This is a genomic window from Caenispirillum bisanense (assembly GCF_039523075.1).
GTDB lineage: Bacteria > Pseudomonadota > Alphaproteobacteria > Rhodospirillales > Rhodospirillaceae > Caenispirillum > Caenispirillum bisanense.
On record NZ_BAAAEP010000041.1, the window covers coordinates 1 to 45,172 of the forward strand.

The 45,172-nt window shown below is 71.2% G+C and carries 37 protein-coding genes; 19 read left to right on the forward strand and 18 right to left on the reverse strand.

Going from position 1 to position 45,172, the window contains the following annotated elements:
- A partial coding sequence (locus tag ABD056_RS16410) for a Tex family protein (protein WP_343868350.1) occupies positions 1 to 2,277 on the reverse strand: 2,277 nt, incomplete at its 3' end.
- 212 nt (positions 2,278 to 2,489) lie between these two features.
- Between ABD056_RS16410 and ABD056_RS16415 the strand changes: the two genes are divergently transcribed.
- Together ABD056_RS16415 and ABD056_RS16420 are read left to right on the forward strand one after the other, a co-directional pair.
- Complete coding sequence (locus ABD056_RS16415; protein ID WP_343868352.1) at positions 2,490 to 2,921, forward strand: ferritin family protein; 432 nt, start codon at positions 2,490 to 2,492, stop codon at positions 2,919 to 2,921.
- On the forward strand, positions 2,918 to 3,742 hold the full coding sequence (locus tag ABD056_RS16420; protein WP_343868353.1) for a family 1 encapsulin nanocompartment shell protein: 825 nt from the start codon (positions 2,918 to 2,920) through the stop codon (positions 3,740 to 3,742). Before ABD056_RS16415 ends, ABD056_RS16420 begins: the two co-directional genes overlap by 4 nt.
- Positions 3,743 to 3,785: 43 nt before the next feature.
- Here the strand turns inward: ABD056_RS16420 and ABD056_RS16425 are convergent, their stop codons facing one another.
- From ABD056_RS16425 to ABD056_RS16435, 3 genes are read right to left on the reverse strand one after another with little or no spacing between them, the layout of a single operon-like run.
- Positions 3,786 to 4,172: a response regulator gene (locus ABD056_RS16425; RefSeq protein WP_343868354.1), complete on the reverse strand. Its 387-nt coding sequence runs from the start codon at positions 4,170 to 4,172 to the stop codon at positions 3,786 to 3,788.
- 23 nt (positions 4,173 to 4,195) lie between these two features.
- Positions 4,196 to 5,275 carry a response regulator gene (locus ABD056_RS16430; protein WP_343868355.1) on the reverse strand — a complete coding sequence of 360 codons (1,080 nt, stop codon included), beginning with the start codon at positions 5,273 to 5,275 and terminating at the stop codon, positions 4,196 to 4,198.
- Positions 5,185 to 9,174 (reverse strand): PAS domain S-box protein, encoded by a 3,990-nt coding sequence (locus tag ABD056_RS16435; RefSeq protein ID WP_343868357.1) that lies wholly within the window; start codon positions 9,172 to 9,174, stop codon positions 5,185 to 5,187. The genes ABD056_RS16430 and ABD056_RS16435 overlap by 91 nt, the downstream gene beginning before the upstream one ends.
- Positions 9,175 to 9,260: 86 nt before the next feature.
- Here ABD056_RS16435 and ABD056_RS16440 point away from each other — a divergent pair, with 86 nt between their 5' ends.
- Positions 9,261 to 10,241 (forward strand): cation diffusion facilitator family transporter, encoded by a 981-nt coding sequence (locus ABD056_RS16440; RefSeq protein WP_343868359.1) that lies wholly within the window; start codon positions 9,261 to 9,263, stop codon positions 10,239 to 10,241.
- A gap of 65 nt (positions 10,242 to 10,306) precedes the next feature.
- A complete protein-coding gene (locus ABD056_RS16445; protein WP_343868361.1) occupies positions 10,307 to 10,945 on the forward strand; it encodes a thermonuclease family protein in 639 nt (212 codons plus the stop codon).
- A gap of 255 nt (positions 10,946 to 11,200) precedes the next feature.
- Here the strand turns inward: ABD056_RS16445 and ABD056_RS16450 are convergent, their stop codons facing one another.
- The 4 genes from ABD056_RS16450 to ABD056_RS16465 form a co-directional block, all read right to left on the reverse strand.
- Positions 11,201 to 12,481 (reverse strand): ABC transporter substrate-binding protein, encoded by a 1,281-nt coding sequence (locus ABD056_RS16450; protein WP_343868362.1) that lies wholly within the window; start codon positions 12,479 to 12,481, stop codon positions 11,201 to 11,203.
- Positions 12,482 to 12,535: 54 nt separating this feature from the next.
- Positions 12,536 to 14,083, reverse strand: a complete 1,548-nt coding sequence (locus ABD056_RS16455) for an AMP-binding protein (protein ID WP_343868363.1) — start codon at positions 14,081 to 14,083, stop codon at positions 12,536 to 12,538.
- Positions 14,084 to 14,187: 104 nt separating this feature from the next.
- Positions 14,188 to 15,582, reverse strand: a complete 1,395-nt coding sequence (locus tag ABD056_RS16460; protein ID WP_343868364.1) for an ATP-binding protein — start codon at positions 15,580 to 15,582, stop codon at positions 14,188 to 14,190.
- Positions 15,579 to 16,334, reverse strand: coding sequence for a response regulator (locus ABD056_RS16465; protein ID WP_343868366.1), 756 nt, complete (start codon positions 16,332 to 16,334; stop codon positions 15,579 to 15,581). Before ABD056_RS16465 ends, ABD056_RS16460 begins: the two co-directional genes overlap by 4 nt.
- A gap of 194 nt (positions 16,335 to 16,528) precedes the next feature.
- On the opposite strand from ABD056_RS16465, the gene ABD056_RS16470 reads away from it, so the two are divergent.
- A complete protein-coding gene (locus ABD056_RS16470; protein ID WP_343868368.1) occupies positions 16,529 to 17,218 on the forward strand; it encodes an NnrU family protein in 690 nt (229 codons plus the stop codon).
- A 15-nt stretch (positions 17,219 to 17,233) separates the two neighbouring features.
- Here ABD056_RS16470 and ABD056_RS16475 read toward each other — a convergent pair whose 3' ends face one another.
- Positions 17,234 to 18,055 (reverse strand): endonuclease/exonuclease/phosphatase family protein, encoded by an 822-nt coding sequence (locus ABD056_RS16475; protein WP_343868370.1) that lies wholly within the window; start codon positions 18,053 to 18,055, stop codon positions 17,234 to 17,236.
- A gap of 248 nt (positions 18,056 to 18,303) precedes the next feature.
- Here ABD056_RS16475 and ABD056_RS16480 point away from each other — a divergent pair, with 248 nt between their 5' ends.
- The 3 genes from ABD056_RS16480 to ABD056_RS16490 all read left to right on the forward strand — a co-directional run bounded on the left by ABD056_RS16480 (position 18,304) and on the right by ABD056_RS16490 (position 21,506).
- Entirely contained in the window at positions 18,304 to 18,915 is a 612-nt protein-coding gene (locus ABD056_RS16480; RefSeq protein ID WP_343868372.1) for a class I SAM-dependent methyltransferase, read from the forward strand.
- 73 nt (positions 18,916 to 18,988) lie between these two features.
- Positions 18,989 to 20,797 carry a lipid A export permease/ATP-binding protein MsbA gene (gene msbA / locus ABD056_RS16485; protein WP_343868374.1) on the forward strand — a complete coding sequence of 603 codons (1,809 nt, stop codon included), beginning with the start codon at positions 18,989 to 18,991 and terminating at the stop codon, positions 20,795 to 20,797.
- A gap of 97 nt (positions 20,798 to 20,894) precedes the next feature.
- The gene (locus ABD056_RS16490) at positions 20,895 to 21,506 is read left to right on the forward strand and encodes a biotin transporter BioY (protein WP_343868376.1); all 612 of its coding nucleotides are present in this window, start codon (positions 20,895 to 20,897) and stop codon (positions 21,504 to 21,506) included.
- On the opposite strand, the gene ABD056_RS16495 is transcribed toward ABD056_RS16490, so the two are convergent.
- From ABD056_RS16495 to ABD056_RS16510, 4 genes are read right to left on the reverse strand one after another with little or no spacing between them, the layout of a single operon-like run.
- Positions 21,497 to 22,063 (reverse strand): sugar O-acetyltransferase, encoded by a 567-nt coding sequence (locus tag ABD056_RS16495; protein ID WP_343868377.1) that lies wholly within the window; start codon positions 22,061 to 22,063, stop codon positions 21,497 to 21,499. The genes ABD056_RS16490 and ABD056_RS16495 overlap by 10 nt on opposite strands.
- Before the next feature lie 10 nt (positions 22,064 to 22,073).
- On the reverse strand, positions 22,074 to 23,207 hold the full coding sequence (locus tag ABD056_RS16500; RefSeq protein WP_343868379.1) for an osmoprotectant NAGGN system M42 family peptidase: 1,134 nt from the start codon (positions 23,205 to 23,207) through the stop codon (positions 22,074 to 22,076).
- Between the two features lie 3 nt (positions 23,208 to 23,210).
- A complete protein-coding gene (ngg, locus tag ABD056_RS16505) occupies positions 23,211 to 25,001 on the reverse strand; it encodes an N-acetylglutaminylglutamine synthetase (RefSeq protein WP_343868380.1) in 1,791 nt (596 codons plus the stop codon).
- 57 nt (positions 25,002 to 25,058) lie between these two features.
- Positions 25,059 to 26,837 carry an N-acetylglutaminylglutamine amidotransferase gene (locus ABD056_RS16510; protein WP_343868382.1) on the reverse strand — a complete coding sequence of 593 codons (1,779 nt, stop codon included), beginning with the start codon at positions 26,835 to 26,837 and terminating at the stop codon, positions 25,059 to 25,061.
- A gap of 204 nt (positions 26,838 to 27,041) precedes the next feature.
- On the opposite strand from ABD056_RS16510, the gene ABD056_RS16515 reads away from it, so the two are divergent.
- The 3 genes from ABD056_RS16515 (at position 27,042) to ABD056_RS16525 (ending at position 31,534) form a co-directional block, all read left to right on the forward strand.
- A complete protein-coding gene (locus ABD056_RS16515) occupies positions 27,042 to 29,492 on the forward strand; it encodes a hybrid sensor histidine kinase/response regulator (protein WP_343868383.1) in 2,451 nt (816 codons plus the stop codon).
- A 185-nt stretch (positions 29,493 to 29,677) separates the two neighbouring features.
- The gene (locus tag ABD056_RS16520; protein WP_343868385.1) at positions 29,678 to 30,979 is read left to right on the forward strand and encodes a diguanylate cyclase domain-containing protein; all 1,302 of its coding nucleotides are present in this window, start codon (positions 29,678 to 29,680) and stop codon (positions 30,977 to 30,979) included.
- 132 nt (positions 30,980 to 31,111) lie between these two features.
- Positions 31,112 to 31,534, forward strand: a complete 423-nt coding sequence (locus ABD056_RS16525; RefSeq protein WP_343868406.1) for a response regulator — start codon at positions 31,112 to 31,114, stop codon at positions 31,532 to 31,534.
- Between the two features lie 17 nt (positions 31,535 to 31,551).
- Here ABD056_RS16525 and ABD056_RS16530 read toward each other — a convergent pair whose 3' ends face one another.
- Complete coding sequence (locus ABD056_RS16530; protein ID WP_343868387.1) at positions 31,552 to 32,988, reverse strand: FAD-dependent oxidoreductase; 1,437 nt, start codon at positions 32,986 to 32,988, stop codon at positions 31,552 to 31,554.
- 230 nt (positions 32,989 to 33,218) lie between these two features.
- Here ABD056_RS16530 and ABD056_RS16535 point away from each other — a divergent pair, with 230 nt between their 5' ends.
- The 3 genes from ABD056_RS16535 to ABD056_RS16545 all read left to right on the forward strand — a co-directional run bounded on the left by ABD056_RS16535 (position 33,219) and on the right by ABD056_RS16545 (position 34,904).
- Positions 33,219 to 33,428 carry a Nif11 family protein gene (locus tag ABD056_RS16535; protein ID WP_343868388.1) on the forward strand — a complete coding sequence of 70 codons (210 nt, stop codon included), beginning with the start codon at positions 33,219 to 33,221 and terminating at the stop codon, positions 33,426 to 33,428.
- A gap of 119 nt (positions 33,429 to 33,547) precedes the next feature.
- The gene (locus ABD056_RS16540; RefSeq protein WP_343868390.1) at positions 33,548 to 34,144 is read left to right on the forward strand and encodes a phenylacetic acid degradation protein PaaY; all 597 of its coding nucleotides are present in this window, start codon (positions 33,548 to 33,550) and stop codon (positions 34,142 to 34,144) included.
- A gap of 4 nt (positions 34,145 to 34,148) precedes the next feature.
- Positions 34,149 to 34,904: an SAM-dependent methyltransferase gene (locus tag ABD056_RS16545; protein WP_343868392.1), complete on the forward strand. Its 756-nt coding sequence runs from the start codon at positions 34,149 to 34,151 to the stop codon at positions 34,902 to 34,904.
- A gap of 341 nt (positions 34,905 to 35,245) precedes the next feature.
- On the opposite strand, the gene ABD056_RS16550 is transcribed toward ABD056_RS16545, so the two are convergent.
- Together ABD056_RS16550 and ABD056_RS16555 are read right to left on the reverse strand one after the other, a co-directional pair.
- On the reverse strand, positions 35,246 to 37,078 hold the full coding sequence (locus ABD056_RS16550) for an ABC-F family ATP-binding cassette domain-containing protein (RefSeq protein ID WP_343868393.1): 1,833 nt from the start codon (positions 37,076 to 37,078) through the stop codon (positions 35,246 to 35,248).
- 75 nt (positions 37,079 to 37,153) lie between these two features.
- On the reverse strand, positions 37,154 to 37,414 hold the full coding sequence (locus ABD056_RS16555; protein WP_343868395.1) for a hypothetical protein: 261 nt from the start codon (positions 37,412 to 37,414) through the stop codon (positions 37,154 to 37,156).
- A gap of 389 nt (positions 37,415 to 37,803) precedes the next feature.
- Between ABD056_RS16555 and ABD056_RS16560 the strand changes: the two genes are divergently transcribed.
- The 3 genes from ABD056_RS16560 to ABD056_RS16570 all read left to right on the forward strand — a co-directional run bounded on the left by ABD056_RS16560 (position 37,804) and on the right by ABD056_RS16570 (position 40,117).
- Positions 37,804 to 38,589 (forward strand): Hpt domain-containing protein, encoded by a 786-nt coding sequence (locus ABD056_RS16560; RefSeq protein WP_343868396.1) that lies wholly within the window; start codon positions 37,804 to 37,806, stop codon positions 38,587 to 38,589.
- Positions 38,590 to 38,676: 87 nt separating this feature from the next.
- Positions 38,677 to 39,717 carry an NADP(H)-dependent aldo-keto reductase gene (locus ABD056_RS16565; protein WP_343868397.1) on the forward strand — a complete coding sequence of 347 codons (1,041 nt, stop codon included), beginning with the start codon at positions 38,677 to 38,679 and terminating at the stop codon, positions 39,715 to 39,717.
- A gap of 109 nt (positions 39,718 to 39,826) precedes the next feature.
- Positions 39,827 to 40,117 (forward strand): hypothetical protein, encoded by a 291-nt coding sequence (locus ABD056_RS16570; RefSeq protein ID WP_343868398.1) that lies wholly within the window; start codon positions 39,827 to 39,829, stop codon positions 40,115 to 40,117.
- 2 nt (positions 40,118 to 40,119) lie between these two features.
- Here ABD056_RS16570 and ABD056_RS16575 read toward each other — a convergent pair whose 3' ends face one another.
- Both ABD056_RS16575 and phnN read right to left on the reverse strand, forming a co-directional pair.
- Entirely contained in the window at positions 40,120 to 42,300 is a 2,181-nt protein-coding gene (locus ABD056_RS16575) for an ATP-binding protein (RefSeq protein ID WP_343868399.1), read from the reverse strand.
- Positions 42,301 to 42,436: 136 nt separating this feature from the next.
- Positions 42,437 to 43,003, reverse strand: coding sequence for a phosphonate metabolism protein/1,5-bisphosphokinase (PRPP-forming) PhnN (gene phnN / locus ABD056_RS16580; RefSeq protein ID WP_343868400.1), 567 nt, complete (start codon positions 43,001 to 43,003; stop codon positions 42,437 to 42,439).
- A 179-nt stretch (positions 43,004 to 43,182) separates the two neighbouring features.
- On the opposite strand from phnN, the gene phnC reads away from it, so the two are divergent.
- Together phnC and phnD are read left to right on the forward strand one after the other, a co-directional pair.
- Entirely contained in the window at positions 43,183 to 44,025 is an 843-nt protein-coding gene (gene phnC / locus ABD056_RS16585; RefSeq protein ID WP_343868401.1) for a phosphonate ABC transporter ATP-binding protein, read from the forward strand.
- Positions 44,026 to 44,072: 47 nt separating this feature from the next.
- On the forward strand, positions 44,073 to 45,089 hold the full coding sequence (phnD, locus tag ABD056_RS16590) for a phosphonate ABC transporter substrate-binding protein (RefSeq protein ID WP_343868404.1): 1,017 nt from the start codon (positions 44,073 to 44,075) through the stop codon (positions 45,087 to 45,089).
- The last annotated feature ends 83 nt before the right edge of the window (positions 45,090 to 45,172 follow it).

The window sequence follows — 45,172 nt, forward strand, 5'->3', positions numbered from 1 at the left end:
GCCACCGCCAGCGCCGCCGGAGCGGCCGCCGCGGTCACGGTCGCGACCACCGCCGCCGCCGGCCGCCGCCGCGCCGCCGCCGCCCGGCTTGCGCTCGGCGCCGGGTTCGTCGGACAGGCGCATGGTCAGGCTGATGCGCTTGCGCGGCAGGTCGACCTCCAGCACCTTCACCTTCACGATGTCGCCGGGCTTCACCACTTCGCGCGGGTCCTTGACGAAGCGGTCGGCCAGGGCGGAGACGTGAACCAGCCCGTCCTGGTGGACGCCGATGTCGACGAAGGCGCCGAAGTTGGCGACGTTGGACACCACGCCTTCCAGGATCATGCCCGGCTTCAGATCCTTCATCTCCTCCACGCCTTCCTTGAACTCGGCGGCGCGGAATTCCGGGCGCGGGTCGCGGCCGGGCTTTTCCAGTTCCTTCAGGATGTCGGCGACGGTGGGCACGCCGAAGGTCTCGTCGGTGAAGCGTTCCGGGTCGAGCGAGCGCAGCAGCCTGGCGTTGCCGATCAGCTCCGTCACCGGCGTGCCGGTGGCCTCCACGATCCGCCGCACCACCGGATAGGCTTCCGGGTGGACGGCGGAGCGGTCGAGCGGATCGTCGCCGTTCATGATGCGCAGGAAGCCGGCCGCCTGCTCGAAGGCCTTGGGGCCGAGGCGGGGCACGTCCTTCAGCTGCTTGCGGCCGGTGAAGGCGCCGTGTTCGTCGCGCCACGCCACGATGTTGCGGGCCAGGCTGTCGCCCAGGCCCGACACCCGCGCCAGCAGCGGGACGGAGGCGGTGTTGACGTCGACGCCGACGCCGTTCACGCAGTCTTCCACCACCGCATCCAGGGTGCGGGCCAGCTTGGTCTGGCTGACGTCGTGCTGGTACTGGCCGACGCCGATGCTCTTGGGGTCGATCTTCACCAGTTCGGCCAGCGGGTCCTGCAGGCGGCGGCCGATGGAGACGGCGCCGCGCAAGCTGACGTCCAGCTGCGGGAATTCCTTGGCGGCGAATTCCGAGGCGGAATAGACCGAGGCGCCGGCTTCCGACACCATCACCTTGGTCAGCTTCAGCTGCGGGAACTTCTTCATCAGGTCGGCGGCCAGGCGGTCGGTCTCGCGGCTGGCGGTGCCGTTGCCGATGGCCACCAGCTCGACGCCGTGGCGGCTGCACAGGGCGGCCAGGATGGCGAGCGACTCGTCCCACTTCTTCGCCGGCTCGTGCGGGTAGATGGTGGCGGTTTCCAGCAGTTTGCCGGTGCGGTCGATGACCGCCACCTTGACGCCGGTGCGGAAGCCGGGGTCGAGCGCCACCGTCGGCCGCATGCCGCCGGGGGCGGCCAGCAGCAGGTCGCGCAGGTTGCTGGCGAAGACGCGGATGGCTTCTTCCTCGGCGGCCTCGAACAGCCGGCCCATGAGGTCGAGTTCGATGTGCAGGCTGATCTTCACCCGCCACGCCCAGCGGGCGCAGTCCACCAGCCAGCCGTCGGCCTTGCGGCCCTGGTCGACGATGCCGAAGCGGCGCGCCACCTTGTCCTCGAAGTGGCCGCGGCCCGGCCCGCCGTCGGCGTCGTCGATGGTCAGGGTCAGCTGCACCACCTCTTCCTTGCGGGCGCGGAACATGGCCAGCGCCCGGTGCGACGGCACCTTGGCGACCGGCTCCGCCCAGTCGAAGTAGTCGCTGAACTTGGCGCCGTCCTTCTCCTTGCCCTCCACCACGCGGGACTTGAGGCGGGCGGTGCGCCAGACTTCCTCGCGCAGGGAGCCGACCAGTTCGGCATCCTCGGCGAAGCGTTCCATCAGGATCTGGCGGGCACCTTCCAGGGCGGCCTTGGTGTCCTCGACGCCCTTTTCGGCATCGACGTAGCCGGCGGCGGTGGCCTCGGGGTCGAGCGACGGGTCGGCCAGCAGGGCGTCGGCCAGCGGCTCCAGCCCCTGCTCGCGGGCGATCATCGCCTTGGTGCGGCGCTTGGGGCGGTAGGGCAGGTACAGATCTTCCAGCCGCGCCTTGCTGTCGGCGGCCTCGATCTGGGCCTGCAGTTCGGGCGTCAGCTTGCCCTGTTCCTCAATGGACTTGAGGATGGTGCCGCGCCGGTCCTCCATCTCCCGCAGGTAGCGCAGCCGCTCGTCCAGGGTGCGCAGCTGGGTGTCGTCCAGGCCGCCCGTGGCCTCCTTGCGGTAGCGGGCGACGAAGGGGACGGTGGCGCCCCCGTCCAGCAGCTCGATGGTGGCGGCGACCTGCGCCTCGCGCACGCCAAGGTCGGCGGCGATGATCTGGGAAAGGGAACGGCTCACGCGGCGGCTCTCATGGCTGTTGCGGCGGATGTTGGCCGCTGTGTAGCGGAGGAAAGCGGCAAAAACCAGTCTTGACCTGCCGCAAGGACGCGACCTTGCGCGCGGTAGTGCTACCGCCGGTTTCTGCAACCCCGGAAGGGAAGGGGGCGTTTTCCAGCCGCACGAGGCGCGGACCGACGCGCCGCAGGAAAAGTCCCAACACCGGGGGTTTCATGGGCAGCGAAAGCCTTCATGCGCCGCGCGAACGCCTGTCGCGCCGGACGCTCACCATCCATCACGCCATCGTCTCGATCATGGAGGAGCTGGAAGCGGTCGACTGGTACCGCCAGCGCGCCGACGACTGCGAGGACGCCGAGCTGCGCGAGATCCTGCTGCACAACATGCGCGAGGAGATCGAGCACGCCGCCATGGCGCTGGAGTGGCTGCGCCGCTACGACGCCGACGTGGACGAGCAGTTCCGCACCTACCTGTTCACCGACAAGCCGATCCTGCAGGTGGAGGACGAGGCCGAAGGCGACGGCGGCGAGGCCGGCGGCGGCGGTGAGGGTGGCGAAGGTGGCGAAAGCGGCGGCGAGCGCGGCGGCTCCCTCGGCGCCGTGCGGCGGCCGACGGTCGGGTCGCTGAAGGGCAAGGGGAGGGAATGACCGCCATGGACATGCTCAACCGCCGCCAGGCGCCGCTCGATGCCGGCCTGTGGGACGCCATCGACGAGGCCGCCAGCGACGCCGCCGCCGCCATGCTCACCGCCCGGCGGTTCCTGGAGATCGAAGGCCCCTACGGCCCCGGCCTGACCGCCATCGAAGTCGGCAACGACGGCTTCTGCCGCACGGTCGGCGACGACGAGGCGGGGGCGGTGGTCAGCCGCGCCGTCTCGGTGCCCATGCTGCGCAAGCGGTTCCGCATCTCCACCCGGCGCATCGTGGCGGCCACCGAATACGGCCAGCCGCTCAACCTGGCGCCGGTGGAGGATGCCGCCGAGGCCATGGCCCGCCGCGAGGACGAGTTCATCTATTACGGCAACCGCGATTTCGGGCTGGAGGGGCTGCTGACCGCCACCGGCCGCCGCACCGTCACCGCCGGCGACTGGGCGGTGGTGGACCGGGCGCTGGAAGACGTGGTGAAGGCCGTCACCCTGCTGGACGACGCCGGCTTCCCCGGCCCCTATGCCATGGCGCTGTCGCCGTCGCTCTACAACCAGCTGTTCCGGCGCTATGAAGGCTCCGACCTGCTGCAACTGGAGCACCTGAAGCGGGTGTGCACCGCCGGCATCTTCAAGGCGCCCATCGAGGGCGGCGTGGTGGTGGATGAACGGGTTGGTCCGATCATCCTCGGCCAGGATCTCATGGCCGGCTACATCGGCACCGACGGCATCCACCACGAGTTCTTCCTCACCGCCAGCATGGTGCTGCGGCTGGACGACCCGGAAGCCATCTGCACCCTGGAACCGGCCGAGGCGGCGGCCTGACCGCCCCATCTCCGGCGTCCCGCGCCCCGTCGCCGGTTCCGGTTCAGCCGGCGGCGGACAGGCGCGGGCGCGGCGGCAGCAGGCGCAGCACCGTCTCGCGCACGAAGGCCGGTTCCACCGGCTTGCCCAGCACGGCGGCAAAGCCAAGGGCCAGCGCCCGCTCGCGCACCCCGGCCTCGGCGGTGACCATCACCACCGGCACGGCGGTGCAGCCAGGCAGGGAGCGCAGCGCCTCGACGAAGGTCAGGCCGTCCAGCGACGGCATCTTGTAATCCACCACCACCACGTCGGGCGCCGCCATGGCGCAGTGGGTCAGGGCTTCCATGGGCTCCTGGAAGGCCAGGGCGCAGATGCCGCCCACCCGGTTGACCAGATGCTTCAGCAGCAGCCCGCTGACCAGGCTGTCGTCGACGATCACGATCCGGTTCATTGCCGTCTCCCTCCCCCTTGGCCTCAGGCGGAGCGGAGACGATCCTCCACCGCCGTGCGGCTGCGTTGCAAAGTGCGGTGCAGTTCGGCGGCAAGGTGCGGAATGACGTCCGCCGGCCCCGCTGCCGCTGCTGCCTGAAGCCGATGCGCCACCCCCGCAAGGGCGCGCAGACCGAAGTTGGAGGCGCTGCCCTTCAGGCTGTGGGCGGCGTATTCCACCTGATCCAGGTCGCCGATGGCCGCCGCGGCGGCAATGGTGGTGGCAAACCCGTCGGCTTCCGACAGACAGGTAGCCAGCAAGTCCCGTACCAGCTCCGCCGGCAGCTGCTGTTCCAGTTCCTCCAGGGTGGCGTGGTCGAGCAGGATGGCATCGCCAGCCTCGGCCGCTGGCGGCGACGGCGGGGCCGGCTGCTCCGCGTCCGCCTGCGGCGCCGGGGCCGGAGCCGGGGCCGGCAGGGCGGCGACGCGGGCGATCACCTCCGCCAGCCGCATGGCGTTGATCGGCTTCGAGACGTAATCGTTCATCCCGGCCTCAAGGCAGCGCTCGCGGTCGCTCGGCAGGGCGTTGGCGGTCATGGCGACGATGGGAATGGCGGCGACCGCCGTCTCCAGGGCGCGGATGCGGCGGGTGGCGGCCAGCCCGTCCAGTTCCGGCATCTGCATGTCCATGAACACCAGGTCGTAGGGCAGGGCGCAGACCGCCTCCACCGCCTCCAGCCCGTTGGCGGCGACGTCCACATGGTGGCCGAGGCGTTCCAGGATGCGCTGCGCCACCTGCTGGTTCACCGGATTGTCCTCCGCCACCAGGATGCGCAGGCGGCAGTCGGCCTCCACCGGCGCCGGCATCAGGCTCGGCTCCGTCGCAGCCTCGGGCGGGGCGGAGGCGCGGCCGCTGACCACGGCGGCGGCGAGGCGCAGGAAGACGCTCTGCCGCAGCGGGCGCGCCAGCACCGCATCGGCATCGCGGCGGGCGGCGTGCGGACTGCCGCCGATCCCGCCGAGCAGCAGCACCTTCAGCGGCCCGCCCGCGCCGGCGTCGGTACCGGCGAGGCGCAGGCGCCCGGGCAACTCGCTGCCGTCGGGCAGGGCCGCGTCGACCACCACCAGATCGGGTCCGCCGCCCCCGCCGCGACCAGATGACGGCAGATCAGGTCGCGCATCGGCCCCGCCGGCGCCGCCAGCAGCACCGTCCGCCCGGCCAGCGCCGCGGCGATGGTCGCGGCGTCGTCGTCGGCGGCGGCTTCGGCCTCCGCGTCTTCCTCCTCCACCGGCCGCAGCGGCAGCACGACGGTGAACAGGCTGCCCTCGCCGGGGGTGCTGGCGACGGCGATGCTGCCGCCCATGCCCTGGGCCAGACGGCGGCTGATGGCAAGGCCGAGGCCGGTGCCGCCGAAGCGGCGGGCGACGCCGCTCTCGCCCTGCTGGAATTCCTGAAACAGTTGCGGCAGCACGTCCGGGGCGATGCCGCAGCCGGTGTCGGCGACGGCGAACCGCAGCCCCTCCGCCACCGCCTCGACGGTCACGCTCACCGACCCCTGTTCGGTGAACTTTACCGCATTCCCGACCAGATTGATGAGGATCTGCCGCAGCCGTCCCGGATCGCCGCGCCAGCAGCGGGCCGCCGCCGGCTCCACATGGGCGCCGATGTCGACGCCGCGGGTCAGGGCGCGCGGCGCCAGGATCTCGATGACGCTTTCCACCAGCGGCAGCAGGTCGAAGTCGCTTTCCTCCAGGTCCAGCTTGCCGGCTTCCATCTTGGAGAAGTCGAGCACGTCGTTGAGGATGGCGAGCAGGGCGTCGGCGCTTTCCCGGATGGTTTCGGCAAAGCGGCGCTGCTGGGTGTCGAGCGGGGTGTCGAGCAGCAGCCCGGTCATGCCGATCACCCCGTTCATGGGGGTGCGGATCTCGTGGCTGATGGTGGCGAGGAACTGCGACTTGGCGCGGGCGCCGGCCTCCGCCTGGTCCTTGGCCTCGCGCAGCTGGCGCTCGATGCGCTTGCGCTCGGTGATGTCGCGGAAGGCGACGACGGCGCCGGAAATGCCGGCATCGTCGATGATCGGCGCCATGGTGTAGGCGACGTCCAGCGGCGTGCCGTCGGCGCGCCAGAACACGTCCTCGTGCACCAGCCGGGGGCGGCCGCTGCGGCCGGCATCGGCCAGCGGACTGGAGGCGGCCGGCAGGGGCTGGCCGTCCGGCCCGCGGTCGTGGATCAGCGCCCGCAACTCGGCCCCCACCAGCACCGCCGGCGGATGGCCGAGCAGGGTGGCCCCGGCCCGGTTGACGAAGATGCAGCGGCCGTCGGCATCCAGCCCGAAGATGCCGTCGGCCACCGAATTCAGGATCAGTTCGTTGCGGCGGGCGAGGCGTTCCAGGGCCATCTGCGCCGTCTTCAGGTCGGTGATGTCGACCCGCGTGCCGACCACGCCGCCATCGGGCGTTGCCCGCTCCACGCTCTGGATCCAGCGGCCGTCGGCCAGGCGCTGGATGAAGGGGCGGCCGGTGGGGGTGCGGTGCTCGTCCAGGCGGCGGGCGATCCAGCGGTCGAGGTCGTCGCCGGTCTGGGCGAACAGGCCGAGGCGGCGGGCTTCCTCCACCATGGCGCCGAAGGTGATGCCCGGCTCCATCAGCGCCGCCAGCTGCGGATACATCTGGCGGTAGCGATCGTTGCACAGCACCAGCCGGTCGTCGGCGTCGAACAGGGCGAAGCCTTCGGAAATCACCGAGATGGCGGCATAGAGCTTGCGCTCGGCGGAGGTGACGCGCTCTTCCGCCTCCTGCTGGTCGGTGACGTCGGTGCCGGTGCCGCGATAGCCGAGGAAGCAGCCGTTGTCGTCGAAGATCGGCTTGCCGGAAACCTGATACCAGCGCTGGCCGCCGTCCGGCATCCTGGCCCGGTAGCGGAAGTGCTTGAACGGCCGCCGGGCGGCCAGGTCGGCTCGGTGCTCGGCGATGCGCTCGGCATCGGCGTCGGTGGCGGAGACGAACAGGTCTTCGCGGCGGCGGCCGATGATCCACTCGCGGATGTCGGGGGCGCTCAGGCTGGTGCTGCCGACCATGCGGGTGAAGCGCAGGTCGGCATCCATCTCCCAGAACCAGTCGGAGGTGGCCTCGGCGAAGTCGCGGAAGCGCTGCTCGCTGTCGCGCAGGGCCGCCTCGGCACGGGCCCGGATGGTGATGTCGCGGACCACGCCGATGTAAAGCGTCTGGCCGCCTTCCTCCACCTCGCCGAGCGCGATTTCCATGGGGAAGCCGCCGCCGTCGCTGCGCCGCCCGGTCAGCCGCCGCACCGCCCCGACCAGCTCGCCACTGCGCTCGGCCAGCAGGGCGGCGAGGGGGGTGGGGGTGCCGTCCTCGGCCGCCGCCACCAGCAGGTCCACCGGCTGGCCGACCATCTGCGCCGCCGCCAGCCCGAAGATGCGCTCCGTCGCCGGATTGACCGAGCGGATGATGCCGTCGGCGGAAATGGTGACGAGGCCGTCGACCACCGTGGCGTGGATGGCCCGCAGCCGCGCCTCGCGGATCGCCAGGTCCTCGGCCGCGCGGCGCAGGGCGGTGATGTCGACGCTGATGCCGAGCACGCCGGTATCGCCGCCGGCCAGCCGGATCGGCTGCTTCAGGGTGCGGTAGAGGCGCACGCTGCCGTCGGGCAGGCTGAGGCTTTCCTCGCCCTCGAACGGCTCGCCGGTCTCGATCACCCGGCGGTCGATGCGGCCGAAGGCATCCACTTCCTCCGGGTTGGCGTGGATGGCGGCGTTGTGGGCGTTTTCCATGGCCTCCGGCGTGGTGCCGAACAGGGCGGCGGTGGCGCGGTTGACCAGCAGGAAGCGGTTGTGGCGGTCCTTGACGAAGATGAGGTTGGGGTCGCTGTCGATGACGGTGCGGACGAAGTCCTTCTGCCGCTGGGTCTCGCGTTCCAGGGCCTTGCGGGCGCCGATGTCGATGGAATAGCCGATGAGCAGGCGGGCTCCGTCGCTGCCCGGCACGATGACCTTGCCCGCCAGATAGGTGCGCTCGCGCCCGGCGGCGTCGATGACCGTTTCCTCGTGGGCCTCCAGCCGGCCGGCGGACCAGGCGCGGTCGTCGGCCAGCCTCAGGGCCTCGGCCACCGGGGCGGGGAACAGGTCGAAGTCGGTGCGGCCGTCGACGTCCTCGCGGCTGCGGCCGACGGTTCGCAGGCATTCGCGGTTCATGAAGAAGAAGCGGCCGTCCTCGCGCTTCACGAACACGTTGAGCGGCAGGGTGTCGAGGATGTCGGCCAGCAGCCGCTTCTGGCGGTCGAGGTCGCGGGCGCTGCGGCGCAGGATGGTGATGTCGGTGCTGTGGACCAGCGCCACCGTCTCGCCGGTGGCCGGATCGCGCAAGGGCGTGACGGTGATCTGGTACCAGCTGCCGTCGCCCAGGTTGGTGCGGCTGGGGGCGGCCACGGCGAAGCTGGCGCCGGCCGCCGCCTGGGCCAGGATGGCGTCGCCGAAGGCGGGATCGGCAAAGGTGGCGGCAAAGGAGCCGCCCGGCGGCCCGAACAGGGCGATGGCGGCGGCGTTGCGCTGGATGACCCGGCCGTCGAGCGTCACCAGACTGGCGGGCGCCGGCGTGTGGCGCATCATCTCCACCCCGCGCAGCAGGTCGGGGGTGAGCGACTCCGGGTCGGTGGGCCGTGCCTCCACCAGCATGGCCGGCCCGGCCTGCGGCCAGTCCACCGCCGAGCAGCGGCAGTGCAGGGTGAGCGGCGTTTCCTCGGGGTAGAGCGTCCAGACCTCTTCCAGCGTCTCGCCGGCCGCGAGGGCGGTGCGATAGCCCTCCAGCCGCGCCGCCACCGCCGCCGACATGCCGCTGAAGTCCCGCCGGCGCAGCGCCTCCAGACTGTCGGCGCGCCACAGCCGCAGGGCGGCGGCGTTCGCCCAGGCCATGCGGAGCGTTTGCAGGTCGAAGACCCACACCGGCGTCGCCAGGCGATCCAGCAGGGCGGCAAGGGCGGCGGTCTGGCAGGCGTCGGAAGCTGTCATCGGCGCTATCACTCGGGAAGCAGGCGGTGCCACTATAGGCGCCAGCGGCGCCGCCGTCGCGCGGCATCAACCACAGCCGGACCACCATGCACGATCACCACCACGACCATCACCACCATCATCATCACGATGCCCTGGAACCGGCGGCCGATGCCGGCAATGCCCGGCGGGTGACCATCGCGCTGGTGCTGACCGCGTCGTTCATGGTGGCGGAGGTGGTGGGGGGCATCGTGTCCGGGTCGCTGGCGCTGCTGGCCGATGCCGGCCACATGCTGACCGACGCCGCCTCGCTGGCGCTGGCGCTGGTGGCCTTCCGGCTGGCCCGGCGGCCGGCCGATGCGGCCCGCAGCTACGGCTGGCACCGCACCCAGGTGCTGGCGGCCTTCGTCAACGCCCTGTCGCTGCTGGTGATCGTCGGCTGGATCACGGTGGAGGCGGTGCTGCGGCTGCTGGAGCCGCAGCCTGTGCTGGGCGGCACCATGCTGGCGGTGGCGGTGGGCGGGCTGGTCGTCAACATTGCCGCCTTTGCCGTGCTGCACGGCGGCGACCGTACCAACGTCAACCTGCGCGGGGCGGCCCTGCATGTGCTGGGCGACCTGCTGGGGTCGGTGGCGGCGGTGGCGGCGGCGGTGGTCATCCTGTGGACCGGCTGGACGCCCATCGACCCCATCCTGTCGCTGGCGGTGGCGCTGCTGATCCTGCGCACCACCCTGCCGCTGCTGAAGCGCACCGGCCACATTCTTCTCGAAGGGTCGCCGGAAGGGCTGGACGTCGGCCGCCTTGGGGACCATATCGCGAGGACGGTGGATGGCGTGGAGGAGGTGCACCACGTGCACGCCTGGATGCTGACGCCCGAGCGCAACCTGGTCACCCTGCATGCCCGCGTGCGGCCGGGCAGCGACGATGGCCTGGTGCTGCGGCGCATCCACGAGGAACTGCGCAGCCGCTTCGGCGTCGGGCACGCCACGGTGCAGATCGAGCGGGACGAACCCTGCCCGGCGCCGGGCTGTCCGCCGGGGCGAGTCGCCGCCGCTGCCACGACATCGCCTCATTCATGCACGCATTGACGCCACATCCGGGCGCCAGCGTGTCGGCAGAAGTCGACAGGATGTCGCGTCGGAGGGTTGATGCCATGAAGTTGTCCCGCCTTGCTGTTATCGCCGCCCTGCTCGGCGGCGTCGCGCTGGCCGCCGCTTCCGGGCGCCCCCACGCAGAGCCGGTGACGGCCGGGCCGGCATCGCCCGCCGGGGCGGCCACGGCGTCGCCCACGGCGTCGTCCGTCATGACCGCCTCGAAGCACGAGATCACCGTGCTGGACGGCCAGACGGTGCGGGTCGCCGGGACCGAACTGCAGCTGAGCGGCGTCACCGCCCCCGCCCTGCGTCAGCAGTGCGTGCGCGACGGGCGGGTGGAGCCCTGCGGCGAGGCGGCGGCGCAGGCGCTGCAGAAGATCATCGACCTGGCGGTGAAACCGGTGGAGTGCCGGCGCGAATCCGACGGCGGCGCCCTGTGCTTCGTCGACGGCCGCGATGCCGGCGAGGCGCTGGTGCTGCAGGGCCGGGCGCTGGCCGCCGACGACCGCTACACCGAAGCCCAGGCCCAGGCCCGCAAGGGCAAGCTCGGCCTGTGGGCGAGCGCCTGGGTGCCGCCGGAAGAGTGGCGCCACGGCGCCCGCATGCCCGAGGAACTGGCCGCCCGCAGCCGCGCACCGGCCGCCGAGCGCAAGCCGGAACTGGCGCACCGGGTGCCGGTCGGCGCCACCACCGAATAAGGTGGCGGCTGCCTTCTCTCAACAGGCTGAGGGAAACTCCGACGGTGACGGCGCCACGGCGTCCGGTCGCGGATGGGGGATCGGGGACACGCCGCCTGGGCCGGACAGCAAGGGGGGGAAGGACCGGCCAAGGCGGGGACGCGGGTCAGACCCGTCACCGCCGGAGCAGGCAGGATGCCCCGAGCCGTTCATTAATCAGTAATGCAAAATGCGCATGCCGGATCTGCATTTATGCGGAAGGTAATATGACCTTCGTCATGGGGCCTTGCGGCCTTGGTCTCGCAGCTCCGGCGGGACGAGCGGGCAGTCGCTCTCGCGCAGCGGGCGGAAGGCCTCGCGGCCGGGGATGACCCGCACCAGCCGCAGCAAGTCCCATTCCCCGGTGGACTCGGCGGGGCTCTTGGCCTGCATCAGGTACATGTCGTGGACCATGCGGCCATCGGCGCGCACCTCGCCGTCGGTGGCGAAGACGTCGTTGACGGGCAGGGCGCGCATGGCCGCCTGCACCGCGTCGGGGTCGTCGCCGCCGGCCGCTTCCACCGCCTTCAGGTAATGCCGCACGGCGGAATAGACGCCGGCGTGGATCATGCTCGGCATCTGGCCGGTGCGGGCGTGGAAGCGCTGCGACCAGGCGCGCGTTTCCTCCGTCCGGTCCCAGTAGAAGGCGGTGGTCAACATCAGGCCCTGGGCGGCATCCAGCCCCAGGTCGTGGATGTTCTGCAGGAAGATGAGCATGGCCGCCATCCGCTGACGGCCGGGCGTGATGCCGAACTCGGCGGCCTGGCGCACCGCCAGCACGGTATCGGCGCCGGCGTTCAGCAGCCCGATGACGTCGGCATTGCGTGCCTGGGCCTGCAGCAGCAGCGACGACAGATCGGGAGTGCCGAGGGGGTGGAGCGAGTCGCCGATGACGCTGCCGCCCGCCGCCTCCACGAAGGCGCGGGTGTCGGCGCTCAGCGCGTGGCCGAAGGCGTAATCGACCACCAGATTGTACCAGGTGCGGCCGCCTTCCTGCACCAGCGCCGTGGCCGTGCCCTTGGCAAGCGCATAGGTGTCGAAGGCCCAGTGGAAGCCATAGGGGCTGCAGTCGCGGCCGGTGAAGCTGCTGGCGGCGGCGCCCACCGCCAGCACGATGGTGCGGTTGTCGCGCGCCACCTCCTGCACCGCCAGCATGGCGCCGGAGTTGGGAATGTCGGCGATGGCGTCCACCCCCTGGCGGGCCCAGCGGGCGGCGATGGCGGCGGCGCGGTCGGGATCGTTGCGGTGATCCTCGAACACGATGTCGATGCGCTGGCCCAGCACCTCGCCGCCGACGTCCTCCACCGCCAGCCGCGCCGCCTCCACCGAGCCGGCACCGCTGATGTCGGCATAGACGCCGCTGCGGTCGTTGAGCACGCCGATGCGCACCACGCCGTCGGACAGGCCCGCCCCCTCGGCCGCCGCCGCCGGTCGGGCAGCCGGGCCGGGCGCCGCCGCGACGGCAGCGGCGAGCAGCAGCGCGGGCACCGCCCGCCGCCAGCTGGCGCCAGTGTTCATGGCTTGCTCCCCACTCCCCACTCCCAATCCCCACGTCTCCGGCGGTCGCCGCGGTCAGGCGGAGCCGTCGTCGCTGTCGTCCATGGCCATGCGGCGCAGGTCGGTCTTCAGAACCTTGCCGTAGTTGTTCTTGGGCAACCCGGCAACGAAGCGATAGTGCTTGGGACGCTTGAAACGTGCAATGGTTTGCAGGCACAGGGCGTCAAGCTCCGCCGCCGAGCAGGGGGTGGCGGGGTCGCTGACCACGAAGGCCATCACTTCCTCGCCCCAGTCGGCGTGGGGGCGGCCGATGACCGAGACCTCGCGCACCGCCGGATGGGTCAGCAGCACTTCCTCCACCTCGCGCGGGTAGATGTTGCTGCCGCCGGAGATGATGACGTCCTTGCTGCGGTCCTTGAGGGTGAGGAAGCCGTCGCCGTCCATGGCGCCCATGTCGCCGGTGAACAGCCAGCCGTCGCGCACGGTGGCGGCGGTGGCCTCCGGGTTCTGCCAGTAGCCGAGCATGACCGCCGGCCCGCGCACCAGCACCTCGCCGGTTTCGCCGGCCGGCAGCGGCCGCCCGTCGGCGTCGCCCACCCGCACCTCGACCAGCGTCTGCCGCACCCCCACCGACGCCAGCCGCGCCTCGTGGCGGGGGTGGGCGGTGTCGGCGTGCAGGGTCTTGCTCAGGGCGGTGATGGTCATGGGGCTTTCGCCCTGGCCGTAGATCTGCGCCAGCTTGGGCCCGAACACCGCCATGGCCTGCCGGCAGTCGGCCACGTACATGGGGCCACCGCCGTAGACGACGGTCTTCAGGTTGCGGGTATCGGCGCTGCCGGCCCGCGGCGCCAGCGTCAGGCGATGCACCATGGTGGGGGCGGCGAAGAACGACAGGCCCGGCTGGTGCGGCAGCAGGTCGAGGATCTCGTCCGGCTCGAAGCCGCCGCTTTCCGGGATCACCTGCCGCGCCATGGCGGCCACATGCGGCAGGATGTAGAGGCCGGAGCCGTGGCTCATGGGCGCGGCGTGCAGCAGCGCGTCGGCGGCGGTGACGGCATCGACGTCGAGGGCGTAGCAGGCGGTCATGCACAGCAGGTTGCGGTTGGAGAGCATGGCGCCCTTGGGCCGGCCGGTGGTGCCGCTGGTGTAGAACAGCCACGCCAGATCATCCTGACCACGCGGCACCAGCGGCAGCGGCTCGGCCGCCAGCAGGCGGCGCCAGTCGGCGGAGCCCGCCTCGATCACCCGCACCCGCCCGTCGGCCACCGCCGGGCAGGCGCCGAGGGTGGTCGCCATGTCGGCGCTGACGAAGACCACGCGGGCGCCGGAATGCTCCAGCATGTAGTCGAATTCCAGGCTGTGCAGCTTGGCGTTCATGGGCACGGCGGCCAGACCGCCATGCCAGATGCCGAACAATACGCATACGTATTCCGGGCAGTTGGTCATCGCTACCGCCACCCGCTCGCCCTCCGCCAGCCCCAGGAGGCCGCGCAGGCCGCCGGCGAGGCGGGCGGCGGAGTCGGCCAGGGCGGCGAAGGTGGCGACGGTGGTGGTGCCGTGCTGCACGGCGGGACGGTCGGCGGCGACGCCGGCGGCGCGCTGAAGCAGGGTCGCGAGGTTCATCGCGGTGGTGGTCCTCCCGGTTCGGCCGGCGCCGCTCTGGTCCGGCGGCGCTTGCGGCGTGATCGGCCCAGGCTAAGGCGGCGGAGTGGTGCCGTCACGGGCCGTTACAGCGGCAGCGTCACGGTCACCCGCAGGCCGCCGCCCGGCGCATCGCCGAGGGTGATGGTGCCGCCATGGGCATGAACGATGGTGCGCGCCACCGCCAGGCCGAGGCCGGTGCCGCCGGTTTCGCGCGAGCGGGAGGCCTCGATGCGGTAGAACGGCGCGAACACCTTTTCCCGCTCCGCCGGCGGGATGCCGGGGCCGTGATCGTCCACCGTCACCACCGCCGCGTCGGCGTCGGCGTCGCGCGTCAGCGTCACCGCCGCGCTGCCGCCGTACATGACGGCGTTGTCGAGCAGGTTGGCGACCACCCGCTTGAGGCCGGTCGGCCGAGCCTGCAGCAGCAGCGCGGCGGGCGCCGTGACGGTGACCGTGGGGCGGCCCTCGGCGGCATCGCGCAGCAGCGCCGCCAGGTCCACCGCCGTCACCGGCTCCGCCTGCGCCTGGGCATCCTGGCGGGCGAAGGCGAGGGTGGCGGCGATCATGGTTTCCATGTCGTGCAGGTCGGCCAGCATGCGGTCGCGCTCCGCCTCGTCGTCCATCAGTTCGGCACGCAGGCGCAGGCGGGTGATGGGGGTGCGCAGATCGTGGGAGATGGCGGCCAGCATGCGGGTGCGATCCTCGACGTACCGGGTCAGCCGCCGCTGCATGTCGTTGAAGGCGGCGGCGGCGCGGCGCACTTCGCGCGGGCCGGCCTCCGGCAGCGGCTCCGCTCGCGGGTCGAGGCCGAGGCGGGTGGCCGCTTCCTCAAGCGTGTGCAGCGGCCGCACCGCCAGCCGCACGCCGGCATAGGCGATGGCCGCCACCACCAGGGTCAGGCCGGTGAGCCACAGCAGGAAGCCCGGCTGCCACAGGCGGTCCGGCCGGTCGAGCGCCACCACGGCCGTCAGCCAGCTGCCGTCGCCCAGCTGCACCCCGGCCGCCAGATGGGGCAGGCCGGCGTTCATGCGGGCGTGCATCCCGCCCATGCCGGGACCGCCCCCCGGCGGCCCCCCGGCCGGCAGCTGGCTCGGCTCCAGCTTGCCGACGGCGGTGACGCTGCCGGCCGGCAGGCGTTCGGCCAGCAGCGCGGTCATGATGCGCTCGATGGGCCCCAGCACGCGCGGCTGAACGATGGGCTGCGGCGACAGCAGCAGGCGGAAGCCGCGCCCGCCCATGGCCCGCGCCACCTCGCGCCGCGCCTCCGGCGGTGCCGCGGCCATGGTGTCGGCGGCGGCGGCGAGGCGGTCGGCGGCCTGCCGCAGGCCGGCTTCCTCCAGCGCCTCGGCCCGGTTGACGGCATAGAGCGCCATCATCGCCACGTGCGAGACGACCAGCACCGCCGCCAGCACCAGCACGAACCAGCCGGTGATGCTGTCGGGCCACAGCCGCAGGCGGCGCCGCGAGGCGTTGGTCATGGCCGATCCACCTCCGGCGTGAACAGATAGCCGCCGCCGCGCACCGTCTTGATGAGGGTGGGGGTCTTGGGGTCGGGCTCGATCTTGCGCCGCAGGCGGCTGACCTGGATGTCGACGCTGCGGTCGAAGGGAATGGCGGTGCGGCCGCGCGCCAGGTCCAGCAGCTGGTCGCGCGACAGCACCCGGCGGGGATGATCCAGGAAGGCCAGCAGCATGTCGTATTCGCCGGCCGACAGCTCCAGCGGCGCCCCCTCGGGGGTGGTGCAGGCGCGGGTGGCGGGGTCGAGGGTGTAGCCGGCGAAGCGGTAGACGCCGCCCGCCGCGTCCTCCGCGGTCGCCGCCTGGGGCTCGGCCGGGCGGTCGCCGGCCCGGCGCAGCACCGCCTTGATGCGGGCCACCAGTTCGCGCGGGTTGAAGGGCTTGGGCAGGTAGTCGTCGGCGCCCAGTTCCAGCCCGACGATGCGGTCGACGTCCTCCCCCATGGCGGTCAGCATGACGATGGGCGTCCCGTCGCCGGCGGCGCGCAGGCCGCGGCAGAGCGACAGACCGTCCTCGCCCGGCAGCATGAGGTCGAGGATGATGAGGTCGGGCGCCGCCTCCGCCATGCGGGCGCGCATGTCCGCGCCGTCGGCGGCCAGCATCACCCGGAAGCCGTGCCGGACCAGGAAGCGGCCGAGCAGGTCGCGGATGTCGCGGTCGTCGTCGACCACCAGCAGCAGGGGTTCGGGCGTCGTCGTGGTCGTTGTGGTCATGCCGCCAGGATAGCCCTTCGGGCGCCCGGCGCGGAGGGTGAAAATGCCGCCGTTACACTGTGTTACCCGCCGTTGCAGCGGTGCCGGACGAAGCCGCCGCAGCGGCCCTTGATCGTGGTCAAGGCAGCGGGCAGGCTGACCGGCGATGGTGGTCGGGCGTTGTTCGGCCGTCGCGCCCCTTGCACGGACCCGCCATGACCCAGCTTCTGCTCGCCGTTGCCGCCTTCCTCCTGACCCACAGCCTGCCCGCCGCCCGGCCGCTGCGGCGGCGGCTGATCGCCGCCCTCGGCACCGGGCCCTACATGGCGGCCTATTCGGTGCTGAGCCTCGCCGTCCTGGTGTGGGTCGGCTGGGCCTATGCGCAGGCGCCCTACATCCCGGTGTGGGACTACACCGCCGCCACCGCCTGGGTGCCGCTGGTGCTGATGCCGGTCGCCTGCATCCTCGGCGTGGCGGCGGTGACGCAGCCCAACCCGCTGTCGGTGGCGGTGCGCACCGCCGGCTTTGATCCCGCCCGGCCGGGGGTGACGGCGATCACCCGCCATCCGCTCATCTGGGCCTTCATCCTGTGGGCCGGCGGCCACCTGATCGCCAACGAGGATCTGGCGTCGCTGATCCTGTTCGGCCTGCTCCTGCTGCTCAGCCTCGCCGGGCCCTTCGGCGTCGACGCCAAGAAGCGCAAGGATCTGGGGGCGGAGGAGTGGCAGCGGCTGGCCGCCCGCACCTCGTTCTGGCCGCTGGCGGCGCCGTGGTCCGGTCGCGCCCGCTGGCGCGATGCCTGGCCGGGGTGGGTGCCGGTGGCAGGCGGGCTGCTGCTCTACGTCGCGCTGCTGCACCTGCACGGGCCGGTGATCGGCGTCGTGCCGTGGGCCGGCCTGCGCTGAGGTGAACGGGTCCGGTCAGGCGACGCGGCGGAAGACGGCGCGCACGCCGGTGTGATCGCTCGGGTAGGTGCTGGTTTCCGGGTCGGGCTTGTCGAGCACCCGCTCGGTCGTCACCAGCCGGTAGCTGGGGGCGGCGTGGGCGGCGGTCAGCATGAAGATGAAGTCGATGCACTTGTCCCGCGTCGCCGCCCGCTTCGGCAGGCCGCTGACCAGGGTGGGGAAGCTGACGTCCAGGTCGCCGACGTGATAGGCGTTGGTCACCTCCAGCCCGTGGCGATGGCCGAGGGTGGTGACCAGATCGCTGTCGGCGCTGCTGTTGAGGTCGCCGCCCAGGAAGACCACGGCCGGCGTTTCCGGCAGGGCCGACACCGCATCCAGCGCCGCGTCCATCTGCGCCTGCCGCAGGGCATCGGCGCGGGCGAGGTGGGACAGGTGGGTGGTCACCGCCACCACCGGTCGCTCGGGGCTGTCGCCGGCGATGACGGCGATGAGGGCATGGCGCTCGCCATCGCGCGGGTCGGTCGGCAGGTCGATCACCTCGTGCCGCAGGATCGGCCGCCGCGACAGGATGGCGAGGCCGGAGGTGGACACCACCGTGCGGGTCTCGAACAGGCGTTCCTTGCGGCGCCCGGGGTGGTGGACGACGTGCATGCCGGTGGCCTCGGCGAGGACGCGGGCGGTATCCACCGGCTCGTCGCAGTCCTCGGTGGCGAAGGCTTCCTGCAGCATCACCAGATCGGGGCTGAGGGCGCGCAGGCCGTCGGCCATCAGCCGCAGGCGCTCGCGGTACAGGCCGTCGCATTTCCAGGTGTTCAGGGTGACGACAGAATAGTCCATCGAACGGCCTCCCCCGGCGCGAGATCCCCAACGGTCCGGGCCCTGCGATACAGAACCCGCGTCGACGCTGCGGCGATTGTGTCGTGGCGGACGGCGGCCGTAAAGCACCTTCCGCGCCGGCTCGACAACAGGGGATGAATGTCGAGGGATTCCGCCGATCTTCGCCATAGTTTCAAGGCCCTGTCACGGTTTTGTCATGTGCCGTGGGTAGAGTGGTGGCAAGTGGTTTTCGACCACGCGGAGGAACCATGCCCCACCCCTACACCGGACCCGGCTGGCAGCCGCCGCCGCTGCTTCCTGCGGCGCAATCCGCCCTGTCTCCTGCCCGCCGGCGGGCGCAGCGGGTGGAGGAAGCGGCCGCCCGCGCCGACCTGCAGCGGGAACTGCGGCAACTGGTCGGGCGGGTGCAGGGCCTGCTGGCCGGTCGCGGCATCCTGGAACTGGCCTGCGGCAGCGGCTGGTGGACACGCCATCTGGCCCAGGCGGGGCAGGGGGTGCTGGCGGTGGACGATGACGCTGATCTGGTGCGGCAGGCCGCCGCCGGCGGGCGCTTTCCGGCTGGGCGGGTGCGCTTCGCCGCCGCCGACCTGACGGCGCTGGAGCGGCTGGCCGGCCCCTGCGACGCCGGCTTCGCCGCCCTGCTGACCTCCGGCCTCGGCGAGGCGGAGGCGGCGGCCGTGCTGGCGGCGGTGCACCGCCGCCTCGGCCCCGGCGCCCAGGTGGTGCTGGTGGACGAGCGCGAGGCCAGCGGCGGCGACGATGCCGCCGTGCGCCGCCGGCTGCGCGATCTCGCCCCCGACGCCCAGCGGGTGAAACTGGACCTCGGGCCGCATTTCTGGTGCCTGTGCTACACGCTGTAGCGGCAAACGGGTTTACCGGCGCGGCGTAAGGCGGTAGAAAACGGGCCGTTGCGGCCGTCGTCTGGAACCCGCCTTGGCGTCTGACAAGAAGTACTCCACCCGTGCCCTGTTCGGCCGCCTGCTGCGCGAGGCCGTGAAGCCCTATGCCGGGCGCATCGCGCTGGCCGTGCTGTGCATGGGCGTCGCCGCCTCCATGCAGGGCCTCACCGCCTGGCTGATGGAGCCGGTGGTGGACAAGGTGTTCACCGCCAAGAACCAGGCCATGCTGTGGCCGGTAGCGCTGGCGGTGCTGGCGACCTTCGCCATCAAGGGCATGGCCGATTATGCTCAGTCCGGCCTGATGAGCCATGTCGGCCTGCGGGTGATCGCCGACCTGCAGAACCGCCTTTATGCCCACCTGACGGTGATGGATGTCGCCTTCTTCCAGCGCCACAAGACCGGCTCGCTGGTGTCGCGCTTCCTGGTCGACGTCAACATGCTGCGGGCGGCGGTCTCCAACGCCATCACCGGCTTCGGCAAGGACGCGCTGACGGCGGTCGCCCTGGTGGCGGTGATGTTCTACCAGGACTGGCTGCTGGCGACGGTGGCCTTCTTCGTCTTCCCCATCGCCATCTACCCCATCGCCCGCCTGGGCCGCCGCATGCGCAAGGTGTCGGTGAACACCCAGGAGCAGATGGGCCTGTTCAACACCATCCTGGAGCAGTCCTTCGCCGGCATCCGCATGGTGAAAGCCTACCGCATGGAGCGGACCGAGCGGGAGCGGGTGGCCCACCTGACCGAGGAGGTCTACCGCCTGACCCAGAAGGCCGCCCTGACCCGCGCCGCCTCCAGCCCGGTGATGGAGACGCTCGGCGGCATGGCGGTGACGGTGGTGATCGTCTACGGCGGCTATCGCGTCATCGAGGGTGTGACCACCACCGGCGCCTTCTTCTCCTTCATCACCGCGCTGATGATGGCCTATCAGCCCATGAAGTCGCTGGCCCGCCTCAACGCCACCGTGCAGGAAGGTCTGGCGGCGGCGCAGCGGCTGTTCGACGTGCTCGACACCCGCCCGACCATCGCCGACCGCCCCGGCGCCGCGCCGCTGCTGCTGGCCGGCGGGGCGGTGCGGCTGGAGGGCGTGACCTTCCGCTACGACGCCGCCGATGAAGACGAACGCCCGGCCCTGCGCGACCTCAGCCTGGAGGTGCCGGCCGGCAGCACGGTGGCGCTGGTCGGCCCGTCGGGCGCCGGCAAGTCGACGGTGATGAACCTGATCCCGCGGTTCTACGACGTCTCCGCCGGGCGGGTGCTGATCGACGGCAGCGACGTGCGCGACGTGACGCTCGCCTCCCTGCGCGATGCCGTGGCGCTGGTGAGCCAGGAAGTGGTGCTGTTCGACGACACGGTCGCCAACAACATCGCCTACGGCCGCCCCGGCGCCGGCCGCGACGAGATCGAGGCCGCCGCCCGCCACGCCGCCGCCCACGAGTTCATCGAGCGGCTGCCCCACGGCTACGACACCATCGTCGGCGAGCGCGGCCTGAAGCTGTCCGGCGGTCAGCGGCAGCGCCTCGCCATCGCCCGCGCCATGCTGAAGAACGCCCCCATCCTGCTGCTGGACGAGGCCACCAGCGCGCTCGACACCGAAAGCGAGCGGCAGGTGCAGCAGGCGCTGGACGAGCTGATGAAGGGCCGCACCACCCTGGTCATCGCCCACCGGCTGTCGACGGTGGTCAATGCCGACCTCATCCACGTCATCGACCACGGCCGGGTGATCGAGAGCGGCACCCACGCCGAACTGCTGGCGCGCGAAGGCGCCTATGCCCGCCTCTACCAGTTGCAGTTCGCCGCCGAACAGAGCGCCAGTGCCGCCGACCAAGGTCGGGTCGCCGCCCCCTGACACCCCCACCGGACGGATAAGCGGTCGAGGTTTTCTTTACCGCCGCCGCCCCCTGCGCTATGCCGGACGGAGAGTGTCCTTCCGACCGTGGGGTCCGATGCCTGCTGCCGCCTCCGTTCCGGCCTGCCTTGCCTCCCGCCTGTGGCCGGCGGCGGCGCGGCCGTGGTGGCGGACGCTGGTGCTGACCGTGGTGGGGGTGCTGCTGCTGGTGGCGGCCTCCAAGGTGCGGGTGCCGGCGTGGCCGGTGCCGGTAACGCTGCAGACCCTGTGCGTGCTGCTGGTGGCGGCGTGCTACGGCTGCCGCCTCGGGATGGTGACGGTCGGCGCCTATCTGGCGCTGGGGGCGGCGGGCCTGCCGGTGTTCGCCGGCACGCCGGAACGCGGCCTCGGCCTGTCCTACATGATCGGGCCCACCGGCGGCTATCTGGCCGGGTTCCTGGCCGCCGCCGCGCTGGTGGGCGCCCTGGCCGACCGCGGCTGGGACCGCCGCCTGTTCACCGCCGGCCTCGGCATGACCGCCGGCATCGCCGTCATCATCGGCCTCGGCTGGCTGCGGCTGTCGGCGCTGGTCGGGTGGGAGCGGGCGCTGGAGGTCGGGGTGGTGCCCTTCGTGCCGGCGGAGGCGGTGAAGATCGCCCTCGCCACCTGCCTGCTGCCGCTGGTGTGGACGCTGGTCGGCCGCGCCTCCGGCCGTCGTCGTCAGGGCTGAGGCGGCGGCGGCGCGATCACCCGCGCCGGATTGCCGGCCACGGTGGTGCCGGCGGGCACGTCGCGGGTCACCACCGAGCCGGCGCCGACGATGGCGCCGTCGCCCACCGTCACCCCCGGCAGCAGGATGGCGAGGCCGCCGATCCACACGTTGCGGCCGATGGTCACCGGCTGCCCCAGTTCGAGCCCCTGGCGGCGCTGGTCCGGGTCGCGGGGGTGGTCGGCGGCGTAGATCTGCACCTGCGGGCCGATCTGGGTGCCGTCGCCGATGGTGATGGGGCAGACGTCCAGCAGCACGCAGCCGAAGTTGAGGAACACGCCGCTGCCGATGCGGATGTGGGCGCCGTAGTCGCAGTAGAACGGCGCCCGGATGGCCACCTCGTCGCCGCAGGCCCCCAGCAGGTCGGCCAGGATGGCGCGGCGCTGGCGGCCGTCGGCGAGGGTGGTGGTGTTGTATTCCTTCAGCAGCAGCTGCGCCCGCCGGCGCATCGCCACCAGTTCCGGGTCACCGGCGCGGTAGGGCCGGCCGGCCAGCATGTTGTCCCGTTCGGTCGTCATGGCCGCAACTCTACTCCGCCCCGGTGTCGTACTGCATCTGCTGTTTCGGGAAGTCGGCCTTGGGGCCGATGGCCTTGCGGTCGCGCTTGAACGACGGGTCGCTCTGCATGTACAGCGACAGCAGCCTGGCCACCGCCTCCAGGCTGCGGATGTGGGTGCGTTCCCAGCCGTGGCTGCCGTCGACCGCGAAGCACACCAGCGCCGTGCGGATGTCGTTGCCTGCCTCCAGCGCCGAGGCAGCGTCGGAGCGGTAGTAGCGGAAGACGTCGCGCGTGTGCTCAATGCCGAACTTGCGGCAGATGTCGATCAGCCGCCGCGTCAGGTGCCAGTCGAACGGCCCCGACATGTCCTGCATGGTGATGGTGGCGCCGTACTCGCTGGTGTTCTGCAGCGGCGCGATGGTGCCGTTGTCCACCGACACCATCTCCGCCACGTCGCCGTGCAGGACGTGGGAGGCGCCGACGCCCACTTCCTCCGAGATGGTGAACAGCAGGTGGCAGTCCACCGGCAGTTCCACGCCCTCGTCCTTCACCGCCTTGGCGGCGGCCAGGATGGCGGCGACGCCGGCCTTGTCGTCCAGATGGCGGGAGTTGATGAAGCCGTTGGCGGTGATCTCCGGCGCCGCGTCGATGGAAACATGGTCGCCGACGTTGATGCCGAGGGATTGCAGATCCTTCAGACTGTGGCAGACCTCGTCGATGCGCACTTCCAGGTTCTCCCAGCACGACGGCTGGGTGTCGATTTCCTCGTTGTAGACGTGGCCGGACGCCTTCAGCGGCAGGATAGTGCCGCGGAAGGTCTTGCCGTCGTCGCAGTAGAGGGTGCAGCGGGCGCCCTCGGCGAAGCGGGCCGACCAGTGGCCGATCATCGCCATGGACACCCGGCCGTTGTCCTTCAGCCGCTTGACGATGGCCCCCAGGGTATCGATGTGGCCGATGATGGCGCGGTCGGGGCTGTAGCGGGTGCCCGACAGGTTGGCGCGGATGGCCCCCCGGCGCGTCAGTTCGTAAGGAATGCCGAGGGCTTCCAGTTCCTCGCACACCACATGCACGATCACGTCGGTCATGCCGGTGGGCGAGGGCGTGTTGAGCAGGCGCAGCAGCACCCGCTGCAGATAGTCGGTATCGACGTCCAGGCGTCGCAAGGCTCAGGCTCCTCCTGGTCGGTGGTCGCTACGGTCGCCGATGGGCGCGAAGCGGGTCTGCGGGAACAGCAGGTCGATGAAACGCTCCGCCGTCGGCTGCGGCTCATGGTTGGCGAGGCCGGGGCGCTCGTTGGCCTCGATGATGACGTAGTCGGGACCGCTGACATCGGGCACCAGGAAGTCGAACCCGACCACCGGGATGTCCAGCGCCCGCGCCGCCAGCACGGCGGCTTCCACCAGGGCGTGGTGCAGGCGGTCGGTGACGTCGTGGATGGTGCCGCCGGTGTGCAGGTTGGCGGTCTTGCGGACGTTGATCTGGCGGCCGTCCGCCGGCACGTCGTCCCAGGCGATGCCCTCCAGGCCGAGGCAGCGTTCGGTCTCGGCATCCAGCGGGATGCGGCTTTCGCCGCCGGTGGCGGCGGCACGGCGGCGGCTTTGCGCCTCGATCAGCTCGCGCACCGTGTTGCGGCCGTTGCCGACGATGCAGGCCGGCTTGCGCACGGCGCCGGCCACCACCTTGCTGTCGATGACGATGATGCGCAGGTCCTCGCCCTCGCAGAATTCCTCCAGCAGCACGGTGTCGCAGACGCGGCGGGCGGCCTTGATGGCGGCGGCCATGGCGGCTTCGTCGCGGATGTCGACGGAAATGCCCTGGCCCTGCTCGCCGCGCGCCGGCTTGACCACGATGCGGCCGCAGGAGGCGAGGAACTCGGCGTTGTCGTCGGCGCTGCCGGCGCGGCGCTGCTTGGGCACCCGCAGGCCGGCGCGGGCGAGCAGGCGGCGGGTCACCGCCTTGTCGTCGCAGCGCGACAGGGCGACGGCCGAGGTCAGCTCGCTCAGGCTCTCGCGGCAGACGATGGAGCGGCCGCCGAAGGTGAGGGCGAAGTAGTTGGCTTCCTCGTCGATCACCTCCACCCCGATGCCGCGGCGGCGGGCCTCGTCGACGATGATGCGGGCGTAGGGGTTGAGGTTGGCCTCCGGCTCCGGGCCGATGAACAGGCGCTCGTTGATGGAGTTCTTGTGCTTCAGGGTGAACACCGGCACCCGCTCGAACCCCAGCTTGGTGTAGAGGCGGATGGCGCTGTCGTTGGTGTGCATGACCGACAGGTCCATGAACGCCCGCCCGCGCGCCTGGTAGTGCTCCGCCAGCTGGCGCACCAGCGCCTCGCCGACGCCGGGCAGGGCGGTCTGGCTGTCCACAGCCAGCGCCCACAGGGACGAGCCGTTGTCCGGGTCGGTGAAGGCGCGGGAGTGGTCGACGCCGGTGGTGACGCCGATCACCCGGCCGCTCGCATCCTCCACCGCCACCAGCACGGTCAGCACCCGCGAGTTGCGGTTGGCCCACAGGAAGTCCTCGCGGAAGGGCACCATGCGGCGGCTGACGTAGATGCGGTTGACCTGCTCCGCCTCCGCCGGCGTCTGGATCAGGCGGACGTGAAAGCCCGCCGGCCGCCGCCGCGGCGGGCGGTAGCGGTTGAGCCACAGGCGGAAGGTGTGGCTGGGGTCGAGGAACAGGTCCTGCGGCGCATGGGCCAGCGCCACATGCGGGTCGCGCAGGTAAAAGGCGATGTCTCGCTGGCCGGCCCGTTCCTGGCGCAGCACATCGGCCACCTTGCGGGGATCTTCGAAGGTCTGGGCGAAGATCAGGCGGCCCCAGCCGCATTCCACCACCACGTCGCGCTCCATGGCCTGGGCGGCGGGGTTCTTCGGCATGTCGCCCCAGTTCTTGAGCGACGGCGAGCTGAAACGGTCAAGGCGGTGGTTCTGCGGCGGCGACGACTGCTTGCGGGCCATGGGCGGATCAGACCTTCTGCGCGGAACGGGCGGCGGCGGAGCGGGCGGCGGCGGTCATCACAGGCCGTGGGTCTGCAGCCACATTTCCAGCAGCGCCACCTGCCACAGCTTCGACCCGCGCAGGGGCGTGATGTGGTCCTTGGGCGCCGCCAGCAGGGTGTCGACGTAGTCGGGGTTGAACAGCCCGCGGGAGCGGGCGGCGTCGCTGGTCAGGTGGTCGCGCACGAACTCCAGGTACGGCCCCTCGATGTACTTGAGCGCCGGCACCGGGAAGTAGCCCTTGGGGCGGTCGATCACCGCCGACGGGATGACCTTGCGCGCCGCTTCCTTCAGCACCCACTTGCCGCCGTCGCGGACCTTGTGCTCGGCGGGAATGCGGCCGGCCAGTTCCACCAGTTCGTGGTCGAGGAAGGGCACGCGGGCTTCCAGGCCCCAGGCCATGGTCATGTTGTCCACCCGCTTCACCGGGTCGTCCACCAGCATGACGGTGGTGTCCATGCGCAGCGCCTTGTCCACCGCCCGGCCGGCGCCGGGGCGGGCGAACTGGTCGCGGATGAAGGCCAGGCTGTGGTTGTCGCCGACGAAGCGCGGATCGACCGCCCGCGCGTACTCCTCCTGGCCGCGGTCGCAGAACACGCGGGCGTAATCGGCCACCGGGTCGGTGCTGTCCAGCAGCGGCGGGTACCAGTGATAGCCGCCGAACACCTCGTCGGCGCCCTGGCCGGACTGCACCACCCGCACATGCCGGCTGACCTCCTGGCTGAGCAGGTAGAAGCCGACGTTGTCGTAGGAGACCATGGGCTCGCTCATGGCGGCGAAGGTCTTGGGCAGGGTCTCCAGCAGGCGGCTGCTCTCGACGAAGATGCGGTGGTGGTCGGTGCCGTAGTGGCGGGCGATGATGTCGGAATACTGGAACTCGTCGCCCTTCTCGCCGCCTGCCGCCTCGAACCCGACGGAGAAGGTGGCGAGCCCGTGCTGGCCCTGTTCCGCCAGCAGCCCGACGATGAGGCTGGAATCGAGCCCGCCGGACAGCAGCACCCCCACCGGCACGTCGGCCACCAGCCGGCGGCGAACCGCCAGGCGCAGGGCGTCCATCACCATCTCCTGCCATTCCTCCGGCGAGCGGCGGAGATCGTCGCCGGCTGGCTCCACCGTCAGATCCCAGTAGCGGCGGCTGGTGCGGCTGCCGTCGGCCTCGACGGTCAGGATGGTGGCGGGCGGCAGCTTGCGCACGCCCTTCAGGATGGTCAGCGGCGCCGGCACCACGGCGTGGAAGCTCATGTAGTGGTGCAGGGCGACCGGGTCGATGTCGGTGTCGATGCCCTCGCGCCCCGCCGCCAGCAGCGCCGGCAGCGACGAGGCGAAGCGCAGGCCGCCGTCCACCTCTGCCAGATACAGCGGCTTGATGCCCAGACGGTCGCGGGCGAAGGTGACGCGGCCGCCGTCCCGTTCCCAGATGGCGAAGGCGAACATGCCGTGGAAGCGGGTGACGCAGTCGGCGCCCCAGGCGTGGAAGGCCTTCAGGATTACTTCCGTGTCGCCGTGGCTGAAGAAGCGGTAGCCCTTGGCCTCCAGCTCGCCGCGCAGCTCGGGATAGTTGTAGATGCAGCCGTTGAAGACGATGGCGAGCCCGAGATCGGGGTCGACCATGGGCTGCTGGGCGCTGTCCGACAGGTCGATGATCTTCAGGCGGCGGTGGCCGAAGGCGACGCGGCCCTGGGCGAACAGGCCGGCGGCATCGGGGCCGCGGTCCTGCATCCGCCCTGCCATGCGGGCCACTGCCGTGGCGTCCGCCGCACCGTGGTCGAACCGGATCTCGCCGCAAATGCCGCACATGCGCTGCCGTCTCCTGTGTCGTTCATGATCCTCAGCGGTCTGCCCCGACAACGCCTGAGCCGCCGCGATGGCCGAAACGTTTTGCCGCCGGGGTGGATTTCGTGCGGCTTTGTAGGCAGAACGAAGTGGAGTAAACTGCGGCCTCCGGTTTTGCCGGCCTCTCCGTCGGGATGCGCGGGGCGGGCCGTGGGGGAGCATTGCCTGTTGGCGGTCTGCAAGGTTCTGGTCATCGACGACAACCCGTCCGATGCCGCGCTGGTCCAGTTCGAACTGGAGGACGCGGCACCCGGCGTCTATGAGGTTTCGGGTGCCGAAACCCTGGCCGAGGGCCTTGCCCTGGTGGCGGAACGGCCGTTCGACATCGCCCTGCTGGACATGGGCCTGCCCGACAGCCGCGGCATCGACACCGTGCGGCGGTTCATTGAGGCGGCGAGCGACCTGCCGGTGGTGGTGCTGACCGGCCTGGACGACCCCCACATCGGCCTGCAGGCGGTGCAGACCGGCGCCCAGGACTTCCTCATCAAGGGGCAGGTGCGCGGCGAGTTGCTGGAGCGCGCCATCGCCTATGCCCGCGAGCGCAAGCGGGTGGAAGGGGAGCTGCGCGAAAACGAAAAGCGCCTGCGCACCATCCTGGAGACCAGTCCGGTTGGTGTCGCCATGTCGCGGCTGGACGGCACGCTGCTGTTCGGCAACTCCCGCCTGGCGGAGATGACCGGCATCGCGGTGGAGGAAATCCCGAGCCGCCGCGCCCAGGACATGTATGCCGACATCGCCGACCGCGACGCCCTGGTGCGGGTGGTGGCGCGCGGCGGCGAGGTGCGCGACCGCGAGGTGCTGCTGCGCCACGCCGACGGCGAACCGTTCTGGTCGCTGCTGTCCATGCAGCCGATCCAGTACGAGAACGATTACGCCCTGCTGATCTGGCTCTACGACATCTCCACCCGCAAGCAGGCGGAGGAGGCGCTGCGCCTCGCCAAGGAACATGCCGAGGCGGCGGCCCGCGCCAAGTCGGAGTTCGTGGCGGTGATGAGCCACGAGATCCGCACCCCCATGAACGGCATCCTCGGCATGGTGCGGCTGCTGCTGGAAAGCCCGCTCAGCGAGGAACAGCGCGACTGGGCGGAAACCATCCGCTATTCCGACGAAGCGCTGATGGCCATCCTCAACGACGTGCTCGACCTGTCCAAGCTGGAGGCCGGGCGCATGCAGCTGGACGAGGTGCCGTTCGATGCCGCCCGCCTGACCGGCAGCGTCGTCAACCTGCTGGAGGGACGGGCGCGGGAGAAGGGGCTGGTGCTCGGCCTGCGCGCCGACGACGACGTGCCGCCGGTGCTGGTGGGCGATGCGCCGCGGCTGCGGCAGGTGCTGCTCAACCTCATCAGCAACGCCATCAAGTTCACCGAGCGGGGCGAGGTGATCGTCCGCATCGGCCGCACCTTCGGGCTGCCGGGTCTGCCCGAGGGCGCCGCCGGCATCCGGTTCGAGGTGTCCGATACCGGCATCGGCATTCCGCCGGAGGCTTGCCAGCGGCTGTTCAGCGCCTTCAGCCAGGCCGACAGCTCCATCGCGCGTCGCTACGGCGGCACCGGCCTCGGGCTCGCCATCTGCCAGCGGCTGGTGGACCTGATGGGCGGCCGCATCGGCGTGCTGAGCCTGGAGGGCAAGGGCAGCACCTTCTGGTTCGAGGTGCCGCTGCACCCCGGCAGCGAAGCCGTGGCCCTGCCGCCGCCGGAGGCGCCGGAGGATGCGCCGGAGGCCGACGGCGCGGCGCCCCTGCATGTGCTGGTGGCGGAGGACAACGTGGTCAACCGCAAGGTCGCCACCGCTTTCCTGGAGCGCCGCGGCCATCGGGTGACGGTCGCCTGCGACGGCTACGAGGCGGTGGCCCAGGCCGGGCGCGGCGGCTTCGACGTGGTGCTGATGGACGTCAACATGCCGGGCATGGACGGCTACGAGGCGACGCGGCGAATCCGCGCGTTGCCCGACGGACGCGGTCAGGTGCCGGTGGTGGCGCTGACCGCCAGCGCCCTGCGGGGGGAGGAGGACCGCTGCCGCGCCGCCGGCATGGACGCCTACCTCTCCAAGCCCGTCGACCCCGACCACATGGAACAGGTGCTGCGCGATACCGTGCGCCGCGCCACCGCCCTGTGCAGCGGCCGCCCGGCGACGGCGACCGAGGCCGGCATGGGGCCGGGAGCGATGGCTGCTGCGGCTGCTGCGGCTGCGGCAGCGGCAGCGGCAGGGCCGGCCCTGGGGTCGTCGGCGCACCCGGCGCTGCCGGCGCCGGACGAGTCGGCGGTGGTGCTGGAGCCCGAGACGCTACGGTCGCTCGAAAGCCAGCTGGGGCTCGATTACATGACGGAACTGCTGCGCGAGTACGTCGGCCAGGCGCGGCGGCAGGTGGAGATGCTGGCCGGCGCCGACGCCGACCCGGCGCTGCCGGAGGTCATCCGCGCCGCCCACGATCTCAAGTCCACCTCGGTCAACTTCGGGTTCCTGTGGCTGGGCGCCCTGGCCGAACGGGTGGAAGCCGCCTGCCGCAGCGGCGACACCGCCGCCGCGCGGGCGCTGGCGCCGCAACTGGAGGACCGCCTGGATCGTACCCTGCAGGCGCTGGCCGAGGCCTACCCGGACATCACCGTGGCGGCCGCATGAAGCGCCCCAACGGGTGGCTGAACCATGGTATAATGCGCCCGACCGTCCCGCATAGGCCATCCTATCCATTTGCGGTGTGCGGCAACTGCGGGTAGGGTGTTGCGGTTGCGGGACTTTCGGGGGCGGGGCATGTGGTCTTCGGGGGCCGGCAGCATCCCGCATCCATGCAGTGGGGAAGGGCCGTGGTGCCTAAGGGGACGAACATCCTGTTGGTCGAGGACAATCCGGGCGATGCCCGATTGATCCAGGTTCTGCTGGCCGAGGAAGCCGGGGCGGAATTCCACCTGACGCATGTGGAACGCCTGGCCGACGCCTGCGAACTGGTGAAGCAGGAGGAGTTCGCCGCCGTCCTGCTCGACCTCTCGCTGCCCGACAGCCACGGCCTGGACACGGTGAACGGCCTGCGGCGGTCCGGCCCCGACATTCCCATCGTCATCCTGTCCGGCCTCGACAACGAGGAAGTGGCCCTGGCGGCGCTGCAGTCCGGCGCCCAGGACTACCTGGTCAAGGGCCGCGCCGACGGCATGCTGCTGAAGCGCTCCATCCTCTACGCCATGGAGCGCCACCGCACCCGCAAGCAGCTGCTGCTGGCCGAAGCCGCCTTCAACTGCACCGACACCGGCATCATGGTGATGGACGCCGGCTGGCGGGTGATTCGCGTCAACCCGGCGTTCACCCGCGTCACCGGCTACGTCGCCGACGAGGTGGTGGGCCACAAGCCGCTGGTGCTGTCCTCGGGCGTCCACGACCCCGAGTTCTACGACGACCTGTGGCGGTCGCTGGACGAACAGGGCGCCTGGGAAGGCGAGATCTGGAACCGCCGCAAGAACGGCGAAGTCTACCCCGAATGGCTGCGCATCAACGCGGTGGCGGACGAGCAGGGCGGCATCACCGGCTATGTCGCCATCATGTCCGACATCACCCACCGCAAGAAGGCGGAAACAGAACTGCTGCGGCAGGCGACCCGCGATCCGCTCACCGGCCTCGCCAACCGCCAGCTGTTCATGCATGTGCTTGATGACAGCATCGAGCGGGCGGGCTCGCTGGAACGCTCCTGCGCCGTGCTGTTCATCGACCTGGACGGCTTCAAGGACGTCAACGACCGCTGGGATCACGCCGTCGGCGACGAACTGTTGAAGGAAGTGGCGCGGCGCCTGCGCGGGTCGGTGCGCGTGTCCGACGAGGTGGCGCGCCTCGGCGGCGACGAGTTCACCGTGGTGCTGACGGAAGTGCGCGAAACCCAGGACGCCGCCCGGGTGGCGGAAAAGATTGTTTCCGCCGTCGCCCAGCCCTATGCCCTGTCGGCCGGCGAGGCGCATGTGTCGGCATCGGTGGGCATCGCCGTCTACCCGGCCGACGCCACCAGCGCCGAGGATCTGGTGCGGGCGGCGGACCAAGCCATGTATGCCGCCAAGCGCGCCGGCAAGAACCGGTACCGTTTCTACGAGGGGCAGCCGCCGGCTCCGACCAAGGTCGTAGCCGGATGACCACTGGTTGTGAGACGGGAAGTATGCGACATTATCTGCTTTCGGGCGGGATGAGCCGTCCGCAACAAAAAACACCGTTTCGGAATCGGAGTGACGAGGGGTATGGCGCTCAACGGCAACGTGGTGGGGACCATGGAAATCCTGCTGGTCGAGGATAACCCGGGTGATGCCCGCCTCGCCGCGGAAGCCTTCAAGGAAGGCAACATCCCGACTCAGCTGCATGTGGTGCAGGACGGCATAGAGGCCATGTCCTTCCTGCGCCGCGAGTCGCCCTATGGCGAAGTGCCGCGGCCCGACCTCGTGCTGCTCGATCTCAACCTGCCGCGCAAGGACGGGCGCGAGGTGCTGGCCGAGATCAAGGAAGACCCTCACCTGCGCCGCATTCCGGTGATCGTACTGACCACCAGCCAGGCGGAGACGGACATCTCCCGTTCCTACGAGCTGCATGCCAACTGCTACATCGTCAAGCCGGTGGACTTCGACCGCTTCATCGACGTGGTGCGCGGCATCGAGGATTTCTGGTGCTCGCTGGTCAAGCTGCCGCCGACCGGCTGAGGCCGTCCTCGTAGCCCTCAGCCGGAAGGGACCGGCCCCAGCGATTCCGTCCTGGTGCCGGTCCCCTCTGGCGTTGCCTCGACCGTCCCCGCCTCCGTAATGGCGGCGGCCTGTTCCACCACCGCCAGCATGTCGTCGATGCGGATGAACTTGTCGCGCGGGCGGGTGCCGTCGCCGGCCGCCCGTTCCGCCGCGTCGATCTGCTGCCAGCCGGCGAAATCCACCACCCGGAAGCCGCGCGCCTGCAGCAGCCGTTCCAGTTCGCTGCCGCCGGGGCGCGGCGTGTCGACGGTGCGCAGGTAGGCGAGGGCCTGCTCCGCCGCCTCGCGGGCGCTGGCCCGGTTGGCGCCGATGACGCCGCGCGGTCCGTGCCGGGCCCAGCCGGCCACGAACAGCCCCGGCTCCACCACCCCGTCCACATTGGCGATGACGCCGCGCTCGTCGTCGAGCGGCAGACCGGGGAAGGGCGTGGCGCGGTAGCCGATGCAGGTGACGACGGTACCGACGGCAAGGCTGGTGGTGGTCTGGCCTGACGGCCGCGCTCCCCCGGCGCCGGACAGGGCCGTCGGCGTCCGCTCCGCCAGCAGGCCGGTGACGCCTTCCACCACATTGCCCAGGATGGCACGCGGGGCGTGGCGGAACAGGAAGTGGACGCGCACCCGCGGATCATCCGCCGCCGCCGCCGCTGTCGCGTCGGCGAAACCGCGCAGGATGTCCAGGTTGCGCTTCACGCGGCGGGCATCGCGCGGGTCGATGGCCGCGGGCACATCGGCCGGCAGGTCGGCGGCCTGCACCACCGGCCGGGCGCCGGACAGTTCCCCCATCTCGCGCAGCTCGGCGGAGGTGAACTGCGCCTCCAGCGGGCCGCGGCGGCCGAGCAGGTAGATGTCGGTCAGCGGCGAGGCGGCGATGGCCTCGGCGGCCGGGCGGGCGAGGTCGGTCACCGCCATCTCGCCCGGCGTCAGCGCCAGGATGCGCGCCACATCCAGCGCCACGTTGCCGTTGCCGATCACCGCCACCCGCGGACCGGGGATGCGCGGGGCGAGGCGGGCCCAGTCGGGATGGCCGTTGTACCAGCCGACGAAGGCGGCGGACCCGTAGACGCCGGGCAGATCCTCTCCGGGCACGTTCAGGCGGCGGTCGCCGGCGGCGCCGACCGCCAGCACCACGGCATCGTACAGCCGCCGCAGTTCGGTCAGGTCGACATCCTCCCCCACCCGCACGTTGCCGACGAAGCGGACGCCATGGCTGGTGAACAGCGGTTCGAACTGCCGCACGACGCTCTTGGTCTTCTGGTGGTCGGGCGCGACGCCGCCGCGCACCAGTCCGTAGGGGGTGGGCAGGCGGTCGATGACGTCGACGGTCACCAGGGGAGCCTGGCGCCGGATTTCCTCCGCCGCATACAGCCCGGTCGGGCCGCTGCCGATGATGCAGACGCTGCCGTGGACCGCCATGCCGTCACCTCCTCGCGGCCGGATGGAGCCTCCAGTCTACCCGACCCGCCGACGATGGTTAAGCAGGAAGGTCGGGTTTGGCCGCCGCGTTCACAGGGGTGAACCGCCGTTCACATTCGTGCTCCAGGACGGGGTAGGCAGCGGCCCCGGTCGGGAATACCATCAGGATGACTGGGGAGATGCCGCCGCCGGGGAGGACCGGAAGGCGGCGCAGCGGCGGGAGGCTGGTCATGAGCGTCCGGGAACTGGAGCGTTTCGCGCGCGACCTGCATCGCGACCCCGCCCTTTACGATGCCGCCCTGGCCGCCGGTGACGCCTGCCAGTCGGTGGCTGCGCTCGCGGATTTCCTGCGCCGCCAGGGCTACGACATCGGCGCCTGCGATCTGGCGGCGGCGCCCGCCCTGCCGGACACCGGGGCCGACGGCGGCGGCGAGCGATGACGACCGCCGTGACGGGCGGCGGCGGCATCCCCGCCCGATGACCCCTTGCGGGCCTCGGCAGGGCTTCGCTACCCTCGTGCTGCACAACCATAAGAACATGCAGCAGGAGGCGTCCTTCCGTGCCCTTTTACGCCATTGACGGGGTGATCCCGGTCGTCCACCCCAGCGCCTATGTCCACCCCACCGCCGTGCTCATCGGCGACGTCATCGTCGGGCCGCGCTGCTATGTCGGCCCCGGCGCCTCCATGCGCGGCGATTTCGGCCGCCTGATCATGGAGGACGGCGCCAACCTGCAGGACAACTGCACCATGCACGGCTTCCCCGGCACCGACACGGTGATCGAGGTCGACGGCCATATCGGTCACGGCGCCGTGCTGCACGGCTGCCGGGTGTCGCGCAACGCCCTGGTCGGCATGAACTGCGTGGTCATGGACGGCGCCGTGGTGGGCGAGGGCGCCATCGTCGCCGCCTGCGCCTTCGTCAAGGCCGGGCAGGAAATCCCCGCCCGCACCCTGGCCGCCGGCATCCCGGCGAAGATCCTGCGCGACCTCAGCGATGACGAGATCGCCTGGAAGGCGGCCGGCACCCGCGACTACCAGAACCTGGTGCTGCGCTCCGCCCGCTCCATGGTGGAGGTGCGGCCGCTGACCGAGATGGAGGAAGGCCGCCCCCGCTACGACGGCGGCGAGGCCAAGCCCAAGGGCTCCGGCGGCTGATGCCATGATCCCCGCCGACGACCCGTTCTTCGTGCTCCACCAGGGCCTGCGCCGCGAAGGACCGGGCACCGACGCCACCACCCGCGACGCCCTGCGCCGCCTGCCGCCGCTGCCGGAGCGGCCGGTGGTGCTCGATCTCGGCTGCGGTCCTGGCGGCCAGACGCTGGTGGTGGCGGAGACGCTGCGCACGGTGGTCACCGGCGTCGACCTGCACGCCCCCTTCCTGCGCCAGCTGGAAGCGGCGGCCGGCCGGCGCGGGCTGGCGGAACTGATCCGCACCCGGCGGGAGGACATGCGCCAGCTGTCCGACCCGGCGGACAGCGTCGACCTGATCTGGTCGGAGGGCTCGGCCTATGCCATCGGCTTCGGCGATGCGCTGGCGCTGTGGCGGCGGGTGCTGAAGCCGGGCGGCCTGGTGGTGGTGAGCGAATTGGCGTGGCTGGTGCCGCCCGAGGCCCGCCCCAAGGAGACGCAGGAGTTCTGGGCCGAGGCCTATCCCGCCATGACGACGCCCGAGGCCAACGAGCGCACGGCGGTCGGCCTCGGCTATCAGCCGGTGGATCGCTGGGTGATGGCGCCGGGCGACTGGTGGCCCGACTACTACACGCCGCTGCGGCAGCGCTGCCAGGAGTTGATGCCGGCGGCGGAGCACGATCCGGCGCTGATGGCGGTGGTGGCCGAACAGATGCGCGAGATCGAGGTCTTCGCCGCCTCCGCCAACAGCTGTTCCTATGTCTTTCACATCCTGCGAAGGCGTTGACGCGCAACGTTTTCCATACCGGCGCCGCGAAATGTGAACGAAACCTGCGCGCCGGCGCCTTGACGGCGCCCGCTGCCGTCCCGACTCTTAAGGCGCGCGCGGCGGCCGGAGATCCGGCGCCGGGCGCACCCCCAGCACGGAAACGGGAGACGACGACATGAAGCATCGCCTCACCAGCCTGTATCTCGGCGCCCTGGCGCTGGCCGTCACGGTCGCCACCTTCGTGGCCGCCAACCCGGCCATCGCGGCCTGCACCAAGCAGCACACCACCTGACGACGGCGCCGTCGCGTCTGACCAAGCACAGCCCCGGCGGCCCCAATGGTCGCCGGGGCTGTGTGCGTCAGCCGCCGGACTCGATTTCCTCGCGCAGCATCTCCAGTTCCAGCCAGCGTTCCTCCGCCTGTTCCAGGTCGCTGCGGGCGGCGTCCAGGGCTTCGGCGGTCTTCTGGAAGGCGGCCGGGTCGCGCTGATAGAGGTCGCCTTCGGTGAGGCGGGTGTTCAGCGTCTCCACCTTGGCCGTCAACTCCTCGATCTGCTTCGGCAGCAGTTCCAGGTCGCGCTGCTGCTTGTAGCTGAGCTTGGCGGTGCGGGGCTTGGGCTTTTCCGCCGCCGCCTTGGGGGCGGGCGTGGCCTTGTCGGCGGGTTTCTGCCGATCCTCCGCCACCGGCGCGGCGCCGCCGCGCTGGGCCATCATGTCGGTGTAGCCGCCGGCGTATTCGATGGCGGTGCCGTCGCCCGGCACCAGGATGGTGGAGGTCACCACGCGGTCGAGGAAGTCGCGGTCGTGGCTGACGATCAGCAGCGTGCCGTCGTACTCGGACAGCACTTCCTGCAGCAGGTCGAGCGTATCCATGTCGAGGTCGTTGGTCGGCTCGTCGAGCACCAGGAAGTTGCTGGGCCGCGCCAGGGTCTTGGCCAGCAGCAGGCGGTTGCGCTCGCCGCCCGACAGGCTGGAGACGGGGCTGCGGGCCTGGGTGGCGTCGAACAGGAAGTCCTTCATGTAGCCGACCACGTGGCGCGGCGTGCCGCGCACGTTGATGTGGTCGCCGCCGCTGTCGGCCAGGGTGTCCCAGATGGTCTTGTCGAGGTCGAGCGTGCTGCGCCGCTGGTCCAGGTAGACCATGCTGAGGTTGGTGCCGAGCCGCACGCGCCCTTCGTCGGCATCCAGCTGGCCGGTGAGGATCTTCAGCAGGGTGGACTTGCCGGCGCCATTGGGGCCGACGATGCCGATCTTGTCGCCGCGCAGGACACGGATGCGGAAGTCGCGCAGGATGGTGCGGTCGCCGAACCGCTTGGCGACGCCCTCCGCCTCGATCACCAGCTTGCCGGAGGCCTGGCCGGTTTCCGCCTCCATGGTGACGGAGCCGGTGCGGGCGAGGCTCTGGGCGCGTTCCTGGCGCAGGCTTTCCAGCCGGTTGAGGCGGCCCATGTTGCGGCGCCGGCGGGCGGGCAGGGTGCGGTGAGCCCAGACCGCTTCCTCGGCGATCAGCTTGTCGAGCTTTTCCAGTTCCGCCGCCTCGCGCGCCATCTCTTCCTCCGACCAGCGGTCGAAGTCCCGGAAGCCGGCGTCGTTGCGGCGCACGACGCCGCGGTCGAGCCAGAAGGTGGTGTTGGTCAGGCGGTTGAGGAAGGCGCGGTCGTGGCTGATGAGCACGAGGCCGCCGCGGAACTTCAGCAGTTCCTCTTCCAGCCACTGGATGGTCGGCAGGTCCAGGTGGTTGGTGGGCTCGTCCAGCAGCAGGATGTCGGCGCCGGAAACGAACAGCCGGGCGATGGCCGCCCGCCGCCCCTCGCCGCCGGACAGGGTGGACGGGTCCATGTCCGGCGTCAGGCCGACCGCATCCAGCAGGATGTCGACCTTGTGCAGGTCGTCCGCATGGGCCGCCGACAGGCCGGCGGCGACATAGTCATGGACGGTGGCGAAGCCGGAAACGTCCGGCTCCTGCGGCAGGTAGGCGACGGTGATGCCCGGCTGCACCCACACCTCGCCGCCGTCCGGCTGCACGACGCCGGCGGCGATCTTCAGCAGGGTGGACTTGCCCGAGCCGTTGCGGCCGACCAGCGAGACGCGGTCGCCGCGCCCGACCGCCACCTCCACGCCGGTGAAAAGCGCCTTGTCGCCCAGCGACAGGTGGATGTCCTTGAGCGTGAGAAGCGGGGGAGCCGGGGGCACGGGAAACCTCGTCGCAGCGGATGGCCGGGCCGCCTATGTAGCACCGCCGCACCCCCGGCATCAACGCGGGCGCCGTCAGTTCATGCGCGCGGCCGGCCCCTTGCGCCGCAGCGGGCGCACCGCCTCGTCGTCGGCGATGGTGTCGGCGGCGATCCACGGCTCGATCCAGAAGCGGCGGAAGGAGGTGCCGATGGATTCGTCGCGCACCAGAAATTCCGCCTGCGCCAGCGACATGGGGCCGCTCATGCCGCGTTCGCGGGTGATCGAATTGCTCCAGCAGACCCGATAGAGCCGGCACTGGACCGTGTGGCCTTGCGTCGGTTCCGTTCTCATCATCTGGACCACCTCCTTGTGGATCTTGGTGGGACTGACGTCCGGGCGGCGAGATCCCGAAAACCGGCACTATGGTCTGAGGTCATCGCCGTTGGAGATTATAACAAAAGATAAGGATGAAAGATCCCCACGGGAGGAGGGCTTATTCTTATTTCCTGCCGGGCTTACGCCTGTCGCCTGTCCGGGCGGAGCGGAGTCGGCCGTTGCTGCGGCTTTCGGCGTCGGCGGCTGTCGACCTGTGGTGGAGGGTGGGCGGGCGTTGGGTGCGCAGGCGGTTCCGCCGCTGCCCCCTGCCGCCGTCGCAACCCGGTGCCGCGCCTGTGTCACTGGCGACTGCGGGCGCCGCGGTCTATGGTGGGGGGAACATCGCCATTCGGGGGCGGGAGGGAGCCATGACCGAGATTCTGACCCGCGAAGCCGTGGTCGACGACATCGTCACCGAACTGCGCCGCACCTTCCTGGACGAGGCCGGCGAGGTGCTGCGCGGGCTGGAACTGCTGGTCGAGGATGCCCGCCACGGCCGCGTGAAGACCGACCAGATGGTGCACGAGGTGCGGCGCGCCGCCATGCGCCTGCGGGGCGAGGCCGCCAACCTGGGCCTCGGCCTCATCGGGGCGGTGGCGGCGCGGCTGGAGGACTACCCGGCCGGGGTGCGCCACCTGCCGCCGCGCGCCTTCGAGGACCTGGAACACTTCATCGAAACCCTGCTCGACATCGTCGAGGGCCGCCTGCCGCTGGAGACGGAAGCCGCCCGGCTGGTCCGCCGCCTGCCGCCCAAGGCGGGCTTCTCGGTGGGCGACATCGAGGTACGGGACGTCGAGGTGCTGCTGGTCATGCCCTACGGCGCCGCCGCCCATTTCGTCGAGCGCGAGCTGCAGCAGTGCGGCTACCGCACCCACACCATCGCCAACACCTTCGACGCCCTGGCGGTGGTGGTGCGCACCAAGCCCGACCTGGTCATCGTCGGCGCGGTGATGCCGGAACTGTCGGGCATCGACCTGGTGATCGGCCTGCATTCCATGCCGGCCACCCGCAACACCCCCACCGCCCTCATCACCAGCCTGCCGCCCGACGACGATTACCTGAAGCTGCTGCCGAAGGACGTGCCGGTCATCCACAAGGGGCCGCAGTTCGGCGATGATCTGGCGGAGGCGCTGGACCGGCTGTTCCTGATCTGACGACGGCAGAGCGGCCCTGGCGCCGGCGCCGCCGGCATCCCACTATGAAGGGGCGTTCACTCCCGCCGCGAAAGGAAGGCAGCCCGCATGCAGCAGCGCCCGCTCGGCCGTACCGGCCTCACCGTCTCCGCCCTCTGTCTCGGCACCATGACCTGGGGCGAGCAGAACACCGAGGCCGAGGCCTTCGACCAGATGGACCTGGCGCGCGAGGGCGGCGTCAATTTCCTTGATGCGGCCGAGATGTACCCGGTCAGCCCGCGCGCCGAGACCCAGGGCCGCACCGAGGAAATCCTCGGCCGCTGGCTGAAGAGCCGCGGGTGCCGCGACCGTCTGGTGGTGGCGAGCAAGGTCGCCGGTCCCGGCGGCATGGAGTGGATCCGCGGCGGCGGCCGGCGGCTCGACCGCGCCAACATCCTGGCGGCGGTGGAAGGCAGCCTGAAGCGGCTGCGGACCGACGTCATCGACCTCTACTACCTGCACTGGCCCGACCGGCCGACCAACTACTTCGGCCGCCTCGGCTACCAGCACCAGCCCGATGCCGAGTTCGTAGCGCTGGAAGACAGTCTGGCGGCCCTGCAGGAGTGCGTGCAGGCCGGCAAGATCCGCCACATCGGCCTGTCCAACGAAACGCCGTGGGGGCTGATGCGCTCCGTCGCCCTGGCCGAGAGCCGCGGCCTGCCGCGCCCGGCGGCCATCCAGAACCCCTACAACCTGCTCAACCGCAGCTTCGAGGTGGGGCTGGCGGAATGCGCCATCCGCGAGGACGTCGGCCTGTGCGCCTACAGCCCGCTCGGCTTCGGGGTGCTGAGCGGCAAGTACCTGGACGGCCGCCAGCCGCCGGGCGCCCGCCTGACCCTGTTCCCGCAGCGCTATGGCCGCTACGTCAAGCCGCGCGGGGTGGCGGCGACCGGCAAGTACGTGGACATCGCCCGCCGCCACGGGCTCGATCCGGCGCAGATGGCGCTGGCGTATGTGACGGCGCAGCCCTTCGTCACCTCCACCATCATCGGCGCCACCACCCTGGACCAGCTGCGCAGCAACCTGGACAGCGCCGACCTGACCCTGCCGGCCGAGGTGCGGGAGGAGATCGAGGCCGTTCACGCCGACAATCCCAACCCCTGCCCCTGAGGCCGACCCGCAACAGCGGCACGCATCGGCGGGAAGACAACCGGCGGCCGTCGCGGGTAGACTGCGGCGGCCGTCCGATTCCTGAAGTGATGCGTGAAAGGTCTCGTCCATGTACCTGGACATCAAGCGGTCCGTCTTCGGCGCCATCCCCTTCGACAACGACTTCAGCCACATGCTGCTGGGGCTGGTGGTACTGCTGGTGACGGTGGTGGTGTTCCGCCGCCCCATGGGCCACTGGCCGACCCTGGCGCCGGTGGTGCTGCTGTCGCTGGCCATGGAACTGGTGGATGCGCTGCTGTACGGCCAGCGCGCGGCGGCGGCGGCGCACGATTTCGTGGCCGCCTGCCTGGTGCCGGCTGTGCTGGTGGTGGTGTTCCGCCAGGGCTGGGCCCGCGCCTGACCTCAGGCGCTCTCCGCCTGCGGCTGCGCCTGGGGCGATGCCACGGCATAGGGCTCCAGCACCCGGTCGGGCGGGAAGCGGACGCTGACGGTGGTGCCGGCGCCGGGCGTACTGGCGATGGCGAGGCTGCCGCCGTGCAGTTCCGCAAAGGCGCGGGCGAGCGGCAGGCCGAGGCCGGTGCCTTCGTAGCGGCGGCCGAGGCCGGTATCCACCTGCACGAAGGGCCGCAGGGCGCGGTCGATGTCCTGCGCCGTCATGCCGATGCCGGTGTCGGCGATGGCCAGCAGCAGGTGGCCGCTCGGCTCGCGGCTGAGGCTGATGGTGATGTGTCCGCCGTTCGCGCCGCTGCCGGTGAAGCGGACGGCGTTGGACAGCAGCTTGACCAGCATCTGCTCGATGCGGCGGCGGTCGCCGCGCAGGGCCGGGGCGCGGCGGGGCAGGTCCAGGCTCACCTGGGGGGCGTCGCTGCCGGGCGGCGGCGCGGTGAGGGTGAGGGCGCGCTCGATGCAGGCGGTCAGTTCCACCCGGTCGTCGGCCACGGTCAGGCGGCCGGCCTCGAACCGCGCCATGTCGAGGATGTCGTCGATCACCGCCAGCAGGTGGCCGCCGGACCGGTGGATGTTGGTGGCATAGTCGCGGTAAGCGCCGGTGGCGCCGGGGCCGAGCAGGTCGTTCTCGATCATCTGCGCGAAGCCGATGATGGCGTTGAGCGGCGTGCGCAGCTCGTGGCTCATGTTGGCCAGGAACTCGGTCTTGGCGCGGTTGGCGGCCTCGGCGGCATCGCGGGCGCGTTGCAGGTCGGCGGTGCGGTCCGCCACCTCCTGCGCCAGCTGGTCGCGGTGGACGGCCAGTTCCGCCTTGGCGGCGGCCAGTTCCTGCAGGGCGGCATGGCGGGCCGTGATGTCCACCATCCAGGCGACGATGGCCGGCGCGCCGTCGAATTCCGCCATCACCGAATGCTCCAGCACCCACACCGGCGTGCCGTCGCGGCGGCGGTAGCGGTATTCCATGTCGAGCGCCAGGCCGTCGCGGGTCAGGCGCTCCATCTGCGCCGCCCGGTCGGAGGGGTCTTCATAGAGGGCGCAGACATCGAACTCCGCCGCCTCGCCGGCCGCCAGACCGAACAGGGTGCGGAAGGCGGTGTTGGTGAAGATCAGCCGGCCGCCGGGCTCCACCACGCAGGCGGCCACCGGGCTGCCGTCGAGCATGTGGCGCAGGCGGGCCTCGCCAGCGACGGCCTCGGCGGTGCGGGCGGCGATGCGCTGTTCCAGGTCGGCATTGGTGGCGGCCAGCGCCGCCACCGCCTCGCGCCGCTCGCGCATCAGGGCGGCGAAGGGCAGGGCGCAGACGGCGAAGGCGGTCAGCACCATGGCCAGCGGCATCAGGTCGAGCACGCCGGTCACCTCGCCCCACACGCTGGTGCCGCTGACGGTGGCGACCCAGGCGACGGCGGCCACGGCGGTGAGGGCGGCGGAGGTCTTGGCGGCCGACAGGGCGGCGACCGTCAGCAGCACCGGCAGCACCAGAAAGGGCAGGGCCGGTCCCACCCCGGCGTGGCCCGGCCCGGCGGTGAAGGTGACGGCGGCCAGTGCCGCCATGGCGCCCCACAGCAGCAATCGCCCGGCCCCGCGCCATGCGGCGATGCGCAGGCCGCCGGCGGTGGCGGCGATCACCGGCGGGGCGATCACCGCGACGGCGACGAAATGGCTGATGCTCCAGCGCAGCAGGGAGCCTTCAAAGGCTTCATGGGCGCGCGACCCGCCGGCCAGGATGATCTCCGCCAGCGCCCCGAGGGCGGCGGTCCACACGGCGAAACTGCCCGCCGCCAGCCCGACGAAGGCAAGCACCCCGCGCAGGCTGAACAGGAGATCGGCCGGCCGGTCATCGACGGCATAGCGGGCGTAGACCGAGGCCCAGGCGGCGGCAAAGGCCACGCAGACGGTGACGCCGAGCGCCAGCCACGGGGCATCCGGCCGCAGCCAGCTGACCGCCAGCGCCAGGCCGATCATGGAGCCGGGCAGCAGCCGCAGCCCGCCGGCCAGCACCGCCGCCGCCGCCACGCCCGAGGCCGGCGCCAGAACCGCCTGCCAGGCATCGGAAACGATGGGCAGACCGGCGGAAGCCAGACCGATCAGGGCGCAGACAAGGGCCACGCCCACATTGGCGAGTGCGACGACCAGCATGTCACGATGCCTCGTGCGTGCGTCGGGCCCGGAACCGGGTGGCGGCGCTGTGGGAGCTGCAGACAAGGCTACGCCCGAAAGACCCTGCGGGAAATCGGGAAAAGGGCATAGGCCACTTGTCGAGGGCAGGCCTTACCTATGGCAGGTTCCCGGCCGCCACGGTGCGCAGCACCGCCTCCAGCGCCCGCCCGCCCTCGACCGCCGGGCCGGAGTTGTCGAGGGTCACCAGGGCCGGGTGCTCCACCTGGAAGGCGGCGGCGCGGGCCAGCCGTTCCAGGATCTGCTCCGGCGTCTCGCGGCCGCGGGCGATGAGGCGGCGGCGCAGTTCGTCCAGGCCGACGCGGATCACCACCGGCACCATGTCGGGGTAGCGCTCCGCCGCCTGCGGCAGATGCCCGCGGGAGCCGTTGACCACCACCGTCAGCCCGGCGTCCAGCCACAGGTCGATCTCCCGCCCGATGCCGTAGCGCAGGCCGTGGCTGTCCCAGGTGAGGGCGAACAGGCCGTGGCGGGCGCGCAGGTCGAATTCCGCCGCCGTCAGCGCCACATGCGCCTCGCCGCCGGCATTGGCGGGGCGGGTGATGTAGCGGTGGGCGAAGACCACAGGGGCGCCGCCGTCCAGCGCCGCACGGGCGAGGTCGATGAGCGTGTCCTTGCCCGCGCCAGACGGGCCAAGGATATAGACGAGACGGCCTTTGTTCATGGCGGGATTTACTACACCGCAGCATTGATGCTGACAAGCTAGACGACGGCACTTGGATGTCTGCTCGCGAATGTTCGCGGTTCGGTCTGTTTCATTGAACTTTCATCCGCCGGTCGCGAAAGAGTCGCCATCGACGGGTATATCCTTCGGCCATAGCCCACCGCAGAGAGGAAGGCGCCGTGGCCGCCATTGCCGTTTCCCAGCTGAGCAAGTCGTTCCAGCGCGATCACCGCGCCCTGGCGGACGTCGCCCTGTCGGTGGCGGACGGGGAGATGGTGGCGCTGATCGGGGCCTCCGGCTCCGGCAAGTCGACCCTGCTGCGGCACCTGTCCGGCCTCACCGTCGCCGACCGCAACGGCGGTGCCGCGCGGGTGGAGATCCTGGGCCGCACCATGCAGGCCGGCGGCCGCGTCAGCCGCGACGCCCGCGCCATCCGCGCCGATGTCGGCATGGTGTTCCAGCAGTTCAACCTGGTCGGCCGCCTGAGCGTGCTGACCAACGTGCTGATCGGCACCCTCGGCCGCATTCCGGGCTGGCGCGGCACCCTCGGCCTGTTCTCGGCGGAGGAGAAGCGCGACGCCATGCGGGCGCTGGCCCGCGTCGGCATGGCGGACTATGCCGCCCAGCGCGCCTCCACCCTGTCCGGCGGCCAGCAGCAGCGCGTCGCCATCGCGCGGACGCTGATGCAGAAGGCGCGGGTGATCCTGGCCGACGAGCCCATCGCCTCGCTCGACCCCGCCTCCGCCAACATGGTGATGGAGGCGCTGGCCACCATCAACCGCGAGGACGGCATCACCGTGGTGGTGTCGCTGCACCAGGTCAACTACGCCGCCCGCTACTGCCCGCGCACGGTCGCCATGCGCGCCGGACAGGTGGTGCACGACGGCCCCTCGACCGTGCTGACGCCTGCCTTCCTCACCGATCTTTACGGCGCCGACAGCGAGGAACTGCTGATCGATGCCGACCACGACCTGGAGGCCGACCGCTCCGCCGCCGCGGTGCGTCCGGCCTTCGCCCATTGATCCGCGCCCATCGTCTTCATCCAGTCCTGAACGGGAGTGTCTCCGCCATGCAGTTCCGCACCCTTGTTGCCGCCGCCTCGGTCGCGGCCGTCACCCTGGCCGGCAGCGCCGGCGCCTTCGCCGCCGACATGCCGAAGGAGCTGAACTTCGGCATCATCTCGACCGAAGCGACCCAGAACCTGAAGCAGACCTGGACGCCCTTCCTCTCCGACATGGAGAAGGCGACCGGCATGAAGATCAACGCCTTCTTCGCCCCGGACTACGCCGGCATCATCGAAGGCATGCGCTTCGGCAAGGTGGATGTGGCGTGGTACGGCAACAAGTCGGCCATGGAAGCGGTGGACCGCGCCGGCGGCGAGATCTTCGCCCAGACCGTCGACGTCGAGGGCAACCCCGGCTACTGGTCGCTGCTGGTGACCCACAAGGACAGCCCGCTGAACAGCCTGGACGACGTGCTGAAGTGCGACAAGTCGCTCACCCTCGGCTACGGCGATCCCAACTCCACCTCCGGCTTCCTGGTGCCGTCCTACTACGTCTTCGCCCAGAACGGCGCTGATCCGAAGACCTGCTTCTCGGCCGTGCGCAACGCCAACCACGAGACCAACCTGCTCGCCGCCGCGACCAAGCAGGTGGACGTCGCCACCAACAACACCGAGAACCTGCGCCGCATGCAGGTCACCCACCCGGACATGGCCAAGGACATCAAGGTGATCTGGCGCTCGCCGCTGATCCCGTCCGACCCGCTGGTGTGGCGCGGCGAACTGGCCGCCGACGCCAAGGCCCGCATCATGACCTTCATCATGAGCTACGGCCGCATCGGCACCCCGGCGCAGCTGGACACCGAGCGCAAGATCCTGGCCGACCTCGGCTGGGCGCCGTTCCAGCCGTCGTCCAACGCCCAGCTGATCCCCATCCGCCAGCTGGAGCTGTTCAAGAACCGCGCCAAGATCGAGGCCGCCGAGGGCATGAGCGCCGAGGAGAAGAAGCAGAAGCTGGCCGAGATCGACCAGCAGCTGGACGCGCTGCAGGCCGAAGCCGCCAAGCAGCCCAAGACCGCCTCCTGACCCTGACCTGACCCACGGCGCCGCCTCCTCCCTTGTATGTCTTGCCCAGCGTCGGCAGTAAGCTGCGCGAGGCTGGTGAAGGG

What these genes read in the sequence shown, in the direction of transcription:
- ABD056_RS16415 (WP_343868352.1), top strand. Translation starts at nt 2,490, where the DNA reads ATGGGCAGCGAAAGCCTTCATGCGCCGCGCGAACGCCTGTCGCGCCGG.
- ABD056_RS16420 (WP_343868353.1), top strand. Translation starts at nt 2,918, where the DNA reads ATGACCGCCATGGACATGCTCAACCGCCGCCAGGCGCCGCTCGATGCC.
- ABD056_RS16425 (WP_343868354.1), bottom strand. Translation starts at nt 4,172, where the DNA reads ATGAACCGGATCGTGATCGTCGACGACAGCCTGGTCAGCGGGCTGCTG.
- ABD056_RS16435 (WP_343868357.1), bottom strand. Translation starts at nt 9,174, where the DNA reads ATGACAGCTTCCGACGCCTGCCAGACCGCCGCCCTTGCCGCCCTGCTG.
- ABD056_RS16440 (WP_343868359.1), top strand. Translation starts at nt 9,261, where the DNA reads ATGCACGATCACCACCACGACCATCACCACCATCATCATCACGATGCC.
- ABD056_RS16445 (WP_343868361.1), top strand. Translation starts at nt 10,307, where the DNA reads ATGAAGTTGTCCCGCCTTGCTGTTATCGCCGCCCTGCTCGGCGGCGTC.
- ABD056_RS16450 (WP_343868362.1), bottom strand. Translation starts at nt 12,481, where the DNA reads ATGAACACTGGCGCCAGCTGGCGGCGGGCGGTGCCCGCGCTGCTGCTC.
- ABD056_RS16455 (WP_343868363.1), bottom strand. Translation starts at nt 14,083, where the DNA reads ATGAACCTCGCGACCCTGCTTCAGCGCGCCGCCGGCGTCGCCGCCGAC.
- ABD056_RS16460 (WP_343868364.1), bottom strand. Translation starts at nt 15,582, where the DNA reads ATGACCAACGCCTCGCGGCGCCGCCTGCGGCTGTGGCCCGACAGCATC.
- ABD056_RS16465 (WP_343868366.1), bottom strand. Translation starts at nt 16,334, where the DNA reads ATGACCACAACGACCACGACGACGCCCGAACCCCTGCTGCTGGTGGTC.
- ABD056_RS16470 (WP_343868368.1), top strand. Translation starts at nt 16,529, where the DNA reads ATGACCCAGCTTCTGCTCGCCGTTGCCGCCTTCCTCCTGACCCACAGC.
- ABD056_RS16475 (WP_343868370.1), bottom strand. Translation starts at nt 18,055, where the DNA reads ATGGACTATTCTGTCGTCACCCTGAACACCTGGAAATGCGACGGCCTG.
- ABD056_RS16480 (WP_343868372.1), top strand. Translation starts at nt 18,304, where the DNA reads ATGCCCCACCCCTACACCGGACCCGGCTGGCAGCCGCCGCCGCTGCTT.
- ABD056_RS16490 (WP_343868376.1), top strand. Translation starts at nt 20,895, where the DNA reads ATGCCTGCTGCCGCCTCCGTTCCGGCCTGCCTTGCCTCCCGCCTGTGG.
- ABD056_RS16495 (WP_343868377.1), bottom strand. Translation starts at nt 22,063, where the DNA reads ATGACGACCGAACGGGACAACATGCTGGCCGGCCGGCCCTACCGCGCC.
- ngg (WP_343868380.1), bottom strand. Translation starts at nt 25,001, where the DNA reads ATGGCCCGCAAGCAGTCGTCGCCGCCGCAGAACCACCGCCTTGACCGT.
- ABD056_RS16510 (WP_343868382.1), bottom strand. Translation starts at nt 26,837, where the DNA reads ATGTGCGGCATTTGCGGCGAGATCCGGTTCGACCACGGTGCGGCGGAC.
- ABD056_RS16525 (WP_343868406.1), top strand. Translation starts at nt 31,112, where the DNA reads ATGGAAATCCTGCTGGTCGAGGATAACCCGGGTGATGCCCGCCTCGCC.
- ABD056_RS16530 (WP_343868387.1), bottom strand. Translation starts at nt 32,988, where the DNA reads ATGGCGGTCCACGGCAGCGTCTGCATCATCGGCAGCGGCCCGACCGGG.
- ABD056_RS16535 (WP_343868388.1), top strand. Translation starts at nt 33,219, where the DNA reads ATGAGCGTCCGGGAACTGGAGCGTTTCGCGCGCGACCTGCATCGCGAC.
- ABD056_RS16545 (WP_343868392.1), top strand. Translation starts at nt 34,149, where the DNA reads ATGATCCCCGCCGACGACCCGTTCTTCGTGCTCCACCAGGGCCTGCGC.
- ABD056_RS16555 (WP_343868395.1), bottom strand. Translation starts at nt 37,414, where the DNA reads ATGATGAGAACGGAACCGACGCAAGGCCACACGGTCCAGTGCCGGCTC.
- ABD056_RS16560 (WP_343868396.1), top strand. Translation starts at nt 37,804, where the DNA reads ATGACCGAGATTCTGACCCGCGAAGCCGTGGTCGACGACATCGTCACC.
- ABD056_RS16565 (WP_343868397.1), top strand. Translation starts at nt 38,677, where the DNA reads ATGCAGCAGCGCCCGCTCGGCCGTACCGGCCTCACCGTCTCCGCCCTC.
- ABD056_RS16570 (WP_343868398.1), top strand. Translation starts at nt 39,827, where the DNA reads ATGTACCTGGACATCAAGCGGTCCGTCTTCGGCGCCATCCCCTTCGAC.
- ABD056_RS16575 (WP_343868399.1), bottom strand. Translation starts at nt 42,300, where the DNA reads ATGCTGGTCGTCGCACTCGCCAATGTGGGCGTGGCCCTTGTCTGCGCC.
- phnN (WP_343868400.1), bottom strand. Translation starts at nt 43,003, where the DNA reads ATGAACAAAGGCCGTCTCGTCTATATCCTTGGCCCGTCTGGCGCGGGC.
- phnD (WP_343868404.1), top strand. Translation starts at nt 44,073, where the DNA reads ATGCAGTTCCGCACCCTTGTTGCCGCCGCCTCGGTCGCGGCCGTCACC.